We start from the raw sequence: 55,848 nt of genomic DNA on the forward strand, positions 1-55,848 counted from the left end.
AGATGGTGTAGTTCACACCTGCTCCAACATAGGGCTTAAACGCACCTAAGTCAGTAAAGTGGTACTGAGCTAACAAGGACGGTGGCAAAGCAGTAACTTTGCCAACGTTTGCACCGCCAGCAGTAATGTTAACTTGCTGTGGCCAAGTCAATACCAATTCAGCAGCAATATTTTTTGTGAAGAAATAAGAAACGTCAAACTCAGGAATCCACTGCTCTTTTGCTTTAATGTTCGATGTTTGAACAGTGCCAGTCTGACCGTTTTGCCAAAGCAAATCTACAGCGCGCACACGCACCATCCAAGGATTTTCTTGTGCTTGAGCCTGGGCGGCGATTGGAGCTAAAGATGCTACTGCAGCCATTGCTGCTACGAGTGACTTAATACGCATGATGGTTTCCCTTTTTGTTATCAATTTCGATGGAATCATTTTCGAATTGATACCCGCACGAGAATTTGATGCAGATCAAATGGAAAGCGCTTGGAAAATTTTTGTTTGCTAAAAAGCAACAGCTTTTCTGAGTGTATTTGATCTAGATCAAATGACTCATGGTTTACGCTTATAAAACCTTGGAGTAGGTGCCTTTTGCCTGAGACTCTCTGAGGTGTCGATCGAAGGTCATAGCCACCCTTCTCGCCAACAGGCGCCCTTTGGTGGGAACTAAAATACTATCCCCCTCCCAGTTAAGAAGCCCAGCTTCCTCGAGATGCTTTAACTCTTCAACTTCAGATTTAAAGTAGCTTGAGAAATCAATCTGATGTGAATTTGCAAAAGACTTCGTATCTAATTCAAATTGGCACATCAATTCACCGATAAGCTCACGGCGCAGCAAATCATCTTTATCTAACTGTAATCCTCTTAACACCGGCAAATGCCCGCTATCCAGTGATTCGTAATACTCATCTAGTGTGCGGACATTTTGAGAGTAGCAGTCATCCACCTTGCCAATAGAAGAGATACCAAAAGCCAATAGATCACACTCTGCCTGTGTAGAGTAGCCCTGGAAATTCCGATGGAGCTTACCTTCTTTTTGGGCAATCGCTAATTCATCATCAGGCTTAGCAAAATGATCCATGCCAATAAAAACATAACCAGCTTCACCAAGACGCTCAATCGTGTTGGAAAGAATATCTAACTTATCGGCAGCCGGCGGTAGATCCGCTTCAGCAATCCGACGTTGTGGCTTAAAGATATGAGGCAGATGTGCATAGTTATAGACTGATAAGCGATCAGGGTTCATCGCTAATACAGCATCTACAGTTTCTTTGAAGGTCGCAGGTGTTTGCTTTGGTAGACCATAGATTAAATCAACACTACGAGATTTAAAGCCATATTTTCTAGACCAATCCATCACCGCTTGGGTTTCTTCAATGGTTTGCACGCGATGTACAGCCTCTTGCACTGCCAGATTAAAATCTTGCACACCTAAACTAATACGGTTAAAGCCCAATTCAGCTAAGAGCGCAATATCCTTTTCTGCAACCCGTCTTGGGTCAATTTCAATGGAATACTCACCACCAGGTAATAACTCAAAATGCTCACGAGTATGATGCATGAGCTCAATCATCTCTTCATGAGATAAAAAGGTAGGCGTACCACCACCCCAATGTAATTGGGTTACCGGAATTTTTTTCTGAGCACCCATTGCCTTCGTCACCATCGCCATCTCTTTAGCCAGATACTTGATGTATTTAGCGCTGCGCCCATGATCTTTTGTGATGATCTTATTGCAGCCGCAGTAATAACAAATATTGGGACAAAATGGTAAATGGAAATACAGCGAAAGAGGCTCATTTGCTTTAGCAACTCGCTTGAGCGCACCTAAATAATCGGCCTCAGAAAAATCGCCATGAAATCGGTCTGCACTTGGATAGGATGTGTAGCGTGGCCCATTGATATCAAACTTCTTCAACAACTCTGGATGAAAAAGCACTTCCTTTTCATCAGTAATGGAGTTGCTTGAGGCTGTGTTCATGGGGATTGATTGGGGATTTACTTTAAATAGTCCAACGCTACTGCTTCCGCTACTTTAATCCCATCGACACCCGCAGACAAGATTCCCCCTGCATAGCCAGCCCCCTCACCCGCTGGGTATAGACCTTTGACATTCAGACTCTGGTAATCGGCGCCCCGTGTAATCCGCAATGGGGATGAGGTGCGTGTCTCAACACCAGTCAATACCGCATCTTTCATGGAAAAGCCTTTGATTTGCTTCTCAAATGCGGGGATCGCCTCTCGAATCGCTTCAATGGCATAAGCAGGCAAACTATCCGCAAGATCCGTGAGATGAACTCCAGGTTTATAGGATGGCAAGACAGTTCCAAATGCTGTTGAAGGCTTCCCCTCTAAGAAATCGCCTATTAATTGGCCTGGTGCTTCATAAGTTCTGCCACCTAGCTCAAAAGCTTTTGACTCAATTGCTCTCTGAAACTCGATACCAGCAAGCGGACCACCCGGATAATCCTCTGGCGTAATGCCAACTACGATGCCAGCATTAGCATTGCGTTCATTGCGAGAATATTGACTCATGCCATTCGTTACAACACGATTAGGCTCTGAAGTAGCCGCAACAACCGTTCCACCAGGACACATACAAAAGCTATAAACCGAGCGTCCATTTTTAGCGTGATGAACCAACTTATAGTCTGCTGCGCCAATCAACTCATTACCAGCATGCGGTCCAAGGCGCGCTTTATCAATCAACGATTGGGGATGCTCGATGCGAAAGCCAACAGAAAACGGCTTGGCTTCCATATAGACACCAGCATGATGCAAGGCTTCAAATGTATCGCGCGCACTGTGGCCAAGTGCCAAGATCACATGGCTAGCAGCTAAATCAGGCTGACCTTCTATTTTGACTCCAGCAATTTTCCCATCCTGGATATCGAAACCAACCACTTTTTGTGTGAACCGAATCTCTCCACCAAGATCAATAATTTCTTGGCGCATTTTTTCAACAACACCCACCAAGCGGAAAGTACCAATATGGGGTTTAGCAACATAAGTGATTTCTTCTGGTGCGCCTGCTTTTACAAACTCATGAATGACTTTACGCCCGTAGAACTTGGGGTCTTTAATTTGGCTATACAACTTGCCATCTGAAAACGTACCAGCTCCACCCTCGCCAAATTGCACATTGGATTCTGGATTGAGTTTATTTTTTCGCCATAAACCCCAAGTATCTTGAGTACGTTCACGCACCCTTTTGCCGCGCTCAAGAACAATTGGCTTAAAACCCATTTGCGCCAATACCAGGGCAGCAAAAATACCGCATGGCCCAAATCCAATGACCACTGGGCGCAAGGCATTACCGGCTGCAATTGACTCAGGGGCTTTTGCGACAAAGTGATAGCTTGTATCTGGTGACACCCTTACATGAATATCGCCTTCAAACCTCTGCAAAAGCTCTTCTTCGTTCTTAACGGATAAATCAATCGTATAGATAAATGCGAGCGCAACGTTTTTACGAGCGTCGTAGCTGCGCTTAAAGACCTCAAACTGGATTAAGTCTTTAGCGCTCAAATTGAGGCGCTTCAGAATTGCCTTCTCCAGAGCTTCTGGAGGATGGTCAATCGGTAGACGTAATTCGGTAATACGGATCATGGGTTTTACGGCACTCAGTCATCACAGTCATTTAATGCATTTACGGGGCCCTTTGGAGCCATAAGCCAAATAATACTGGTTATAGACTCCCTAAGGCCAGGAGTCGACTCATAAAGGCGATAATGCGTCATGGCTCTACGCGCAACCATCCACAAAGCCGACCTCCATGTCGCAGACTCTGACCGTCATTACTATGGCAGTCACTCCCTAACCATCGCCAAGCACCCCTCAGAGACAGACCAGAGGATGATGATTCGCATCATCGCCTTTGCATTGCAGGCTCACGAAGATTTGGTATTTACAAAAGGTTTAAGCGATACCGATGAGCCTGACCTTTGGATCAAAGACCTCACTGACGCAATCAAATTGTGGATCGAGGTTGGTCAACCAGATGAGCGCCGCATTCTCAAAGCCTGTGGTCGCGCCGATCAAGTAATTGTCTACTGTTATGGCGGACAAACCAGCAAAATATGGTGGGATGGTATCGCCAACAAACTGAACCGCGCACGTAACTTGCAAGTGATTTCGATTCCGGCCGAACAAGCAGAAGATCTTAATAAGCTGGTTGAACGCAGCATGGTTATTCATGTCAATATTCAAGATGGTGAAGCTTATGTCTCTTCAGATCTCGGTCAAGTCACCATTACCCCCGAGATTTGGCGCAACAATCAATAAATTCAGAAATGAATGCCGTTGTTTTCGATACCAATGTCTTATTGGACCTATTTGTCTTTAATGACTTTAGAGCGCTGCATTTAAAGCAAGCACTTAGCGAAGGCAAGATCAACGCCCTAGCAACCCCAAAAACATTTGAAGAATTTGCTGATGTGATTTCTAGGCCTTTATTCTCACTGGACGAAGCACAGCAGGAGCAAATTTATCTGCAATGGCAAACTTTAGCAACGGTGATGGATGACCAAAGTTTAACCAAGGCACCCTGGATATGTGGCGACCCAGACGATCAGGTCTTCTTGGATCTTGCTTACACAGCAAGACCCTGTACATTAATCAGCAAAGACAATGAAGTGCTTCGATTTGCACATAAGGCAGCAATTGAACATATTTTGATAACCGCTGATTACACTGCATTTGATCTATAGACTTTGCGCAGCTTGTACGGCAATATCCAAGAATCTGAACTGAGCTTGATGATCATGAATTTACCGAGGAATTTATCCTCAATAGGCCATACTGAGAAAGCGCATTGTTGACATGAGTAAACCCAAAATGGCCAATCCAGATGATGGCCTCTTTAAACCGGGTAGCAAACTTAGACATATAAAGACCGGTGGATTTTATAAAGTGGTTTTGCTTGCCAATATAGAAGCCACACTTGAACCCGCCTACGTTTATGAATCCATGCAATCCCATGATTTTTGGATTAGACCTCAATCGGAAATGGAAGATGGGCGTTTTGAACTCATCTCGGAATGAAAGCAAACACAAATGTCTGAAGAACGAATCACCAACCTTGAAATCAAGCTGAGCTTTGCTGAAGATCTCATCGAAAAACTCAACGAGACGGTATACAAACAACAGCAACAAATTGAGTTTCTATATCGCGAACTGAAGGCCATTAAAGAACAGGCTGGTAGCGGTGGAGGCGGAGGCAGCAGCCTCAAAGATGAAATTCCACCCCATTATTAATACACATAAACAGAGAATAGCCCTTGATTTTTTAAGTCTGTAGTAATATCATTTTTGATATATATCAATATTGATATAATTCATGGATGACGAAATGGATAGTTGAGACACTAAATAATGCTGTAGATAATGAATTAGAGGCATTACCAGAAGATATACGGAGTCGCTTTGTAAGAGTTTGCGACTTGCTTGAAAAATTTGGGCCCACACAGGTAGGAATGCCCCATATCAAGAGTCTAGGAGCAAAGTTGTGGGAAATTAGAGCTTCAGGAAGAGATGGAATAGCAAGAGGTATTTATGTATGCACAGAAGGAAGAAGGATTGTCGTCTTGCATGCCTTTATTAAGAAAACACAAAAAACCCCTTCGCAAGCAATTCTTACAGCAACATTAAGAGCAAAAAACGCCAAACTATTATGACTAAGATATCAACCCTCCACAAACGCTGGCTAAAAGAGCCGACTTATAAAAAGGCATACGAAGAAAGCCAGATTGAATTTGAGATCGCCAAGGAGATTATTGAGGCGAGAACGAAAAGTGGTCTCTCACAAGAGGAGCTAGCAGCACTCATGGATACATCTCAATCCGCTATCGCTCGACTAGAAAGTGGCGCCTGCTTACCCTCCATGCGCACTTTGGCTAAGTTTGCAAAAGCTACGAATTCTCAGATTCAAATTCACTTTAAACAAATTAAACCTATAAAACATAAGGCTGCAGCCTGAGTTGCTGATAATATGTGCCCATTGAACGACACAACAAACAAAGGATGTATCCATGAGTAACTTAACGCTATTTCTGATCCAGTGGGGCTTAACCTCTTTATCCCTTTGGGTTGCCAGCTACATCTTTAGCGGTTTACGCTTTGCTGATGGTGGCTCGCTGTTGATTGCCGCCCTACTCTTGGGCTTTGCCAATGCCATCGTTAAGCCACTACTTATTCTTTTTACGCTGCCATTGACAGTCGTGACTATGGGCCTATTCTTGCTCGTAATCAACGCATTGGTATTGATGTTGGTTTCTGCAGTAGTCAGTGGTTTTACGATCTCTAGCTTCTGGACCGCATTCTTTGCCAGCATTTTTATTTCTTTGTTCAGCCTCTTTGTCAGTGGCTTAGTTTTCTAAGTCACTACTTGGCATCCTCCTGCTTCTACTTACTTGCAGGATAGATATTAGACCAAGGATGCAACGCAGTTTTGCATGGCTGCGACTTGGTCGCCAATGATTTAGCATTCTCGGCGGCGATACTGATGCCGCCAGTCAAAAAGCCTAGCCCAATAGAGACGGCACTATTTACAACCCCAGCCTTATTAACTCCAGTTTGTGGATTTTGTAAAGTGCCCTCGATCTTAACTAGGCCCGCAAGATCCAAACCTGTTGTGAGCCCTGATTTCTCTCTTGGGTTAATGGTGATATTCAGAGCCTCATTCGCAAGATTGATAGTGCCTGCAAGGGTAATATCAAGACGATCAGTTTCCACCCCAACAGAATTCTGAATATTCACGATGCCATTATTCATCGGCAGATAAGCAACCGCACAATCCAAAATAGTTTGATTCGATTTTGTATACATGGGGTTAATTGCATCTATTACAGTAATTACAAAGTCTCCGCCCTTGTTAATAAACTTGGAATCCAGTTTACTTGGGCCTACTGAAATCTGAACAACTCCATTAGCGCGACTGGCAATCTGATGTGGACTTATGCCACTCCCTCGCAAGTTCCATGCAACTTGTGTGTTGCCACCAGAAACCCTCGCTCCGGAATCGGCATTGGTAACAATCTGATCCAAGGCAAATCCTTTAGCCAAACCCGTGAAAGCAATTTTTGGGGTGGCGCCATCAAACTCAGCAATAGAAATTTGCGCTTGTGCGCTTCCTTTGCCAATATTAAAACTGACATCATTGGCATCAATCACGTTTTTCTTGAAATGCAAACTTGTCTTAAAGTTAGTAAACGGAGCTTGATCTGGTACCCCTAGTTCTGCAATATTAATATTGATCAAACCGTCAGCCAATGGCAAAAGATCGAAAGGCAATGCATCGTCTGAGAAAAAATACCTTCCCTGAGCTTGCCGGGGTTTTGCCTGGATAGTTTTTCCGCTTGAGCCAGCAATAGCAGCTGATCCCAGTAAAGGAGCAATATCAAACGATTTAGAGTCGAGATTGATACTGAATTGCGGCAAAGTCTGAGGCTTCTTATCAATTTCACCGGCTATTGATAGAGACTTGCCATTTAATGTCAGCACTAAATCAAGATCCATTTTGACTGGGGATTGATTCCAAGCTGAATATGCATTTCGTAATGAACCTATTTTTCCTTTTAGATTCAGGGTGTTGCTGTCATAGCGAAGGTCCATCAAAACCATCGCCTTTCCACCACTGCCATCAAGCGTAAATTTGGGCACCCTGATTGACTTGACGGCCTGGTTACCATCTTGGTAATGAATCTGCGCATCGACAATATTCATCGCTTCAAACGAGACGAACGTAGTGTCAGATGAGCTGCTAGCCGCTGTTTGCATTGTCGTTGTTTGGCTTGATGTTGTATTGGCAGCCAAGACTGGTGCAGCAAAGTTCCAATTGCCATCGCCCGATTTATTGGTTTGTAAATTGGCCTCTAAACCCAATACACCAATTCTGCTGATCTCAACATTCCCCCTGAGTAAAGGCCATATCCGAATATCTAATTCCACCTTTTTAAAAGTCAGCATATTCGGATCGCTTGCCCACGATGCATTACTTAAAGATAGTTGTTCAGCTTTGACGCTGATATTTGGAAAAAGACTTAGGCTGACTGGTCCAGTAATTTTTAATTCACGCCCAGTAGCCTCTTTTACAGAGGAACTCAGGAGTTGCGTTAATTGAGCGGGATTAACAAAGGATGATGCATACCAGACAGCCAAAACTGCCAAGGTAAGAAAGCCCGCAATGGCAATCAGCGTAATCTTTAGGGTTTTATTCACCCAACCATTCTAAATCGGCTAATCGAGAGATTGCTAAGCTCAATGCCCCCTAGACTAAAATGGGTCAATGAGCACAGATAACCTACCAAAATGCCCTGCTTGCCAGGAAGATATGACCTACCCCGATGGGGATAATTACGTTTGCGCTCAATGCGGCCATGAATGGCCTATCGCAGGTGTCGCCGAGGAGGCTGAGACTGGATTAATCGTTAAAGACGCTAATGGCAATTTACTGGCTGATGGCGATACCGTCACCCTCATTAAAGATCTTAAGGTTAAGGGCTCTTCCACCACCCTAAAAGTTGGCACCAAGATCAAGGGAATTCGCTTGGTATCTGGCGATCATGAGGTTGATTGCAAAACAGAAGCAGGCAATATGTTGCTCAAAGCCTGCTTTCTGAAAAAAGCCTAGATCTATACCAGCCTAGGCTTTTCCAAACTGTCGAGACTTAGGCGCTCGCCTTTTTCAGGACCGCATAAAGCTGATCCTTAAGAAGAAGCTTTTCTTTCTTCAAAGTCTCAATTTCTTCTGGGGTACTTGGTTCAGAGTGCGCCTCCATTCTCTGAATCTTTTGGTCTAAGTTATTGTGTTTATCAAACAAATGCGAGAAATGACGATCAGACGTTTTCAACTTGGTAATGAGTTCGCGATATTCAGGAAACATAGATCCTCTTGATATTTAGGTTGTACAAAATATTACGCTTTTAGTGTAGCAACCCTGCATTACAAGAACAATAGCTTGCTACATCTATTTATTTCGTTTCTCCTCTTGCAATCTGCAGGACAAACCCCATATAGGAATAGCAAATTACTGCTGAAATTTGCAGTAATATCCGTAGGTGTATTCGGCACAACAACTACCAAAAGAAGGGTAATAAACCATGGCTACAAAGAAGTCTCCAGCAAAAAAGAAAGTAGCTACCAAGGTGGTAAAAAAAGCCCCTGCAAAAAAAGCTGTCAAAAAAGTTGCCACTAAGAAAGTAGCAAGTAAGAAGATAGTGAAAAAGGTAGTGAAAAAACCAGTCGCCAAAAAAGTGGCAACGAAGAAGCCTGCTACAAAAAAAGTATCGGCTAAAAAAATACCAGCAAAGAAAGTTGCCAAAAAGACCGTTAAATCAGCCTCATCTAAAGCGCCCAAAGTAGATCAATATGGTCTGGAGCAAGATGATGAGTTTTACGGCTTGTATTTTGCAAAATCCACAACCAAGGGCTTGGTTGAAGTAAAACCATGCACCTTCTCCCTCATGTATTGGTGGAAAGGCTTACTTGGCTATCCCGACATGATCGAGATCTCCAAGGGAAGCAATACTGCAATGCTGCAGTTTGAATCTACTTTTGGCGGTGGTGATTCCGGCGAAACAGAGTTGACTGAAAAAGATGTACTCGATATCGATCACATCATTGAAGTTGACGAACAAGAGATGATGATTTCCCTCTACTCTTACGTACCTATTCCAGTACCAGAAAAGTTAGTTGGGGCTCTGAGCCTTGCGGTTCTCAACATTAACCCAGAAACTCGCTATGGCAGCCTTGAAATCTGCCCAACAGAGAATGAAGAAGGTGAAACTGAGCATTTCTTGCGCTATCGTGCGGCAACCTATTTGCGTGGCATCAAATCTGGCAAGGTAGAAGCTATTGAGAGCATGGTTACCAATGGCTCTGAATTCTTTGGTCTTGCTTTAGATGCAATGTGCGTCAATAAATCGATTAAAAAATGGTTGCTTAGCTAATTTAGCCTAGTAAATGGCAGATTAACTATCCGCCACTATCTGCAAAGGTAGATGTAAGTTATGGGAAAACGGTCATTGACCGTTTTTCTGCTTTCGAGAATCGTCACCGTTCTTTTGCCCTGCTTCTTGCATTCTGCAAGAGCAGCATCCTGCGCCTCACTCTCTTTTGCTGACTTAGGTGCATGCACACCAATCGTGCCATCAGACTGTTGATAGACGCCAAAATCACTCTGAGGTGTGGAACAAGCTGCTAAAGAAAAAAACGCCAGAAGAAATAAATAGCGACTATACATGTTGAATGCTGCCTAACAGATAAGAGATAAATGAATTCTATCTTAACCCCACCGTTTAAAAGCAGGATTTCTAGCCAAATTAGGAGACTCGGAAAAACCGATCTTTCAGCATTAGCGCAACCGATACAAGGCCGACCATGATAGGCACTTCCACTAAGGGGCCAATCACTGCAGCAAACGCAGCCCCTGAATTAATCCCAAATACAGCAATTGCAACAGCGATAGCTAGCTCAAAGTTATTACTAGAGGCTGTAAACGATAATGTACAGCAGCGCTTGTAATCAATGCCCATCTTAGTAGTGATAATGAATGTCAACAGAAACATCAGTACGAAAAAAACAAGCAATGGAATGGCAATGGTTACCACATCCATGGGCAATTGAAGGATCAGCTTACCCTTCATGCTAAACATCACCACAATCGTAAACAGCAAAGCAAGCAATGTGAGTTTGCCAATGCGCGGAACAAATACGTTCTGATACCACTCTTTAGACACAAAATGAAGCATGACATAGCGGGTTAAGAATCCAGCAACACAGGGCACACCCAAATAGATTGCAACTGTACGGGCGATCTCTGCAATAGTGACATTAACAACTGATCCAGCAAAACCAAAGTATGGCGGCAATACTGTTAAGAAGAAATAGGCGTACAAGCTAAAGAATAGAACCTGAAACACGGCATTAAAGGCCACCAAGCCAGCCGCATATTCGGTAGAACCTTTAGCAATATCATTCCAAACAATTACCATGGCAATGCAAGGCGCAATACCAATTAAAATCAATCCAGCCATGTACTCAGGCTGGTTAGGCACAAATAGAATAGCTAGGAAGAACATTAAAGTAGGCGCAACAATCCAGTTCAGCAGGAATGCCAAACCAAAAATCCGTTTATCTCTAAAGACGTCCGGTAGGTCTTCGTATTTCACCTTGGCAAACGGTGGATACATCATCAATATCAATCCAATCGCAATCGGGATATTCGTAGTGCCTGATTGAAAGGAGTTAATTAAATCCTCCGCCCCTGGAAAAAAATATCCCAAACCAATGCCCGCTGCCATAGCAGCAAAAATCCAAACCGTGAGGTATCGATCCAAAAACGAGAGTTTGCTGGTAACTGTATTCATGATGTGCGATGGATATCCTGAAGACTCATCGAATCTAATTTTTCCAACGGCATTGCAGCAAGAATATCAATACGTTTCTTGAGTCCATTCATGACCTCAACAAATGCAGTTTTCTGCTCTATATCGGTACCCTTTACTTTAGATGGGTCAGGAAAGCCCCAATGCGCTGTTGTTGGACTACCAGGCCAATATGGACATTGCTCTCCAGCTGCATCATCACAAACCGTAATAATGAAATCCATCTTTGGAGCATCAGACTTACCAAACACATCCCAGCTCTTGGAGTACAGCTTTACAGGGTCTAGACCCATCTCCACCGCCATTTCTCTTGCAATTGGATTAACGCTGGTGCCCGGAGTAGACCCAGCCGAATAGCCGACAAACTTCCCACTAGGATGAGTAGACGCGAGCGCTTCACCCAAGATGGAGCGGGCAGAATTGTGAGTACACAAAAATAAAATGTTGTATTGCTTCATTTAGTCTTCACTTTCTTGATTAACGATACCGGAATGCATGCTTTGCCACCGCAGCAGTTTTCAAGCAAGAACTCGCTTAAATCCTTCACCAAGACAGCATTTGGCCGATATATCAAGTTGCGACTTTGACGCTCCACCGACAATAAATCCGCCCCTACCAACTCTTTTAAATGAAAGCTGAGAGTGGCATTGGCAATCCCAAGTTTTTCAATAATTTCACTGGGAGTTAAACCTGTGTCACCACACTGCACTACTAAGCGAAAAATATTTAAACGAGTCTCTTGACCCAGCGCTAGAAACGCTTTGATGGCATCTGTGTTTTTCATATTTCCAATTATATAGAAATATATATTTCAGCAATATGACACTCTGAGCTTGAAACCAAGAGCTCTCAACCGTCAGACAACTGTCATATAAGTGTCATATACGCTTGAAAATAGCAAGAATAGAACGTAGGATTCACAAAGAAACGTTTCATATTCAACAACATTCGAGCCACGCATCCATAAAGGGAAAATCATGAGTCAAAAGAAATTGGTAAAGCAACTCTTTAAAAAGCTCGATAAGCTAGAGTCAGACAGAGAAAAGTTAATCGATAAGCTAGCGAAAGCCTTAGAGAAGCTAGATAAAAAAGAAGCTGCTAAAAAGGCTCCGGCAAAGAAAGCGGCAGCGAAGAAGGTGCCGACCAAGAAAACGTCGGCCAAAAAGGTTGCAGCCAAAAAGGCGCCATCTAAAAAGACCGCTTCTAAGAAAGTACCTGCCAAAAAAGTCGCTAACCCAAGCGAAGCTAGCTAATGGGTCACAAAGACAAAAATAAGTCAGAGCAATCTGGCTATGATGAACAACTTCGCCTTCTACAAATTGAGTTAGTCAAATTACAAAATAGTTTGATTAGCAAGGGGGATCAAATATTGGTCATCCTTGAAGGCCGCGATACAGCTGGTAAGGATGGCACCATCAAAGTTATTACTCAGCACCTGAGCCCAAGAGAAACGCGAGTGGTTGCCCTCGGAAAACCATCCGATAGCGAATCTGCAGAGTGGTACTTTCAAAGATACGTTGCCGAACTCCCCAAAAAGGGAGAATTTGTTCTGTTTAACCGGAGTTGGTACAACCGTGCTGGCGTTGAAGTAGTGATGAACTTTTGCACAAAGTCTGAGCACGCTAATTTTATGGGTACAGTGAATGAGTTTGAGTCTATCCTGGCTAGCTCAGGTATCACTATCCTCAAATACTATTTAGATATCTCCAAAAAAGAACAAGCTCTTCGCCTTGAAGATAGGGCAAAGGATCCGCTCAAACAATGGAAGATTAGTCCTATTGATCAGCAAGCACAGAAAAACTGGAATGCCTATAGCAAGTGTAGAAATGAGATGCTAGAAAAAACTAGTACAGTCGAAGCGCCTTGGATTGTTGTCAAGGCGAATGATAAAAAAGTAGCCCACATCAATATGATTCAAGATCTTCTCTCGAGGGTTTCTTACCCAGGTAAAGATAAAAACCTATTGAAGGCAAATAAAGACATTGCCTTCAAATCGGATGGGCAATTTTCTAAGCTAGAAAAGTAACTTCTCTAGAAAACTTCAGGGACATACATCTCTGGAGGTACTGGTCCTCGCAGATAATCGGGATTATGTACGCGCTTAGGCAATGTAATAACCGGGTGATCAATCTCTTTATACGGGATTTGACTCAACAAGTGCGTTATGCAATTTAGACGCGCTTTCTTCTTGTCATTTGCGGCGACCACCCACCAAGGCGCCTCAGGAATATGCGTGCGCTCCAGCATAGTCTCTTTGGCTTTTGTATAAGCCTCCCAGAGCCTTCTTGCCTCTAGATCCATTGGACTAAGCTTCCATTGCTTCAATGGGTCATGAATACGCATCATGAAACGGTTGTACTGTTCATCATCAGAGATTGAGAACCAATACTTAATCAGAATGATTCCAGAGCTAATCATCATGCGCTCAAGATCCGGAACTGTTCTCAAGAACTCTTCGTACTCGTCATCGGCACAAAAACCCATCACCTTCTCAACGCCAGCACGGTTGTACCAACTACGGTCAAACAATACGATCTCGCCACCAGCAGGTAACTGAGAAATGTATCTCTGAAAGTACCATTGGGTTTTCTCACGCTCATTAGGTGCAGGCAAAGCAACCACCTTACAGACGCGAGGGTTGAGTCGCTGAGTAATCCGCTTAATAGCACCACCCTTACCTGCGGAATCCCTTCCCTCAAATAAGACTGCGACTTTAAGCTTGTTCTCCACGACCCAGTCTTGGAGCTTGACTAACTCCCCTTGAAGTCTAAAGAGTTCACGAAAGTAAACGTTGCGTGGAATTTGGGAGGCTTCCTCACCATCAGGAGACAAGCGATCATCATCAAGCTCCATTTCAAGCTCTTCATCCATGCTATCAAGAATTTCCTCTTGAGCACGGCGATACCACTCAGCCATTTCTTTATGCTTTGATGTCATTTTCCTCACCTCTTAATAATACTTATAGCGAGTAAAGATGACAATTTTGTTACATCAAGGGTTGATTGCCTTTTAATTGATTGGAAATGGCCTCTTGGCTATGTAAAGCGAGCCATTTGCGATCTCTAGAGGCGCCTGGGGTAGCACCCACTGGCGGTATAAAGCACAACTCGACAATGAGTTGGCGATGACTCAGAATCTTTGCCATAGACTCCAGCAGACCCATATCCCCCACAAAGGCTGGCGCCTCACTTCTAGCTCCAGTTACGGAAGAACAATATGTAATCGCAAGGGAATACACCGGAACTTGAGCAATGACGGCAGATTCAAATAAATTGGGCTTAAACGGCAAAACACCCTCACCCTCTGTGGAAGTTCCCTCCGGAAAGATGCAAACCGAGTGACTCCCAAGAACATCACTCACCTCGCTAGCCACCTGTCTTCCATGGCGAGCGTTATCACGCTTAATAAATACCGTACCCAATTGCTTGGCCATCCATCCAAATACAGGCCATTTCTCCACATCCGATTTGGCCACAAATCGAATAGGCTTAAAGGCATTGATAGCATGAATGTCCATCCAAGAAATATGGTTTGACGCCAAAAGGAATGGTGTTGCAGGAAGGATTTCTGGGTGAATGAGCCTCAGATCAATTCCAAAAATATCTAATAATCTAATCGACCATGTCTGGATCAGTTTATTTTTGAGGTTCTGGTTAGCCAATGGAAATCGGCAAGATAGCGTAACTAAACCAGCAATGACATGGGACCATACCCTCAGCCAGGACCAAGCGATCCATATTCTAGGAAGCTGTTTTGAGGATTGATTTTGATCCATATAGAGCTGAAATATAAATCAAATTTCGAAATTATTTTCATCGTCATAAAACTGACTTAGAACTGTCATCCCAGTTTCATACTCGGTAGGCTTAATACTGTTTCATGATGCATTACAAAGCCATCTGGATTTCGGACGTACACCTGGGAACATCAGGGTGTCAAGCAAACTACCTCCTCGATTTCTTGAAGCATAACGAAGCTGAGAAATTTTATCTTGTTGGCGACATTATTGATGGCTGGAGACTCAAAAAGTCCTTCTACTGGCCACAAACTCACAACGACGTGGTGCAAAAATTGTTACGCAAGGCGCGTAAGGGCAGCGAGGTTATCTATGTTCCAGGTAATCACGATGAAAGCGCTAGACAGTTCTTCGGTCTTTCCTTCGGAGATGTCAAAGTCGTAGAAGAAGTGATTCATACGACAGTAGATGGTAGAAAGCTGTGGGTAACTCACGGCGACCAGTTTGATGGCGTGATGCAGTACGCCAAGTGGCTCGCCTACGTAGGCGATAACTTGTATTCGTTCATCTTATACGTCAACCGCTACTTCAATATGATCCGCGCCAAGATGGGTCTTCAGTATTGGTCTCTATCTCAATACCTTAAACACCAAGTAAAGAACGCAGTCAGCTACATCGCAGACTTCGAACACATTATGGCGAGAGAGGCTCGTTTAAGAGGTTGTGATGGGGTTGTGTGCGGACACATTCACAAGGCAGAAATTCGTGAGATTGATGGTCTTTTGTATTGCAACGATGGCGATTGGGTTGAAAGCCTTTCCGCCCTGGTTGAAACACAAACCGGCGAACTCAAAATTATTTACTGGACTCATATCAAGGGTGAGCCAGTTGAAACCCCTCAAATTTCCCTTTCACCTGCTATCGAATCACTTATCAAAGAGGCTGCGCTATGAAAATTATGATCATCACTGATGCATGGGATCCACAGGTAAATGGTGTAGTTCGAACACTGAAACAGACTCGTGCAGAGCTCACCGCTATGGGTCATGAAGTAGAAATGATTACTCCGATCGGTTTCAAATCAATTCCGTGCCCAACCTATCCCGATATCGCACTCTCCCTCTTTCCAGGCAAGGAAGTAGCACGTCGCATTAAAGAATTTGCCCCTGATGCCATGCACATTGCTACAGAAGGCCCCCTAGGATTATCTGCTCGTGCCTATGCAGTGAAAAATCAACTCCCCTTCTCCACTGCTTACCACACCCGCTTCCCTGAATACGTCAAAGCGCGCACTGGCATTCCATTGGCGATAACGTATGCATTTATTCGTTGGTTCCACAGCCCATCAATGGCTGTAATGGCTCCAACCATTGTCGTCAAAGATGATCTAGAAAAATATGGCCTAAAAAATGTAGTTCTATGGTCAAGAGGTGTCGATCTCGATATCTTCAAAATGCAAGAATCGAAAGCGCTAAACACAGCCCACCCAATCTTTTTGTATGTAGGCCGCGTTGCTGTTGAGAAAAACATTAATGCATTCTTAGAAATTGATTTACCGGGTTCAAAGTGGGTGGTAGGAGACGGACCAGCGATGGCTGGCATCAAAGAAAAATATCCAGAAGTGAACTATTTAGGTGTATTACAACAGCATGAGCTAGCAAAAGTGTATGCGGCGGCCGATGTATTTGTCTTCCCAAGCAAGACCGACACATTTGGTCTAGTTTTACTTGAGGCAATGGCTTGTGGCACACCGGTTGCAGCCTACCCAGTAACTGGCCCGATTGATGTCTTGGGCAACTCTAATTCAGGCGCTATGCATGAAGACTTGCGCGAGGCCTGCATGCAGGCACTTAAGATTCCACGTGAAGTGGCGCGGGCACATGCAGAAAAATTCTCTTGGCGCGCTGCCTCTGAGCAATTTGTCAATCACCTTAAGCCAGTGCCCACTCCTGAAGTTCATGTCACTGCGTTGGCCTAAAGAAAGTAAATGTTGAACGCTCCATATCATATCGACCAGAACCCTCACAAGGGCAATCGTGGTCTTGTAAGAGCATGGCATGCCGCTAAAAACTCGTGGTGCGGATTGGTCTATGCATTCATGGAGGAAAGCGCTTTTAGGCAAGAGCTGACCTTATTTGCCTTGTTAACACCTATCGCTAGCTTGCTACCGATTTCACTTCTCGAAAAAGCATTGCTGATTTCTGCATTAGTAATGGTTCTCGTGATTGAACTACTCAACTCCAGCGTTGAAGCGGCAATCGATCGCATCTCCTTTGAACATCACGACCTTTCTAAGCGAGCAAAAGATTTTGGCAGCGCTGCCGTCATGCTCGCTCTATTTGTTGCTGCGCTTCTATGGGCAGCGGTATGTATCCCCCTCATCATTAATGCTCACTAAGGCTAACTATGTCTGAAATTCCAAACCCAATCGGCTCATTTGAAATTTTTGCACCCAAGAAGGTCAAGGCCTTAAGAAGAAATAAGCCAAATGCCTTCCAAAAACTCTCGAAAAAGCTGGCCAAGAAACTATTTGGCAAGAAGTTTGCCTTAAAAACCAGAGCCGAGCTCAGGTCAGCCGACGTCATCCCGGTTACTCAGGTAGAGAAACCTAAAAAACCTGCCTTTCAGATTATTTGGGCAAGCACTCCAGGCGAAATCAAAGAAGCGCAACGTCTGCGTTACAAAGTTTTTGCTGAAGAAATGGGTGCAAACCTACCCAGTAATGCAGAGGGTTTAGATATTGATGAATTCGATGCTTATTGCGATCATCTATTAATTCGAGATCAAGATAGTCTTAAGGTAGTTGGTACTTATCGTGTATTGCCACCACACAAAGCATTAGAAATTGGCCGTCTTTATTCGGATTCTGAGTTTGATCTATCGCGCATTAACCACCTTCGCCCTAAATTGGTTGAACTGGGTAGATCCTGCGTTCATCAAGACTATCGCTCAGGAGCAGTCATCATGGCCCTCTGGAGTGGATTGGCTCAATATATGCAGAAGAATGGCTATGAAATCATGTTGGGTTGCGCCAGCATCCCCATGGCTGATGGCGGCCACTTCGCAGCAAGTCTTTACAACTCTTTAGGCAATGATCAAATGGCGCCAACAGAGTTTCACGCCTTCCCTCGCCTACCATTGCCCTTAGATAAACTTAATGGTGGATTAGATGTACAGCCCCCACCATTGATTAAGGGATACCTAAAGCTAGGGGCTAAAATTTGCAGCGCTCCAGCGTGGGATCCGGATTTTAATACCGCTGACTTATTAACCATGCTGCGTCTATCTGAAATTAACCCGCGTTACGCAAAGCATTTTTTAGGTATGTAATTAATAGGTTTGTTGCTTTACAAGAAAAGACCTACTTCAAATCAAGTGGGTCTTTTTATTTGTAGGTTAGCTTTATTTAAAACTAACTTGATAGGAGCGTCCGATTCTTTCCCATTCGGCAGCTTCCTTTAGGAGACTGAATTCTGTTAGGGGATGCTCAGCAGCCCAGCCTTTAGCAAGACTAACCAAGTAAGAACCATCGTGTTCAGAAACTTTTACTTTAGGAAGGCTAGAGTCATTACGGCCGCGGCACAGCACCTGGGCTAGCCGCAAACAAAAAAGCATGCGCCAATCTTCAAAACCATGATTATTTGCTAACTTACCCAATTTTCCAGTATGCCCAATCAATAATGCCGCAAGTCGAGCTTGGTCATTCTTAGAAAATCCTGGCATATCTGCGTTGCCGGCGATATAAGCGGAGTGCTTATGGTACCCATTATGGGAAATGGATAAACCAATTTCGTGTAAGTTAGCCGCCCATTGCAGCAGGGCCACGTTATCCGCTCTACTCTCAGATTCAGGTTTTGGTAGTTGCTGCAAAAAATCTGCTGCCAATTTTCCAACTCTATCTGCTTGCTCGCGATCAACCGAATAACGCTGCATAAATTGCTCAACGGTGACATAACGCATGTCATGATGCTGTGACCGACCCAGCAGATCATATAAAACCCCACTGCGTAAGGCGGCATCAGTGACTTCCATTTCTTCAATGCCCAACTCATCAAAGGCTGCCAACATAATAGCCAAGCCGCCAGGCCATACCGCTCTTCTATCATCCTTAAGACCTTCGAGCTCCACCTGATTGACATGCTCGTACTTCAAAAGATGTTTTTTGAGATTCTTCAAACCATCACGGGTAATGAGGCCACTGGCACCATTAACGCGACCCATTGTTAAGCTATCACCAAGCCCATTGAAATTATTATTGGCAATCAGATCAGCCAATGCTCTAGCAGTTCCAGAGGAACCAATCACCTGCTTCCAACCACTCTTTAAATAAGCCCCTGAAATAACCTGGATTTCTCGGCGTGCAGCGAGTTCTGCTTCTTTGAAGGCATGCGCATCAATATTACCTTTTGGAAAAAAACGCAGACTATGCGAGACGCAGCCAATATAAAGACTTTCCATGAGCTTTGGCTCATAACCCTTACCAATAATAAATTCAGTAGAGCCGCCACCAATATCCACCACCAATCTATTGCCTTGTACTGCTGGCACTTCATGGGCTGCGCCTATGTATATCAAACGCGCTTCTTCGACGCCGGCAATCACTTCAATAGGGAAGCCTAAGGCCTCTTGTGCATCTTCAACAAACTGCTGGGCATTCTTAGCAACTCGTAAGGTGTTGGTGGCAACAGCACGGACATTGGCTGGATCAAACCCACGAATTCGCTCACCAAAGCGTTTAATCGCGATCAATCCCCGTTGATAGGCATCGTTACCAAGTAATTTATTTTCAGTAAGGCCTGCAGCCAAGCGCACTGTCTCGCGCAGTGTGTCGATAGGACGTAGTTGCGTTCCCGAGGGTGTATTTACAGCCTGAGCCACTAACATCCGAAAACTGTTAGACCCCAAATCAACCGCAGCAACAAGGTCTGCTGAGACTGCTAATGGTTCTACGGGATTACTGGCCAATATCTTCCCCAAAATGGAATGCTGTTTTAATTATGTCTATTTTATGTAAAAACCATGACATATTAATGAAAACTACAGCAGGCCGACCTAGCTAGGGGCAAAGGGGTTCCTAGGCTGCTAAGTTTTGTTCTGAGCTTGAGCAATCTCGATTGCCAAAACTACATAAAATGCAGCAATCTCCGGACTTGGGCTTCAAAATTGCACTGCATGAACGGCAGCGGTATAAATGCTGGGCACCCTCTTCAGAGCTCATGATTTCAGAAGCTTGGCAGTAGGGGCAGGTAACAATAGATTGCGGATGATTGATGACTTGGTTCACAACGTAATAGTGAACGACGATTGTTTCAGCAATGTGTCAATCGCGATCTAATGCCTAATCAGTGGTACTAGGACTCCAGAATGCCTGCGTAACAAATTCTTGATCTGCAATCTTGGCAATCAATTGATCCATCTCTTCACCATCAACGGCAGATGCCGTGAGCACCACCTGAATCTCGACATCCTCACTACCAAATTGATGCACTTCAATATCTTGAGTTTGATAGCCCGCCTCTTCTAAGGTTCTAATAAACTGCTTTAGAGCATGCTTTTGGGCATGTTTTGGGGTGATGATATAAACAGAATTAGTTACTTCAACCGCTTCAGTATCCAGAGGTTGTTTATTAATCAAGCTAACTACCGGACGCAATAAGGTATTTGCCGCAAGTACAAATATCGTGGCTAGACTAGCCTCCAGAATTAAATCAGCACCAGCGCAGGCACCAACCGCTCCAGATGCCCACAAGGTAGCTGCAGTATTAATCCCTCTGACATTACCCTCCTCGCGCATGATGACGCCAGCACCGAGGAATCCAATCCCAGAAACCACGTATGCCATGACATGGACTGCGCCCTCATGTCCCGTCAGGCGATTAGCAGCGTCAACAAATATGGCTGCACCCAGTGCCACTAAGATATTCGTTCTTAACCCTGCAGTACGCTGACGATACTGACGCTCTAAACCAATTAAGCCGCCAAGAGAAAAAGCTGCGCAAAGACTAATTGCAGTGTCAGTTAATGACGCAAAATTAATATTATTAATGAACTCCATAGAGGATTTATTCAACTCCAGTTTTTGTGCAGGAGTCTGAAGAAGTATTTTTCAGGCGACATTTATCCCGATTCTGGATAATAGATTGCTCCAATACGGGATCAACCGATGAACTCTCCTTTGCGCCCATCCTGAGTGCAAGAGGAATGTATTGTGCTAGATTCTCAGTCATAAACTTAAAAGTTGGGTTACAGAAAGACTTAAAACATCTTAATCCAAATTTATGGCAGTTTTCTTACCAGAAATTGGAGCAAATGCCCAAATGCAAAACCTCAACCCTCTTGAGTTTGGGCCTGTACCATTGAAGTTAGTAAAAATGTGGATTTGTCATATTTGTTTGCTAGGATTGGGCATAACTTAATCCATCGGTTGAATGAACATGAGCAAATATCAATATGAAGATGCGGTCAAGCAGCTACAAGAGTCCGGCAGCATCGGGCTTGTAGACCTCAAAAATCTTCCTCACGAGGATCTCGTAGAGCTATTCGAAGAAATTAAGGTGTGGTGCCTCTATGCCAACGGCAAGACAGAGAAGCTGCCCAAAGAGTCTAAGAAGAAGAAAAAGAAAAAGAAAGACTAAGTATTTAGCACCAAAGCAGCACTTAGGCCACTACCCGCTCTTTAGGGAAGCGCAGCATGAACTTACTGCCTCTTCCGGGGGTACTTTCAATTAGCAATTGAGCTTGATGTCGATTAGCAATATGCTTAACAATAGCTAAACCTAAACCAGTGCCTCCGGTATCTCTTGAGCGGCTTCTATCCACCCGATAAAAGCGCTCTGTTAATCGAGATAAGTGCTCGGATGCAATTCCTGGGCCAGTATCTGTAACCGAAAATTCGCCCTGCCCCTGATCATTCACACTCCATTGAACATCGATTGACCCGACATCTGGTGTATAACGAATAGCATTAGAAACTAAATTACTAAATGCGGAGAGAATCTCTCTTTCATCACCCAGCAAATCTCTCCTTGAGTTGACATCAAATCTCAATGAATGCTTTCCTTGCGAGAGCGCTTCCGCATCGTTCTTTAGCAAGGCCATTAATGTTTCAACCTTTACTACAGTATTAGTAGCTGGCAATGCATTGGACTCTAAATTAGCCAGCGTCAATAAATCCTCAACCAAACTCTTCATTCTCTGTGCTTGCGACATCATCATGTCGAAGTACTGATCCTGTTGTTCTTTCTTTAAATCTAGTGACTGAACGGTTTCCAGAAAGCCCATTAATACAGTAATTGGTGTACGCATCTCATGTGAAACGTTAGCCACGAAATCACGACGCATTGCATCTGCTTTTTGTAAATCCGTAACATCCTGAACTAAAAGAAGATGACGCTTTTGACCGAAGGGAAAGGCCTGCAACATCAAACTTAAGCTGCCATCAGACCCCATGCGCTCCATTAATAGAGGCTCTTCGAAATTACGCTTATTGAGATACTGTATAAATTCAGGGCGACGAATTAAAAAATTGATGCGTTGCATTACATCACGCTTAAAGATCAGTCCAAAAAATCTCTCCGCAATACTATTGCACCATTCAATTTGATCACCCTCATCTAGCATGACTATTCCATTTGGCGACGCCTGGAACGCCTCAATAAAATGATCATGTTGTTGTTCAATGCTGCGAATGCGTTGCTTTAGATTTCTAACCAAACGTTGCAACCTAAAAAACACCTCTTCCCAAAAACCGCTGGGTAATGGCATATTTTCAACGGCATCCGCAAGAACATACTTCCTAAGCCGCGCTAAATTAATGTATGCATAGACGAGGGGTATTGAAAGCACTGAAATTCCAGAAGCAATAGCCCACTCTGCACCCCAAAATGACAGGGCAATAAAAGCCGCAATAAATGCGACACAAATGATGACAAAAAAGCGGGTGAGCACTGAGAGCATGCTGCAATATTAGAGCATCTCCAAAATCAACTGGAGATTTCTAGAAAATACCTAAATAGAGGCTTATGCCTCGGTTGGCGTCTTGGTTATTCGGTAACCACTACCCCGAACAGTCTCTACATAGCGCTCACAATCATAAGGCGCCAATGCGGCCCTTAAGCGCTTAATATGAACGTCAACCGTTCTTTCTTCTATATAAACCTCGCTACCCCAAACCTTATCCAACAGACTAGCGCGGGAGTGAACACGTTCTGGATTGGCCATAAAAAATTGCAGCAAGCGAAACTCTGTTGGACCCAAAGCAACTGACTTTGCCTCCTGATTAGGCCAAACTGCTAGCACGCGATGAGAGCTTGGGTCTAGCTTTAATGGACCAATCGTCAATGGGCCCGTATCTTCAATGGGTGATTGTCTCCGCAGTATTGCCCTAACCCTAGCGATAAGCTCTTTGGGGGAGAATGGCTTAGTGACGTAATCATCCGCACCAGAATCAAGCCCAAGAACCTTGTCGGCCTCTTCGCTTTTTGCGGTAAGCATGAGAATCGGCAAACCCTTGGTCCGCTCGTTGGCTCGTAGCTCTTTGGCAAATTGCACGCCAGACTTACCAGGCATCATCCAATCTAAGATAATAAGGCTGGGCAACTGGTCTTTCATCATTGCCAATGCAAGATCTGTCTGCATTGCCTTCTCCACTTCATAACCAGCATGAGACAGATTTATCGCAATCAATTCTGCAATTGATGGCTCATCCTCAACTATGAGTATGCGGTGAGTCATTATGAGAGATCCTGGTTATTGTCTATTTGCTTCGCGGACCAAATCTTCATGCGGAATATGGCGAACATCAGAACCCTTAGCAATATAGATTACAAACTCTGCAATGTTTTTTGCATGGTCACCAATTCGTTCAATCGCTTTAGCAATGGTCAGCATATCCAAGCCCGTACTAATCATATGTGGATCCTCGGACATATAGGTAATAAGCTTGCGAACAAAACCTCTGAACTCTTCATCAATCTGACGATCTTCCTGGACCACTTCAGCTGCCGCAATGGTGTCTAAACGCGCAAACGCATCGAGACTGCGACGTAATAATGAAATGGCCATTTGCCCTGATAATCGAATCTCAGCAACGTTAATGTTGTGCGGTAAACCAGATTCAATTAAGCGCTTTGTACGCTTAGCAACACGCTCAGCTTCATCACCTGCGCGTTCAAGATTTGTAATCGCTTTTGATACTGCCATGACGAGACGTAAATCTCGTGCTGTAGGCTGTCTGCGGGCGATCAATTCAGTACAAGCCAAATCAATCTGAATCTCTAAGTCATTTACTAATTTTTCATTTTCGATCACTACATTGCATGTATCGATATCCATTTGTGTAAATGCGCGCATTGCTGTGGCAATTTGCGACTCTACAAGACCACCCATCTCAAGCAATCGACTTGAGAGTGAGTTAAGGTCGGCATCAAACTGTGATGATAGGTGTTTATCTGGCATGTGTGTCTCCAATTAACCGAAGCGACCAGTAATATAGTCTTCGGTTTCTTTGCGCTTAGGCTTAATAAATATCTCGTCTGTTTTGCCGTACTCAATCAGACTGCCTAAATACATATAAGCGGTGTAATCTGAAACACGGGCAGCTTGCTGCATATTATGAGTCACAATCGCAATGGTGTAATCATTTTTGAGCTCATGAATCAACTCTTCAACCTTGCCCGTTGAAATTGGGTCCAACGCTGAGGTTGGTTCATCCAACAAGATTACGGATGGTTTTACGGCTACACCACGAGCAATACACAAACGTTGCTGCTGACCGCCGGAGAGAGATAAACCACTCTGATTTAATTTATCTTTAACCTCATTCCATAGTGCCGCCTTATTTAATGCCCACTCAACGCGTTCATCCATTTCAGAACGCGAGAGCTTTTCGTAAAGACGCACACCAAAAGCGATATTTTCATAAATTGACATTGGGAATGGTGTCGGCTTTTGAAAAACCATACCAATTCGCGAGCGCAGCAAATTCAAATCTTGGCCCGACTCAAGAATATTTTGACCGTAGAAATTAATCTCACCCTCAGCGCGCTGACCTGGATAGAGGTCATACATGCGATTTAAAGTTCTTAGGAGTGTTGATTTTCCACAGCCTGATGGGCCGATGAATGCGGTAACCTTACCTTGTTCAATATCTAAATTGATCTTTTTAAGCCCCTGAAATGCGCCGTAATAAAAATTTAGATTGCGCACTTCAATTGCATTAATTGCCGCTTTTTGCGGTTCTTGATTTACCGTATCCACTCTACCCCCTTGACTATCCACCTGATTTAAGTCAAACATTGTTCTCATATTACTCATCATCCCCGAACCTTTTCTCGAAATACCACACGAGCAAGGATATTTAGCCCTAGCACTGCAAATGTAATCAGCAAAGCGCCACCCCAAGCAAGATCAACCCAGTTGTCGTAAGGGCTCATTGCAAATTGGAAGATCACCACTGGCAAATTTGCCATGGGCGCATTCATATTAGTAGAAAAGAATTGATTATTTAGAGCGGTAAACAATAAAGGCGCCGTTTCACCACTGACTCGTGCAAGAGCAAGCAAAATACCAGTCATCACACCACTCTGAGCTGCGCGAAGTGTAATCATAAATGCAACTTTCCATTTTGGAGTTCCCAAGGCATAGGCTGCCTCTCGTAAACTTCCAGGAACCAAGCGAAGCATATTCTCTGTAGTGCGCACAACAACTGGTATTGCAATTAGCGCCAAGGCGATAGTGCCTGCCCAACCAGAAAAATGACGAACCTGAGCAACTACAAATGCATACACAAATAAACCGATAACGATTGATGGGGCCGATAACATGATGTCTGTTACAAATCGCGTAATCGCCGCCACCCTACTCCGATCACCATACTCAGATAGATACAAGCCAGCCAATACACCTACTGGAGTGCTAATTAGCGTACAGCAACCTATCAACATTAGACTGCCCACAATTGCATTAGCAAGACCGCCACCATCAGAACCTGGCGCTGGAGTACTGTGCGTAAAGAGATCTAAGTTGATAGAAGAAAAACCTTTAACCACTAAAACACTTAGAATCCAAAACAAGAAAATCATTCCCAGACCCATGGCAAACATCGACAGGGTAAGACCTATCTTATTAGCACGTTTGCGCCGAGCAAACACTTCTGGATTGATGTTAGTTGCTTTATTCATGACTTCAGGCCCTGCTTCTTCTCCATATTGTTTAGCATCCACTTGGCGCATGCCAAAACAATAAAGGTGATAATAAAAAGTGCGAGGCCAAGTGCAAATAAAGAAGAAAGGTGATTTCCTGCCTCAGCCTCACCAAACTCATTTGCCAGGGTCGATGCAATAGATGTGCCCGGGGCAAATAGAGATGCAGATAATCTCTGTGCATTTCCAATCACAAACGTTACGGCCATAGTTTCGCCAAGTGCTCTACCCAATCCCAGCATCACACCGCCAATTACCCCAGCCTTGGTATATGGAAGCACCACATTCTTAACCACTTCCCAGGTTGTACAGCCAATACCATAGGCCGACTCCTTGAGAACTGGCGGAACAATTTCAAATACATCGCGCATCACAGAGGCTATAAATGGCAGAATCATCATTGCCAAGATCAGACCAGCGCAGAGCACACCAATGCCGTTGAAAGCACCAGAAAATAAGATACCCAAGCCTGGAATCTTGCCGAGAGTAGCCGCAAGCGCTGGCTCAACATACTCAGCAAATAACGGTGCAAAAATAAACAAGCCGAACATGCCATAAATGATGGATGGAACAGCAGCCAACAACTCCACCGCAGTACCCAAAGGACGACGCAATGGACCCGGACAAAGCTCAGTCAAGAAGACGGCAATACCGAAACTCAAGGGAACGGCTATTAATAGCGCAATGATAGAGGTAACCAGGGTTCCATAAATTGCAATCAAGCCACCGAACTCACCATTCACAATATCCCACTCTTGAGTAAAGAAAAAACCCAAACCAAAAGTGTGGAGCGCTGGCCAAGCATTCATCACCAGAGAAACAATGATGCCCAATAAAGCAATCAAGACACTACAAGCAAAAAACTGGGTAATTCCATGGAATAAAAAATCCTGCACACGCTGAATCTTGGCGATTCGCAGCGCTTGAGGCGTTGGAGCTGAGTGAGATTGAGCGTTATCTATCATCATTTGCATGCATTTAAACAGCTAAACAGCCCCACCCTAGTGGAGCTGTTTGATATTTCAGTAAACAGGTTGATTGGCAAATTTTACTTGGTGACAATCTTGGTGAAAACATTCTTGCGAATGAAGTCAGTTGTTTTGTCAGGCATTGGAACGTAATCTAATTCTTCCGCCATCTTCTTGCCATCCTTGAAGGCAAAGTCAAAGAACTTAATCACTTCAGCAACGTTGGCTTTGTTTTCTGGGTTCTTATAAATTAAGATGAATGATGCACCAGTAATTGGCCAAGATTTAGCACCAGGTGCATTCGTAATGAATGTGCCCATACCTGGAATGGCAGCCCAATCAGTGCTAGCAGCCGCTGCAGCAAAAGTAAGGTCATCTGGAGCAACAAACTGACCATCTTTATTTTTCAAAGATATAAATGTCATCTTGTTTTTCTTGGCATAGGCATATTCAACATAGCCGACAGAATTCTTCACGCGAGTTACGTTTGCCGCAACACCTTCATTGCCCTTACCGCCCACAGTTGAGGCTGCAGGCCACTTCACAGAAGCGCCAGAACCAACAGAGTCTTTAAACAAAGAACTGGTTTTAGCTAGGTAATCAGTAAAAATCGCTGTAGTACCAGAACCATCAGCACGCACAACTACAGTAATTGGGCCGCTAGGAATCTTTACACCTGGATTCATGATGGCGATACGCTTATCACCCCAATCTGAAATCACACCCTGGAAAATATCAGCCAAAGTAGGACCATCCAATTTGATCTCGCCTGGCTTTACGCCGTCAACGTTGATGACTGGAACCACACCACCAATAATCGCCGGGAACTGAACCAAACCATCTTTTTCTAAATCGTCAAACTTTACTGGATTATCAGTCGCCCCAAAATCCACTGTTTTTGCCTTGATCTGCTTAATACCGCCAGATGAGCCGATAGACTGGTAATTTAAGTTTGAGCCCGTTTTGGCTTTGAAAGCTTCTGCCCATTTAGCATAGATTGGGTATGGGAACGTAGCTCCCGCACCAGTCATATCAACTGCAAATGCCGCTGGAGCCAGTGAAATAGCACCAATAACCAAGGCTTTTTTCAAGAAAGATTTCATTTATTCAGTCCTTAAATTGAATATGCGCAACAACGCGATATGAGAACGATACGATTGGAATATGACAGCTATATGACAAGTCTGTGACGCCCCCTAAACCTCATTAAATAGCTCTCTAAATGGGGTTTCTGTGATTTCACTCGGGATCTAGACGACCCATACGTCACACAAATAACCAAAGAAAAACCACCCCGCAGGGTGGCTTTTTATCTCAGTCAGAGCACTCTAGTTTTGAGGGCAGGCGTTTGCAAGTGGTTTACCAGCAATCCGATCTTTCACCCACGCTATATAGAAGGGCTTAGAAGAGCCCGGTGTCGTAAAGTGCGACTGCTCCCCTGGCAATTGCATTCTTCCAACATTGCCACCCAGTTTGCAGGCTTGCTCTTGATAGAGCTTATGCATCATTGGCGGCACGGCGGTGTCCTTTGTACCGAAGTAAATCTGTACTGGGGCAATTGGTTTTACAACAGGCACACCACCCTTTTGCATCGCCTGAGCCCAAGCAAGCGTATTGGTGGGGGCTGTCTTCAATAAACTTGCGTAAGTTGATGCGTAGTTAAAGTTAAATGTATCGCTAGCTGGATGCATACACTTATTGCTGTAGATCTCATTGGCTACCTTGACACCCTCATCCGTAAAAATATCGCTTAGCTTGAGATTCGGAAAGGCTGCTTGAGTTCCCCAGTAATACATCGTTGCGTGAGTGAAATTAAAGATGTTATCCAAGAACATCTTTTGTGAAGTCTGTAGGTATTTATCTGCAGCAGCTTGATCAAGCTTTCCAGCAGGGGCCAATATAGAAATATCTTGCGGCGCTAAGGCAACAAAACCAACGATCTCAAGATTATCGGCAACCGTACCAGTTTGCTTGATGTAATCAGGCATGCCAGCCAAGGCTATCGTTGCTCCACCACCTTGTGACCATCCATACACTAAGGTCTTTTTATTGGCGCCTGTTTCTTTCATAGAAATTACAGCACGAGCGGCATTAAGCGTATCCATACCATTCGTAGCGGCAACGCTATATTGATGTCTTCCGCCACTACCTAAACCTTGATAGTCTGTTGCCACTAGAACATAACCTTCTTTAATGAACTCTTCAGCCGCAGGAACACCGTAATCAGTCCAAGAGTTACCGCCCACCAAGAAATACTCATTCAAGGGAACTGCAGGGTCAAGCACTTGTGATGGACCACAGTTCTGCGCTGATCCTGTTGTGCCATGCGCCCAAGTCATAACAGGTCGGCCACCTGCTGGAGCCTGCCCCACTGGAGCAACTACTAATCCAGTTGAAATTGTTTTACGACCAGAGATATCAGACGAGATATAGGCAATTCTCCATGCCTGAGCACCTTTGATGGATGTCTCAATTTTCTCCTGCTTGATGACCTGCCCCAACTTACCCTCGGGAGCCAGCTTCATTACAGCAGCGTAGAAAGGAGAAACGGGTGGATCAGCATGTGCTGCTGAAAAACCAATTCCAAGTAAAGAGCCAACAGCCAAAGTGGAGAGTATTTTTTTCATTATCTAGACGGTTAAATGAGAGCCAAAACCATATTAAACACCATCTTTTAAAGGCCATGGGGCAAGGCATTTTTGACCTACATTGCAGTGCTAATATCAGTACTTACCCAAACCCCATCAGGATCTTGCAATGCCCTTTGAGAACAGCCCCAGCCATTCAAATAATAGATTGATGCAAGGCATCTTCCCCATCATCACCACCCTTTTTATTTATTTGAATCTGAGCTTCTCGGTGCAAGCTCAAGAAAAACCTGTCATTCAATATGCGCCGGTCAATGGCGTGAAATTAGCCTATTACTTAAAAGGTAAAGGCGACCCCATGATTATGATCATGGGTTATGCAGGTACTTTGAGTGCATGGGACCCAGCCCTACTTGAAGAGTTAGCAAAAAATAACCAACTGATCATTTTTGACAATCGCGGTGCTGGACTATCTACCGACACCAAAGAAAACAACACCACCATTCCGCAAATGGCAGATGATGCTGCAGCGCTTGTGAAATCACTAGGCTTTCAGAAGGTCAATGTGTTCTCCTGGTCTATGGGGGCTAGGATTGGTCAACAGCTCGTTATCAGACACCCAGACCTCGTGAGCAAAGCGATTCTGTGCGCCCCTAACCCAGGCGGTAAATATCAAATTGGTATTACTAAAAAGGTAAGCGAGGAATTAAACAACCCAAGTCTTTCTCTCATGGAGAATTTCGAGTTATTGTTCCCCACAACACCTGAAGGTAAAGCCGCCGCCAAGATGGTGTTCGAGCGATGGTCAGCAGCAAAAGCTGCGGGAACCATCCCCGATGACTTTGTAGTTTCTAAAGAAACTAAGGCTCGTCAGGTTCGTGCTCGCACCACACTTTGGGATGCCGATAACCAAAACTACAAAGACTTAAAGAATATTAAGATTCCCGTTCTCGTTGCGGATGGCCGCGAAGACATTATCGACAATCCGAAAAACTCCGTGATTATTGCTAATCAAATTCCATTTGCTTGGTTAGCGTTTTACGAGGGTGGGCATGCTTTCCTATTTCAGAGCTATAAGAAACTATCTGAAACTGTGAATGTCTTTCTACAAAAAGACTAGATTTTGCAAGATAAAAGCCACCCGAGGGTGGCTTTTTGTTATGGCGGAGAGGGAGGGATTCGAACCCTCGGTAGGTTTGACCCTACGCCTGATTTCGAGTCAGGTACATTCGACCACTCTGCCACCTCTCCGAGTTGAGAAATCATTATAGCCAGCGATATATAAAGCCATGTGGGCAGTATTGACTAAATCCTTAGTTAACCAGGCTTATTTAGCCCCATTAATATATGTATACGTTTATGTATCCATACAAGGACTTATTTGTGAATATCCGCATTTCAAAATGGGGCAATAGCCTGGCACTTCGCATTCCCGCTGCAATCATCAAAGAAATCAAACTTAAGGAGGGGGATAAAGTTGAAGCAACCCTATCAAGCGATGGATCAATAGTCATCAAACCTCAAAAACTAGATCGCAAAACACTATCCAAAATGACTAGGGAGTTAAGAGACTCTATGAAAATGGGGAAATCTGTGATGGATGAGATTCGCTCCGGAGCTCGCTACTAATCTTCTATATAGATACAAACGTTTTGGTTAGTATCTGCACTCGGGATTACTAATCGCACACGCCCGTCATCAGGAGTGCGCCAGAGAAGAACCCAAAAGGATACTTACCGTCTTTTGCAAACCCCTCAATACTGAGATAGTCCACAAAGGCACCATTCTTACCTGCAGACTTTTGAGTCAAAATAACTTTGTAAGCATTACCATTGCTTCCAGATGCGATGACTTTAGGCTTTCCTAAAGAATCCATTACATCGCCTACAACCTCACCAGTTTTTTTGATCACTGCAAATTCTTGACCAACTCTAGGGCTATCTTTAACTATATCGAGTTCACCATTGCTTTTGATATAGGCATCACTCAATACCTCACAACGATAGGTTTTTTCTGCAGCAAAAACATCTGAATGAAAAAATGCTGTGCCTATCAGGAGCGTGAGCAATGAGCGCTTATACATTTGAGTGAGCACTTTAAGGCTACTGAGATTAGATTGGCTTGAGCACTTCCAAGCCACCCAAGTAAGGCTGCAGTGCTTTAGGAATGGCAATACTTCCATCGACTTGCTGCTTGTTCTCCAGCAAGGCGACTAATGCCCTACCTACAGCAAGGCCTGAACCATTTAAGGTGTGAACCAACTCTGGTTTACCTTGGCCAGCTTTAAATCTAGCCTGCATTCTTCTTGCCTGGAAATCACCCATACTGGAGCAGGAGCTAATTTCTCTATAGGCATGTTGTGATGGCACCCACACCTCTAAGTCATAAGTCTTGGTGCTACCGAAACCCATATCACCCGTACAGAGCATTACTTTTCGGTAAGGGAGCTCTAGCAACTCTAATATTCTTTCAGCGTGGCCCGTGAGATCTTCCAAGGCTTGCATGGAGTCCTCTGGCTTAGTAATTTGCACTAACTCTACTTTGTCAAACTGATGCTGACGAATCATGCCGCGCACATCACGACCATAGCTACCCGCTTCTGATCGGAAGCATGGTGTGTGGGCAACAAACTTCATGGGCAAGTTGTCAGCATTAACAATTTCGTCACGCACTAAATTCGTTACGGGCACTTCTGCAGTAGGTATTAGGTAGAAGTTTTCAGTTTTTGCTTCGCCCTCATGTGATCCTTTTGCATCCTCACCACCCATTTGACGCGGGACTTTAAATAACTCCTCTTCAAACTTGGGTAACTGGCCAGTGCCACGCATGGAAGCGGCATTTACCATATATGGTGCGTAGACCTCTTGGTAGTTGTGTGTGGTTGCATGGGTATCAATCATGAACTGCGCTAATGCTCGATGCAATCTGGCGATCGGCCCTTTGAGAACCACAAAGCGTGAACCGCTAATCTTGGCTGCGACTTCAAAGTCGAGACCCAATGGACCACCGAGGTCAACGTGGTCTTTAATCTCAAAATCAAAAATGGGTTGCTCGCCCCAACGCTTGACTTCCTTGTTCTCGGTTTCATCTTTACCAGTAGGCACAGATTCATCGGGAAGATTTGGAATGCCCATTAAGAAATCAGCAATCTCTGCTTGAAGTGTGCTTAATCTTGCTGCCCCAGATTCCATATCGGTATTTACTTGAGCAACCTCAGCCATCTCAGCGGCAGCATCTTCGCCCTTACCTTTTTTCATGCCAATTGCTTTAGACAATTGATTGCGTTTGGCCTGCAGTTCTTCGGTACGGGTTTGCAAGGATTTACGCTCAGACTCTAGAGTGTTGAATTTCTCAACATCCAATTGGAATTTACGAGTAGCTAAACGTGCAGCAACTGCAGCGATATCTTTACGGAGTAATTGCGGATCAATCATATGTTGCTCTGGTTGGGTTTGTTCTGTTTTAGTACTTAGTGAATATGTGACTCTAGTTTAAGCGCAAGACTTCTGCTCCGGCGGGCGGCGTAAAGGTAAAGCGATTGGCTGGCAGGTTCACATTGAGCTGGATCTTACCCAGGGTTACCAAGACTACGCTGCCTAGACCATCAGTCAACTCCAGCGCCTTGGGTAGTCCATTGGCCATGCCAATCGAAATCTTTGTGTAAGGAAGATCGTTTTTGTTCTTTGCGTTGGGATCTTTCTTGGGAGTCAAGGCCACCCACTTCATTCCCAAACGATCTTCGCCCTCCACTAGATCAAAGTGTTGTTCTAGTGAGGTTTCACCAAACAGAATGGCTGCTGGCGTAGATGCTAGAGCCTGCCCTGCTGGACGAAAAGTTGCTTGGTTTAAATCTTTATCCCACAAAATTAATTGCTTGCCATCGGCGATCAACTTCTGCTCGTAAGGCTTTTGTGTGTCCCAAATAAATCGGCCTGGGCGCTGAAAGACAAAATGCCCTTGCGTTTGACGCAGAACTTTTAAACCTTTGTCTTGTGGCTCATTCGCTTTGGGTGCACGCAACTGTTGCTGCACAAAATCACCTTCCGCAGTTTTGGAGTTGCGCACAAATTGACGTAATTGCTCTGAGCCGCTTTCAGATTGGGAGAGTGCTGCACCTGAAAATAAGATGCTTGCAATTATCAGAATTGCTACAGTGAGAAATCTTGGCATAGATTCTTATTCGGAGGGACGATGCAAAATCTCGCGATTGCCACCATTACCCATCTTGGATACGAGGCCTGCTTTTTCCATATCCTCAAGGAGGCGTGCGGCACGGTTGTAACCAATGCGCAGATGACGCTGCACTAATGAAATCGATGGGCGTTTGTTTTCGAGAACAATAGCAACGGCTTGATCGTAGAGTGGATCGGCTTCGCCACCGCTCTCACCCGTCAATGCATCGACATTGGATTCATCCGCACCTTCGAGAACGCCATCAATGTAATTGGCTTCACCCTTCTCTTTGAGCCATTCCACCACACGATGCACTTCATCGTCCGATACAAAGGCGCCATGCACACGAACTGGCAAGCCAGTTCCTGGTGCCATGTAGAGCATGTCACCCATCCCAAGCAAGGCTTCCGCGCCCTGCTGGTCTAAGATCGTGCGGCTGTCAATTTTGGAGCTTACTTGGAATGAGATCCGGGTTGGAACGTTCGCTTTAATTAAACCAGTGATGACATCCACGCTAGGGCGTTGTGTAGCCAAAACCAAGTGGATACCAGCAGCACGCGCCTTTTGTGCGATACGTGCAATGAGCTCCTCAATCTTCTTGCCAGAGACCATCATCAAATCAGCCAACTCATCGATCACAATAACGATCACTGGTGCTTTATAGATTGGCTCTGGATCATCTGGCGTTAAGCTAAATGGATTGGTGAGCTTCTCACCTTTTTCTTCTGCTTCAGCAATCTTTTTATTAAAGCCCGCCAAGTTACGCACACCAAACTTACTCATGAGTTTGTAGCGGCGCTCCATCTCATTGACTGCCCAATTGAGCGCGTTATAAGCCTGCTTCATGTCTGTCACTACCGGGCACAACAAATGCGGGATCTTGTCGTAGATTGCCATCTCCAACATCTTCGGATCAATCATGATCAAACGCACTTCATCTGGCTTCGCTTTAAAGAGCAGCGAGAGAATCATGGCATTGATACCAACAGACTTACCGGCACCCGTAGTACCTGCAACCAAGCAGTGCGGCATCTTCGCTAAGTCAGCCACCATTGGGCTGCCTGAGATATCTTTACCTAAAGCTAGGGTTAGTAATGAATGGTTGTCGTTATATACCTGTGAAGTCAAAATCTCTGACAGGTACACAGATTGACGTGTTGGATTTGGTAATTCCAAAGCCATACAAGTCTTGCCTGGAATCGTTTCTACTACACGCATACTGACTACGCCAAGTGAACGCGCCAAGTCACGTGAGAGATTGACAATCTGACTACCCTTCACACCAACTGCTGGATCAATCTCATAACGAGTCACCACTGGACCAGGGTAGGCGGCGATCACAGTTACTTGAACATTGAACTCCGCTAATTTGCGCTCGATCAAACGGGAAGTAAATTCCAATACTTCTGCAGAGATCGTTTCTTTTGCTTCTGGAACTGGATCGAGCAATGCCAGCGGTGGCAACTCAGAATCTGGAATATCCACAAACAATGGTTGTTGTTTCTCGCGCTCCACACGCGCACTCTTCGGAATCTCTGCCGGTGCGCGCACAATTTGCACTGGCGCAGCGACTTCAACGCGACCACGGAATTCTTCTACAAACTCTTCACGCTCTTCAGCTGCCGCTTCACCTAACTTACGATCTTCTTCGCTATCGCGACGTTCCCGAATACGGTGGAAAGATACCTCTAAGAAGCGACCCACTTTTTCCGCAACATCCAACCAGGAGAAATGTAGAAACAGAGAGAGACCAGCACACAGGCCAAAGAGCAAGACCAAGGTGGCGCCAGTAAAACCGAGGGACATTTGTAATGGGTCGCCAATCAGCTCACCCAAAATACCGCCAGGGGGCCTAGGAAGCTGCCAGGACAAGGAATGCATCCGAATAGATTCAAGACCCATGCTGCACGCCAAAGTCAGACCAAAGCCCAACCAACGCATTAATAAGGAGTCTGGCTTAGCCTCTGGATCTGGCGGCAATGGAATGCTCCAAAGCTCTCGCCAGCCATTGAGAACACGGCGCCCAAATAGGGCTACCCACCAAAAGGCAGAAATGCCGAAGATATACAGCATTAAATCGGCTAAATAGGCTCCAAAACGACCCCCTAAGTTCTTGGGAGTCTCAAAACTAGCATGGGACCAGGCTGGATCCGCCTTGGAATACGTTAGCAAAATGGCAAATAAGCCCAGGCAAAGGCCTAGAGAGATGAACCAGCGGGCCTCCAATAGGAGGCGGGGCATCCTGCCCTGTCCGCCATTCTCTGGGGGCTCGGGACTCACTGGGGTCTTGGACTTCGGGTATGTGGTTCTTGCCATGTTCTACCGATTGTAATCAAGCAAATCTATAATTTACATATGATTACAAATACCCCAAAACACTCCAAAGTTCTCATCCTCGGATCTGGCCCTGCAGGCTATACAGCAGCCGTATACGCAGCCCGAGCCAATTTGAACCCTACTCTGATTACTGGACTGGCTCAAGGCGGTCAATTAATGACTACAACCGACGTTGAGAACTGGCCTGCTGATGCGGATGGCGTTCAAGGTCCTGAGCTCATGGACCGCTTTTTGAAGCATGCTGAGCGCTTTAATACTGAAATCATTTTTGACCATATCCATACAGCAGCCCTCAAAGAGAAGCCAATTCGTTTGGTTGGCGATTCTGGAACATATACCTGTGATGCCTTGATTATTTGTACTGGTGCTTCTGCCCAATACATCGGCTTACCAAGTGAAGAGGCATTCATGGGCCGCGGTGTTTCTGGGTGTGCCACATGTGATGGTTTCTTCTACCGCAATCAAGATGTTTGCGTAGTGGGTGGTGGTAACACTGCAGTTGAAGAAGCACTCTACCTCACAGGCATTGCTAAAAAAGTAACTGTTATTCATCGTCGCGACAAATTCCGTGCTGAGCCAATATTGAACGATCGCTTAATGGCGAAAGTGGCTGAAGGCAAAGTAGAACTCAAATTGAACGCCACTCTTGATGAAGTGCTTGGCGATGAAAAAGGGGTTACTGGTGTGCGCATTAAGAAACAAGATGGCAGCACTGAAGATATCACTGTGACTGGTGCCTTTATTGCCATTGGCCACAAGCCAAACACTGAACTCTTTGTTGGTCAACTCGATATGAACAATGGCTACCTCAAGACCCACTCTGGACTTGAAGGTAATGCCACTGCTACCAATATCCCTGGTGTATTTGCAGCTGGCGACGTACAAGACCACATCTACCGTCAAGCGATTACTTCCGCTGGCACAGGCTGTATGGCTGCCCTAGATGCGCAGCGTTACTTAGAAACACTGGAATAAGTTTTCAGAGTTGCAACAAACAAAAACGCCTAGCGATGCTAGGCGTTTTTGTTTGAGATTTTTTATGCGCTCAAGGCCAATAAAGCAACCTCAGGCGCACGATCCAATATTTTTAGTAGCGCCTTTGCTGCACCTGTTGGACTTCTTTTCCCTTGTTCCCAATTTCGGATAGTTTCTAAGGAAACTTCTATACGATTTGAGAACTCTTGTTGAGACAGGCCAATCCGTTCACGAACTCGCTTTGCATACTTTGCAGCATCTTGCATGGCCTCGTCATCGTCTTGCTGTTGGTGTAACTTTATGAGGCGTTCAGAAGTTGCATCTAATAGCTTCTTATTTACAACTCCCTTGGGGAAACTTTTTGGGTTATTTAGATCAACGCTAACTCGCACTATTTTCTTCATATCGCTTGACCTCCCTGTTGTTAGCTTTCCTTGCTGAAATAATTCTGATGGCCTTAACTCTTCTAGTGAACACAACTACGAAGACCCGTTTATCAATTGCTCCTATTGCGCGATACCGCTCTTCCCCGCAGTCCCACCTTTGGTCATGCTCAATAAGTATCGTAGGATCCTTAAAAATTGATATCACATATGCGAAATCAAAATTTCGAGAGATCTGGCATGAGTTACTTTTAGCCAAATCCCATTCAAAATCCATTAACACTATGGTAGGCCATTGGCCTACCATAGTCAAGTGCTTTCAAAATAAAAAACGCCTAGCATCGCTAGGCGTTTTTGTTTGTTGTAGTTTGATAACTTAACGTGAAATCACTGGTAAGAGTGGCACGATGAGCAATGCCACGATGTTGATGATCTTGATCAGCGGATTAACAGCAGGACCCGCAGTATCTTTGTAAGGGTCGCCTACGGTGTCACCAGTTACTGCAGCTTTATGGGCTTCAGAACCTTTGCCACCGAAGTTACCTTCTTCGATGTATTTCTTAGCGTTATCCCAAGCACCACCACCGGTGCACATCGAGATCGCCACAAACAAGCCGGTCACGATCGTTCCCATCAGTAAGCCACCCAATGCAGCAGGTCCTAGTAAGAGGCCAACCACGATAGGAGCCACTACAGGTAAGAGTGAAGGAACGATCATTTCCTTGATTGCCGCAGAGGTAAGCATGTCTACTGCTTTGCCGTACTCAGGCTTAGCAGTCCCCTCCATAATTCCAGGGATGTCGCGGAACTGACGACGCACTTCCTCAACTACTGCACCAGCACAACGACCCACCGCTTCCATTGCCATCGCACCAAACAAGTAAGGAATCATGCCGCCGATAAAGAGGCCAATGATCACCATGTGGTTAGACAAGTCAAAAGACACTTGTTGGCCAATGCTCTCCAAGGCATGAGTGTAGTCAGCAAAAAGTACGAGTGATGCCAAGCCAGCAGATCCAATTGCATAACCTTTGGTCACTGCTTTTGTGGTGTTACCAACAGCATCCAATGGATCGGTAATATCACGCACAGCTTGTGGCAAACCTGCCATCTCTGCAATGCCACCAGCGTTATCCGTGATTGGACCGTAGGCATCAAGTGCAACCACAATACCGGCCATCGACAACATGGCTGTAGCTGCAATTGCAATGCCGTATAAACCTGCCAACCAATACGCTGCAAAAATCGCTGCACATACAAACAATACTGGATAAGCAGTCGACTTCATTGAGATACCTAGACCAGCGATGATGTTGGTGCCATGACCTTTAGTAGATGCTTCAGCAATATGCTGTACTGGCTTGAACTGAGTACCGGTGTAGTACTCAGTAATCCAAACTAAACCTGCTGTTAGTAACAAGCCCACTACGGTAGAACCAAACAAGCGCCATTGGCTGCCCGGGATACCCAAAGCATCGTCCGGCATGATGAAGTTGGTTACGAAGTAAAAAGCAATCAATGACAAACCACCCGCAATGATCAAGCCTTTATACAAAGCTGGCATGACATTCTTCATGCCAGGTGTTGCTTTAACGAAAGAGCAACCCACTATCGAGGCGATGATTGAGACGCCACCAAGCACTAGTGGATAAATGATTGCTGCAACTGGCGCACCCGAAACCATCAATGAGCCGAGCACCATCGTTGCTATTAATGTCACTGCATATGTTTCAAATAAGTCAGCCGCCATGCCTGCGCAATCACCTACGTTATCGCCAACGTTGTCTGCAATCACAGCTGGATTACGTGGATCATCCTCTGGAATACCTGCCTCAACTTTACCAACTAAGTCAGCGCCAACGTCTGCACCTTTAGTAAAGATACCGCCACCTAAACGTGCAAAGATCGAAATCAGTGATGAGCCAAATGCCAAACCAATTAATGGGTGCAATACAGAGGAGAGGTCTTGTCCTGCACCAATGGATACGAGGAACATAAAGAACAATCCAACGCCCAAGAGGCCAAGCCCAACTACCAGCATGCCAGTAATCGCACCACCTTTAAATGCCACATTGAGCGCTTCGTTCATGCCTTTGGTGGCTGCCTCTGCTGTACGAACGTTTGCTCGAACAGAAACATTCATACCAATGAAGCCGCACGCACCAGAAAGAACGGCACCGATAACAAAGCCAATTGCCGTCGCAAAATCCAAAAAGAGCGCCATCAGAATGGTTAAAACCACCCCGACAACCGCAATCGTTTTATATTGGCGCGACAAATAGGCTGCCGCACCCTGCTGTATCGCCTCGGCAATTTCTTGCATCTTGGTATTGCCTGTACTTTGCTTCAAAATCCAGCCGCGCATCACAAAACCGTAAATCACGGCTAGGACACCGCACGCCAAGGCAAAATACAAGCCTAAAGTGACATTACTCATGCTTGAACTCCCTAAATTAATCGTTTATTCGTATTTATTGTTTTGTTTAACCTGCGCTTAGGTAGACCTGGTTTCCGAAAGCTTTAAACTATGGTCTTTAAGCTGTACCAGTATGTAACAGAATCACCCCTGCGCCCCCTCTATAGGATCAGGGTATTTACTAATCACTATTCGGAGTATTTATGAGTCTCGACAACGTCAAGCCAGGTAAAAAGATCCCTGAAAGCTTTAACGTCATTATTGAAATCCCAATGAATGCGGATCCAATTAAGTATGAAGTGGACAAAGAGAGTGGCGCAATTTTCGTTGACCGTTTTATGGGCACTGCAATGCACTACCCATGTAACTATGGTTACATCAATAAAACCATCGCTGGTGATGGCGACCCTGTTGACGTTCTCGTGATCACTCCATTCCCACTCATTCCAGGTGTGGTGGTTAGCTGCCGCGCAATTGGTATCTTGCAAATGGAAGATGAAGCTGGTCAGGACGCTAAGTTATTGGCTGTGCCTGAAGACAAAATTTTGCCTATCTATACTCACTGGCAAAAACCAGAAGATATCAACCCATTGCGCTTAAACCAAATCCAACACTTCTTTGAGCACTACAAAGATCTCGAAAAAGGTAAGTGGGTAAAAGTGAAGGGTTGGGGTGGTGTTGCTGATGCTCATAAAGAAATTTTGGAAGGCATCGAGCGCTACAACAAAGAGAATGCTTAATTCGATATTGATTTAGTTATCAGCAAAGGCTTTGTGATTCGGAGTGAGTGCCCAAAAAATTGCTTTAGCCCAGATCAACCCATTATTGGGTGATTTGGCTGGCAATGCGCAACTGATTCACAAAGCCGCTCTAGATGCCCACTCCCAGGGCGCCAAACTCGTAATAACCCCCGAGCTCTCGCTCACCGGCTATCCCCCAGAAGACTTATTGCTCCGCCCTGCTTTTATTGAAGCAGCGCAAGAGCAGCTTGAACTCTTGATGAAAGAGCTTGCTCAGTATTCTGGTTTGACCGTTATCGTCGGTCATCCCAAAAAGACATCAGTTGGCTTGCAAAACTATGCCTCCGTTTTACAAAACGGCAAAGTGATTGCAGGCTATGCGAAAGAAGAGTTGCCTAACCATGAAGTATTTGACGAAGTACGTTACTTCGTACCCGGTAATCAAGCTTGTGTATTTGAATGCGATGGCATTCGTTACGGATTAATTCTGTGTGAGGACGCTTGGCATGCAGGACCTGCTAAGCAAGCACACGCTGCTGGCGCACAAGTACTGCTTGTGCCCAATGCATCCCCGTATCACTTGAAAAAAGAAGCGCTACGCATTGATGTATTGCGTGGCCATATTGCCCAAACCAGAATGCCGCTGGTCTATGTCAATGCTGTTGGCGGTCAAGATGAATTGGTTTTTGATGGAGGCTCATTTGCTTTAGATAGCAAAGGTGAAGTTGTGATGGCCATGCCCCAGTTTGAAACTGGCTTAGGAATTGTTGCCACCTCTTCATCCGGTGAGCTGGAAATGGGATTAATCACCCCACCCCAGTCGGTTGAGGCACAGGCTTATCAAGCCCTAGTCTTAGGCGTGCGCGATTACGTCACTAAAAATCGCTTTCCTGGCGTCATTATTGGATTATCTGGTGGCGTGGATTCTGCATTGGTACTGGCAATTGCAGTTGATGCCTTAGGCGCTGATAAAGTGCGCGCCGTCATGATGGCCTCACGCTATACCGCTGATATCTCGTGGATCGATGCGCGCGAGATGGCACAAAACCTAGGCGTTCAGTACGATGAAATTCCGATTAGCGGACCAGTTGATGCCCTAGAAGCTTCTCTAGCCGAGCAATTTAAAGGTTTAAAGGTAGACGCTACTGAAGAAAATATTCAGGCGCGTGTGCGTGGCACCCTGCTGATGGCCTTGTCAAATAAAACAGGTCGACTCGTATTAACCACTGGTAACAAGAGTGAAATGGCAGTTGGCTACTGCACGCTCTATGGAGATATGGCCGGTGGCTTTGCAGTCATTAAAGATATTGCCAAGACCTTGGTGTATCGCTTGTGCGCCTATCGAAATAGTATCGAGCCTGTAATTCCGGAACGTATTCTGACTCGCGCCCCTTCAGCAGAATTGCGACCCGACCAAAAAGATCAAGATAGCCTGCCTTCTTATGAAGTATTGGATGGCATCGTTGAACGTTACATGGAACAAAACCAATCCATCGCCCAGATTATTGCCGCAGGCTTTGATGCCGAAAGCGTTGAAAAGGTCACCCGCCTGATCAAGCTCAATGAATACAAACGTCGTCAGGCGCCCCCTGGGGTCCGAGTCACCACCCGCGCTTTTGGGCGGGATTGGCGCTATCCGATCACATCCCAATTTAGAGCCTAGAACCCCAACATCTGCCTCATTTTTGGCAAGCGAATGAAGTTCTAGGTATGATTACTGCATTAGGGGGAATAAATGAAATTAATTACATCCATCATTAAGCCGTTCAAGCTCGACGAAGTCCGTGAATCCTTAGCTGAAGTAGGCGTTACTGGTCTTACCGTAACTGAAGTTAAAGGTTTTGGCCGTCAAAAAGGTCATACCGAGCTCTATCGTGGCGCTGAATATGTTGTCGACTTTTTGCCTAAGGTAAAAGTAGAAGCTGTGGTAGCCGATGACCGCGTGGAAGCCGCTATCGAAGCCATTACTAAGGCTGCACGTACCGGCAAGATTGGTGACGGCAAGATTTTCGTTACTGCCGTTGAGCAAGTGATTCGTATTCGTACCGGCGAAACCGATAACGCAGCAGTTTAACGATCGATTAAATGCATTAATTAAAACAGCGGCTTAAAAGCCGCTGTTTTTATTTCAACTATTTTTATCGAATCAACGCAGCTGAGAGTCTGTGGGATTTAAAGGTGCAACAGGCTGAACGATCTCAGCGGGCTCCAAAATAATAGTCTTGCTTGTTGTATTGCCAGTGCGTACTTTTGCGCCCTGGAAAAATAAATCCACTTGATTTAATCCACCAGTTAAAACCTTGAATGGTGGCTTGCCATAAACACTCACCCCCACTCCAGGTTCAAGCATCTTATTTTGTGTTTTACCGGTGGCATCTACAACACAAACAGTTTGTGCAGTTTTAGATTGTAGATAGACGTTATCGCCTGCCTTTTTGGGTGCATCTGGTTTGTAGTTCAGCACGGAGCCATCTGCGGGCGGGCACTCAGCTGAAACAGCCGCAGCTACAGGCTGGGTAGCAGGCGCAGGTGCAACAGCGGGAGGTGTGTTCGTAGGCTCAGCAGGTGCGCTTGCTGGCGGAGTTTCTGGCACAACCTCTTGAATAGTGACCACTTCTTCTTTGACTGGCTCAGGGAAAAATAGCGGACGTAAGTTCACCATGGAAAAGATTACTGCTGCAGCAATCGCTAACAGCAAGATGATTTTCTTTTTTGGACTCACAGGTGCTTTTGACTTCACGCTGTAATCAAGAATACTTTCAGATAATTTTTTGGCACTGCTTAGATTTGGCTTGGACTCTGCAACTTTCACTTCTGAGGCCGTTTCTTTTTCTTCTACTTTTTCTTCTGGCACTTCTTTTGAATCTTTTGCTTTACCAGGCTTTGCTTTTTTCTCTAATGCAGAGCCTTTTGTCTCCCCCTGCAATTTGTCTTCCACTTCAACTGGTTTAACAGCTTGCGCTACTCCAGAAAAGTCAAATGCTTCTTCGGGAGTGAGCTTCAGGAGATCAGCAATTTTTTTGGCAGCTGTAAATTTAACTTGAGCACCATAAAAGCTACTACTTTCGCCACTCTCAATTTGCTCTATTTGGCGCACTGAGAAACAAGACATCCCAGACAAATCTTTCGTGCTTAAACCAAGACTTTCTCTAGCCTTAGTAAATGCCTCTTTACGAATCTCTGGAAGTTTGTCTGGTTTATTCACTACTTAGCATCTGTCTCGTAATTAATTAATAAGAATGATAGTAATACCAAAATGGTTCAAGGGTAATTAGCCGCCAAGCTAATTATTCAAAGGGTGGTTTTCAAGGTCAGATTCAAGGTACTTTTTTACTAGAACCTGTAATGAATCCGCATGCATCTTGTCCATTACTCTGGCCTTATGAACCTTAATCGTGGCATCGGTTGTCCCTAGCTTTACCGCAATATCCTTGTTTAAAAGGCCTTTAACAAGCCATCCACATACTTCACGCTCTCTTGGGGTCAGACTTTCGTAATCCTTTTTGGCCTCAACATCCAAAGAAACACGTTTGAGTTGGCGACTATCAAAATCAATGGCATCAGCAACTGCCTTTAAGAGCTCTTCAAGATTAAATGGCTTAAATAAGAAGTCTAGAGCTCCTTTCTTCAGGCCCTGCACGATTTGGTGAGGATGGCTTTGACCGCTAACAAAGATGATGGGAGTCTTACGACCGCACTTAAGAAGTCTTTCCTGAAGGTCTAAGCCAGTCATGTCTGGCATTTGCATATCCAGCAAAATGACTGCTGGGGATACGGGGACAGACTTTTCTAAAAAAGCAGCTGCAGAGGCATAGTCTTCAACCAGATAACCGAGCTCCCGCAGCATTCTCGAAAGAGAAATGCGCATGGATTCATCATCATCTATTAGGTAAATATGGCCGACTTTAGTCATTGAATTCAAAGGAAAAAGTAATGGATGAGCTAATGTACTGCAGGGCTTTTGACTAAGCTATTAGCCATCAAGCTAATATTGAAGCCTAAAATCCTGATTTCCTTAGAATTTTGTATTGCGTTGCAGCATTTTTATGTCTAACCAATGCCCGATGGAGCCAAGGACCCCTCAAACCTATCTCACGGCACAATAGAGCCTTTCGACACAAACCTTTTCTGGAGTAAATAAGCATGAAACGCCTTAATGAACGCTCGCGCATGGTCACCGAAGGGGTCGCACGCGCACCTAATCGTTCAATGTATTACGCAATGGGTTACGAAGAAAAGGATTTCGTAAAACCAATGGTTGGCGTTGCGAATGGTCACTCTACTATCACTCCATGCAATAGTGGTTTGCAAAAATTAGCGGATGCTGCAGTTTCTGCACTTGAAGGCGCTGGTGCAAAAGCACAACTCTTTGGCACGCCAACTGTATCCGATGGTATTGGCATGGGTACTGAGGGTATGAAATACTCCCTCGTGTCACGCGAAGTTATTGCCGACAGTATTGAAACTTGTGTGAATGGCTTGTGGCAAGACGGTGTAGTAGTGATTGGTGGTTGCGATAAAAATATGCCAGGCGGCATGATGGCTTTAGCGCGCACTAATGTGCCAGGCATCTATGTATACGGCGGCACTATTAAACCAGGGCACTTCAAAGGTAAAGACCTCAATATTGTTTCTGCATTTGAGGCGGTCGGAGAATTTACCTCCGGCAGACTTAGCGAAGAAGATTTAAAAGGTGTAGAACAACACGCCTGTCCAGGTAGCGGCTCTTGCGGTGGTATGTACACCGCCAACACCATGAGCTCCGCCTTCGAGGCCCTAGGTATGAGCCTCCCCTACTCCTCAACCATGGCAAACGAAGATGCAGAAAAAGTAGCGAGCGCGCATGATTCTGCTGTTGTATTGGTTGAGGCAATTAAAAAGAACTTGCGTCCACGCGACATCATTACCAAGAAGTCTATTGAAAACGCTGTGAGCGTCATCATGGCTGTTGGTGGCTCTACCAATGCAGTGCTGCATTTCTTGGCCATTACAAGTGCAGCAGAAATTGATTGGACCATTGATGACTTTGAACGTATTCGCAAACGCGTTCCAGTGATCGTTGATATGAAACCATCTGGCACTTACCTCGCAACTGATTTACATCAGGCTGGCGGTATTCCACAAGTAATGAAGATTTTGCTAGATGGTGGATTGCTCCACGGCGATTGCATGACCATCACTGGCAAGACGATTGCTGAAACATTAAAGGATGTGCCATCGGTGCCACGCGCTGATCAAAAAGTGATTCGCACTTTAGACAATCCTTTGTACAAGCAAGGTCACTTGGCCATTCTGAAAGGCAATATCTCACCAGAGGGTTGCGTTGCGAAGATTACCGGCTTAAAAAACCCATCCATTACCGGTCCAGCACGCGTCTTTGATTCTGAAGATGACGCTATGGCAGCCATCATGGCGCAGAAAATCAAGGATGGCGACGTAGTAGTCATTCGCTATGAAGGCCCTAAAGGTGGTCCTGGCATGCGCGAGATGCTCGCCCCAACCTCAGCTCTCGTAGGCCAAGGTTTAGGCGAATCCGTAGGCCTTATTACCGATGGTCGCTTCTCTGGCGGCACATGGGGCATGGTAGTGGGTCACGTAGCTCCAGAAGCTTATGTCGGCGGCACGATTGCCCTCATCCATGAAGGTGACTCAGTAACGATCGATGCCCATAAATTACTCATTCAACTCAACGTGGATGAAGCAGAAATCGCTAAGCGTCGTGCGGCTTGGAAACAACCTAAACCACGCTATACCCGTGGACTACTTGCGAAGTACGCCAAATTGGCAAGCACCGCGAGTAAAGGTGCAGTTACAGACTTAAACCTGAATGATTAAGATGTTCTAGAAAAACAAAAGCCCCTAGATTTACCTAGGGGCTTTTTTATTACAACAGCATTATTGCTGCAGTAACATCTTAGTGCTTCATTGCTCCTGGGTTACCCATCGCATTTACAGGCATTTTCACTTCCACTTCACCTGCCTTAGCAAACTTAAGCTTTACTGGAACAGTTTCACCGGCAGTTAATGGCGCCTTAATGTTCATAAACATAAGGTGCAAGCCACCTGGCTTGAGCTCCACAGCGCCACCAGCAGGCACGGCAATATCTTTTACCTGACGCATCTTCATGACGTTGCCTTCCATTGCCATTTCATGTAACTGCACTTCACCAGCAACCGGCGAGCTTGCTGATACCAGTTGATCAGCAGCACCTTTATTTTCAATCTTCATAAATCCGCCGGCAGCTTGCTGCCCAGGAACGGTAGCACGGGTATAGGCATTTTCAATTTGGACGCTACCAACTTTAGCGTTTTGTGCATTTGCCAAACCACTCAATCCCAAGCCAATTGCCGAGATTAACAATGCCTTCAATAAAGTATTACTTTTCATTCTCACTCCTCCTAGTTAAATTCATTCTCATGTCGTTAAATTGTTCATCAAGCAAGCACCTATTGCATTACTGTAATCCCATCCTAGAAATGCCATTACTTCGCTGGTTTATCTGAATCTATGAGGGGATATGCATCTGCTACATAGGCGGGACCCTTAGAGAGCATCACGATAAAAGCAGCTATGGCCAAGGTGAGCACCATACAAACAAAAAATATCTCCGTGCTAATGACCAAAATATCAATCATTCTTTGCGCTTTAGTAGAAAGCAATAACCTTGACAACAAACTGGGTAGAGCTAATCCCAAACTACCAAATACGATAATTTGGGGAAGCTCACGTAAGACCTTGCGCTCAAAACCCGGCTCATAGGTTTGATATCCAGGCAATTTTCTTAACCAACTTTTCATGCTGCCAACCTATCGTAATAATTATTGGAGCTGCCACGCTGGAAAATGCCCTTCTTGCTAGCCAGCTCACTCTTTAAAGCCTCCAGACGCTCCTCTATCATCGCATAAACAGGTCTAAGAGATTTAGCCTGCTCTGACAATAGGCTACCAAGCTCTCTTTTAGAGAAGGCACTCATTCCTGCTGTACCCATCAAGGCAAAAATGCCGGTTCCCAATTGACGTTTGTACTTTTCAATATCATTGATTTTCTTATGCAGAACGGCCAAATCCTTCAAATGCGCTCTACCCAGTTTTTGAGGAACATATCCTAAATAGTGTTCATCAAAGCTCTGAATAAAAGCATTATCCGAAGGCAAATCTTTAGGGAGCTTAACCACGAATGCCCTTCTCGATGATTGATTGATCCAGATATACCGAATTAACTCAACACAAGAGTAGCGATCAATTGGCTTGCGAGACGGAAACCGATTGTCACAATAATGACCCTCTATCTGCTCCGCTGGCAACGATACTTCCTGAGAAACTATAGAAATAATCTGCTTCGCTGTTGCCCCGTTATCGGGACGCTCAATAATGGCGTACATTAATACCTCCTCATAAATCAACGGCAATTATTTTTGCCAAACGACACAGCAATGCCGTGTCAACACAGTGATTTAGGATTTGGTAGGTGGTGCCCTAGAAGGAAGCTTGACCCAGGCAGATGGTATCTGCGGGGTTTGATATGCTAATTGCGCTTGCGCCGTATAGCTAAGCGGATCCGCAAAAACAAAAGCGCTAATGCTTGGTAATAAATAGATTGGCTGCACAACACAGTATGGGCAATGACTACCCATGGCAGCAGATGAAGAAGGCTCATCGTCTCCGATGACCTGAGTCATCTTTGTGCCATTAGTGGTACAAATCTCAACTACAAAACCTTGGCCATTACTAGCCAAAGATAAAGCCTGTGAAACAGCAGGCGCAAGCGCACTCAACAAGATAGCTAAAGCAGCTATCCAGTGTATGAGTTTGCGTACTGCTAAATGTCGCATAGTAAAGCTTATGTATTCCCTAAAGATTTTTGAAGTTGACGAAAGTCAATCAAGCCTGTTTTACGAGTAGTCTTGCCTGTTTTATCAATCATAATGGTTGTAGGTGTTTCACCATGCCACTGTGGATCAATCTCATAACGTAAGCGCTCATCAAATGGCGCAACTACATAGTAATTATTTGCCCTATCTAAACCTGCTTTATTCAGCATTTTTTTTATGGCATCCTGTGAAACATCGTCGACCTGAATAAAGACTACTTTTGCAGTTGGATTATTTTTAAGAAACTGGCCCCACTGGGGCATCTCTTTGACGCACGCTGGGCAGGTAACCCCCCAAAAATGGACTGCCAGTGGCGCACCATTAGCAGCCTTAGTAATAGCCTTCCATTCCCCGAATTGATATGGCTTGAGGGAGATCGTATCTGCTAACGCCAATCCAGAAATAGATAGGACTAAGCTTATAAATAGTGTCGACCAAAATTGTTTCATTGCTTGCGCCCTAGATTTATTAATTGATATCCATCATCGCGCGTTAGCCAAGATAAAAATACTTCATTACCTGCATTCACCAAAAGAGGGTGATCACTATATCCTGCTGTACTTGACAACATTTTAGGTGAACCCCAAGAATGGCCATCATCCGAAGACTCCTTTAGATATATTGATGACTTCATCCCGTCAAATTCTTTCCATACAAGCCAAACTTGTTGTCCCAAGGCAAATAAATAAGGCCTAGCAACATTTGCTCCCTCCGATCCAATGCGACTTGGCTTTGTATAAGTTACCCCTTGGTTGCTCGAGTTGGCATAGAACACACCGGAGCGTTTGTTACCTTGGGTATACCAAGCAACATGAAACTTTCCAGACCCAGATACTGCAATAGATGGTCCATGGTGCGGACAAGCGTCAGTCTTCCATTCATCATCCGCAACCTTACGAATAGGCTCAGCACCTTTGTTGGAGATCACTTGGGAGGCTTGGTCTCTTATACCCCCTGGAAAGATGGCGCGATAGATAATAACTGGCTGATTTTTTGGGTCTAAGGCAACGCCAATGCGGCAGCACTCGCAACTACTCTCATTCGCAAAACGTTCTACCTGAAATGTCTTACCACCATCTTCAGACAAAGAGTAGGCAATAGCACCGCCCAAGCGTTTCTCACCACCCTGCTTTGCTGCAGCAACTAGACGTTTATCAATCCATGAGATAAATAAATTGCCGTTCGGCTTTATGAGCACCGATGGAAAGCGTTGGCTAGAGCCATCATTAACCAAGGATGTCGGCGCTGTAAAAGTAATGCCGCCATCCGTGGATCGGGCGGTATTAATTTGCGCATTCCAATTAGAGTCCTTGAAAAAGCTATACGCCAAAAAGACGTTATTTTCCTTATCGGCAACAATTTGTGGTCTGGCATCACTGCCTGCATCAAGCGATTTACCGTGTTCGGCAATCTTGACAGCAGGAGAGAATGTTTTTGCCAAATCCTCAGATTGCGCAACAGAGACAACTCCATTCGCCGTCCATGCTAGGAGCAATGATCCATTTTGAAGAAAAAATGGGGTTGCAGCGTTTGCGCACTCCAACCCCCCACCCTGACAAACACCGCTCACTTTAGTTGAAGTGGCTCCAGCCATGTGTGAGGAGTGGTCAATTTGCGCCTGAGCCGAACCAACGCTACCAAGCACACTCATTAGAAGTGCGCCAAGCCAAAGTTGTTGACTCCAGAAGAAAATAGTTTGTTTCATTATTAGAAGATGATACGTGCACCCACAGAAATTGCCTGCGGCATACCGATGACATAGCTAGTATTACTGGAGCCAGTTCCAAAGGTAATATATTGGCGATTAAACAAATTCACTGCAGAAGCATATATCGTAGTGTTCTTAGTCATCTCATAGTTTGCACGAAGTCCCACTACCGCATAGGAAGCCACAGGCAAGGTATTGGAAGTGTTTAACCATGAACTGCCTACATAGCGTACTGTAGCGGTCAAACTGGCTTGTGGTACTGGATAGTAAGTTAAGCCACCACCAAGAATATTTTGCGGAACACCGCCCACTTGCTTATTAATTGGGTCACTTGTTGCGCTCATCGTTAGCTTAGTGCTAGTAAAAGCATAGTTAGCATCGGTAGCCCACTTGGAGTTAATGTCATGGTGAAACTGAAACTCGATACCTTGACTCAAAAGATTCTGGTTATTAGTGTAGTAGCTAATGTTGGTGGAATTACAAATACCAACATTTCCAGTGCCAGCTAAAGGGTTGCCGGTAGCACCGCAGAGACTTTTTGCCAAAGCTACATCGCTAGAACTTCTACTAGAGAGGCTATAAGTCGCGACTGCATTTTGAATATAGTTATTAAACGCCGTTAACTGTGCAAATCCGCCCTTCCAGCGATAGTCTGTACCAACCTCATAACCCGTCATCGTTTCAGGAGTGAGGTTTGGGTTAGCAAAACTGTAGCCACTCGATGACCCGTAAGAGCGCAGCGTGTTGTTCATACCTGGGGCATGAAAAGCCTGATAGGCAGCAGAACGAATATCCCAATCCTTATTCATCTTATACAGCAAGCCTAAAGTCGGGCTAAATTGCGTCTTGCTTTGATTTGGAATATTTTGATACGCAGGATTAGCGCCGTTTGGGCCTGCATTGTAATTGGTTGGCGTCTGACTATTCCATTGATCCACACGCGCCGCCAAAGTAGTTTCTAAAGGAAAAGATTCCGCTTTGGATTTGAGCTGCCCCATCAAACCATAAAACGTTTGCTGACCCTGAGCATAGTTCACTGCTGCTGAGGTGCCATTGTTATTTAAGTTATTGGTTAAATTAGATCCAGCAATATTGCGCGCGTCAACTCCGACTACATACTGATCAATCAACCCCGTCGTTTCTTGAGTATATTGAGCAGAGGCGCCGACAGTACTGTAGGGATCTTTGTAATTGGCATTGATGTAAGGCGTATTTGCTGGGATATTATTTGATCTAGTTGTCGTCGTAGAGCCATTCTGCTTATTAAAGCCTGTGTTCTCGTAGAAGAAATTCACATCAACTTTTGACTTGTCATCTAAGCGCGTAGTAGTGCCACCAGCCAAATCCGTTTCTTGCATGATGTTGGTCGCAAAAGCGTAACCAGATGAGAGATCTGACATGGTGTGATAGCCAACACGGAAGAAACCGCTCGTATCTTGGGTCGCCTTGAAATAGCCCTGCATTCTCACGTTGGAGTTATGTGAGGCAGCATCTCCCTGGCCATTTTTAATGCTCGTTGGTGATGCCGGGGATATCGTCGCTATATTTTGATAGCCATCGGTATTGAAATAATCTGCCGAGAAACGTAACTGAAGATTCTCAGAAGCAATCAAATCTTTGGATGCTGCAACATTACCAGTACCAAATGCACCATAGCTAGCAGATGCCTCTTGCTGACTATTGACTGGAGTTTTGGTCTTGATGTTAATCACACCACCCATGCCATAGTTGCCCCACAAGCTAGAAACACCACCGCGAATAAATTCTACCGAATCAATCGAGGACATCGGAACTAAGTTCCACTGTACCGTGCCATAAAACGCATCATTGGCAGGTACGCCATCAATCAAAACCAAAGTTCTAGCATTTCCCAAACCGCGAACGTTAATACTCTGCCCTGTTGGATCCTTTTGGTAGTAAGGCTGATCATTAAGGATGACGCCAGGCACATTCTTTAAAATTTGGTCAACAGTTTGATCCGGCGCTACCTCTAATGCCTCTTTTGTGAGAACCGTGGTGTTTAACGGAATTTCATCTAGCGGCGTCCCAGAACGGGTTGCGGTTACCGTAACACTTTTGAGCTTCTGATCATAATCAGGCGGTGGCGCAATTTGCGCCTGCGCATTAATTAATACCGATCCAAATAGCATACCCACGCATGCGCTAATTTTTTTCTGCTTGAACAACATTTTCCACTCCACTGTTTATTACGGCAACGCTTTGAAAGATTCGTTGCTAACTACATAGCTAAACGCTATGCCCTAATTTTTAATTAGGCTTGTGTAGGAGGAGCTGCTGAGGGAGGGGTTACCCAAACAGCAAGAGGTTTGGGTGATTGATAGAAGAGCTTCGGAAGCAACGCAAAGGTATTTGGCGCTTCGAAAGTGAGATTGGTATTGAATGCTGGTGTGATAGTGTTTTGCGCTACACAATACGGGCAAGGTTTTGCTTGATCAGCAACTTCTTGATCATCTGTTTGCACGTCTAAGGTAATTTTTGCTCCGCTCGTAGAGCAAATCTCCATCGCAAAACCTTGGCCATGCTTCGCAAGCGAGACCGCTTGCGAAACTGCTGGCGCAAGCGCACTCATCGCAATGGCTGCAGTTGCAATCCAGTGAATGAGGCGGTTTTTATGGAAATTCATGATGGAGGGATTTTATCGGAATTTCTGAGACTCAAATGCAAAAAGGAGGCTTTCGCCCCCTTTTCACTTAGAAATCGCTATTTCTAGCATATCTCTTTATGCCGCTGCCTTTTTCTTGCCTACGAACTTGCCAATCAATGGCCAGAAGAGGAGGAGCAAAGCTACTGAAGTGATGCCTGCTACTAAGTAGTTTGAGAAGAATACGTCCAAACTGCCTTGTGAAATCAGCATGGACTGACGGAATGAATCCTCTGCGCGATCACCCAACACCAAAGCCAAGACCATTGGCGCCATTGGGTAATCCAGCTTCTTGAATACATAACCCAATACACCAAAGCCCAACATCAACCAAACGTCAAATGTGGCGTTGTGAACTGTGTATGCACCCACCGCACAAATCACAATGATGACTGGAGCAATAATGGAGAACGGAATTCTCAAAATGGAGGCAAAGAGTGGTACGCAAGTTAATACCACAAACAAGCCTGCCAAGTTACCCAAGTACATACTAGCGATCAAGCCCCACACAAAGTCTGGTTTCTCAACGAAGAGCAATGGGCCTGGTTGTAAACCCCAGATCAACAAACCGCCAAGCAATACTGCTGCAGTTGGTGAACCAGGAATACCTAAAGACAACATTGGCAGAAGTGCTGATGTACCAGCTGCGTGAGCTGCGGTTTCTGGAGCAACAATACCTTCCATCTTGCCGGTGCCAAACTTATCGCCATCCTTGGATACGCGTTTAGCAACGCCGTAAGCCATGAAAGAGGCTGGTGTAGCGCCGCCAGGAGTAATACCCATCCAGCAACCAATCAAGCAGCTGCGTAATGAAGTAGCCCAGTACTTAGGCAATTCTTTCCAGGTTTCCAAAACGACTTTGCCGCGAATCTTTGCAGCAGCACCTTGGAAGGCTAGCCCCTCTTCCATTGAGAGGAGGATCTCGCCGATACCAAACAAACCAATCACCGCAATCAAGAAGTCAAAACCTCGCATCAGTTCAGGATGACCGAATGTCAAGCGCAATTGACCTGTCACAGTGTCCATACCAACAGTTGCTAGAGCAAAGCCCAACATCATGGCAGAAATGGTTTTGAATGGTGAACCCTTATTCATACCGACAAAGCTACAGAAGGTCAGCAAATAGACGGAGAAAAATTCTGGGGGTCCAAACTGCAAAGCAAACTTAGCAACCAATGGAGCCAAGAAGGTAATCATTACGATCGCAAAGAAAGCGCCTACAAATGAAGATGTAAATGCGGCTGTCAATGCTTCGCCAGCTTTACCATTACGAGCCATTGGATAACCATCAAAGGTTGTTGCCACAGACCACGGTTCGCCAGGGATGTTAAACAGGACCGATGTAATCGCCCCACCAAATAATGCGCCCCAGTAAATACAGGACAGCATAATGATCGCGGATGTCGGCGGCATGGTGAACGTCAATGGCAACAGGATCGCAATGCCGTTTGCACCGCCCAAACCTGGCAACACGCCAATAATCACACCGAGCGTTACACCAACCAACATTAACAGCAAGTTAAAGGGTGTCATTGCAACGGCAAAGCCGTTGAATAGAGCGCTAATTTCTTCCAACTTGAACTCCTTATTTAATCTTTTTTAATAGTTATTGTTTTTTATTGCACACCCAAGAACTCGAGCGGGTTAAACCATGAGCCGTGTGGCAATGGAACTTGAAACCAGAACTCGAACATGAGGTACAGGGCTACGCTCACCCCAACTGCAACTGTGATTGCTTTCCACAAAGGATATTTCCCGAGCCACACCATGAAGATGGCAATGTAGAAGACTGAGGAAACATAAATACCAATTAACTGTACGCCCAACACAAATACCACTGCAGGCAACAAGACGGCCATAACTTGATTAAATGGCTCTTTCTCCACAAAAGATTCGGTCTTTTTATTCTTATTAACAATCGCTGCCTGATAAAGCGTTACAGCACTCGAGAGCATCATGATCAAGCTAATGTAGAAAGGGAAATAGCCAGCCTCCGGACCATCGCTACCCCAACTAGCGCCTAATTTAATACTTCCCACCATCACTGTTAAACCAATCGCAAGAAATACGATCGCTGTAACAATATCCATTGCTCTAGTACTAATAACCGAGTCTTGTTTTGCGTTGTTTGTATGTTCAGACATTTTTTGTTTTTAATAAATTTGTTGATGCACTTACTTAAAAAATAGGACCCCCAATTGGAGGCCCTATTTAATTTCTCTTTGATTACTTAGCCAAGAAGCCAGCCTCACCCATCAACTGCTTGTGCAAAGCTTCGTTCAAAGTGAGCCAGTTTCTAAACTCTTTACCAGTCATGAATGTCTGATTAAATGCACCGTCAGCCATAAATTTCTTCCACTCAGGAGTAGCGCGTACCTTCTTAAATAAATCAACATAGAAGTCAACTTGCTCTTGAGTTACACCTGGCGCCATAAAGATCCCGCGCAACATAACGTAGTCAGTAGGAACGCCTGCTTCCTTACAGGTTGGTACGTCATACCAAGATTGAGTGTCGGTTATTTTTTCTTTGTATGGCATACGTGTGTCATCAAATACACACAAAGCACGCAACTTACCAGCACGCCATTGAGCAACTGCTTCAATTGGATTGTTCACAGAAGAGTCAACGTGATTACCAACCAATTGAACCGCTACGTCGCCGCCCCCTTTGAATGGGATGTAAGTGAACTTAGCGCCTGTTGCTTTTTCGATC

65 protein-coding genes and 1 tRNA gene (2 of these 66 running past the window's edge) are annotated in these 55,848 nt (G+C 44.9%); 23 read left to right on the forward strand and 43 right to left on the reverse strand.

Features of this window, described 5'->3' with window-relative positions; genetic code table 11:
• From ICV36_RS05920 to ICV36_RS05930, 3 genes are all read right to left on the reverse strand, one after another.
• A protein-coding gene (locus tag ICV36_RS05920; protein ID WP_215399725.1) for an OmpW family protein crosses the window boundary here: on the reverse strand, positions 1-388 show its 5' portion. Its footprint begins 236 nt before the window's first position; 388 of the gene's 624 nt are visible here — the first part of the coding sequence; it begins with the start codon at positions 386-388; its stop codon lies off the left edge, out of view.
• A gap of 169 nt (positions 389-557) precedes the next feature.
• The gene (hemN, locus tag ICV36_RS05925; RefSeq protein WP_215399726.1) at positions 558-1,973 is read right to left on the reverse strand and encodes an oxygen-independent coproporphyrinogen III oxidase; all 1,416 of its coding nucleotides are present in this window, start codon (positions 1,971-1,973) and stop codon (positions 558-560) included.
• A gap of 17 nt (positions 1,974-1,990) precedes the next feature.
• Positions 1,991-3,601 (reverse strand): NAD(P)/FAD-dependent oxidoreductase, encoded by a 1,611-nt coding sequence (locus tag ICV36_RS05930; RefSeq protein WP_215399728.1) that lies wholly within the window; start codon positions 3,599-3,601, stop codon positions 1,991-1,993.
• Positions 3,602-3,730: 129 nt separating this feature from the next.
• Here ICV36_RS05930 and ICV36_RS05935 point away from each other — a divergent pair, with 129 nt between their 5' ends.
• The 7 genes from ICV36_RS05935 to ICV36_RS05965 all read left to right on the forward strand — a co-directional run bounded on the left by ICV36_RS05935 (position 3,731) and on the right by ICV36_RS05965 (position 6,369).
• Positions 3,731-4,276, forward strand: coding sequence for a YaeQ family protein (locus ICV36_RS05935; RefSeq protein WP_215399730.1), 546 nt, complete (start codon positions 3,731-3,733; stop codon positions 4,274-4,276).
• Between the two features lie 8 nt (positions 4,277-4,284).
• Complete coding sequence (locus ICV36_RS05940) at positions 4,285-4,701, forward strand: putative toxin-antitoxin system toxin component, PIN family (RefSeq protein WP_215399732.1); 417 nt, start codon at positions 4,285-4,287, stop codon at positions 4,699-4,701.
• 112 nt (positions 4,702-4,813) lie between these two features.
• The gene (locus tag ICV36_RS05945; RefSeq protein ID WP_215399734.1) at positions 4,814-5,035 is read left to right on the forward strand and encodes a hypothetical protein; all 222 of its coding nucleotides are present in this window, start codon (positions 4,814-4,816) and stop codon (positions 5,033-5,035) included.
• Positions 5,036-5,047: 12 nt separating this feature from the next.
• Positions 5,048-5,248, forward strand: coding sequence for a SlyX family protein (locus tag ICV36_RS05950; RefSeq protein ID WP_215399736.1), 201 nt, complete (start codon positions 5,048-5,050; stop codon positions 5,246-5,248).
• A gap of 86 nt (positions 5,249-5,334) precedes the next feature.
• Positions 5,335-5,667 carry a type II toxin-antitoxin system RelE/ParE family toxin gene (locus tag ICV36_RS05955; RefSeq protein ID WP_215399738.1) on the forward strand — a complete coding sequence of 111 codons (333 nt, stop codon included), beginning with the start codon at positions 5,335-5,337 and terminating at the stop codon, positions 5,665-5,667.
• Positions 5,664-5,969, forward strand: coding sequence for a helix-turn-helix transcriptional regulator (locus ICV36_RS05960; protein ID WP_215399739.1), 306 nt, complete (start codon positions 5,664-5,666; stop codon positions 5,967-5,969). The genes ICV36_RS05955 and ICV36_RS05960 overlap by 4 nt, the downstream gene beginning before the upstream one ends.
• 52 nt (positions 5,970-6,021) lie before the next feature.
• Positions 6,022-6,369: a phage holin family protein gene (locus ICV36_RS05965; protein ID WP_215399741.1), complete on the forward strand. Its 348-nt coding sequence runs from the start codon at positions 6,022-6,024 to the stop codon at positions 6,367-6,369.
• Positions 6,370-6,394: 25 nt separating this feature from the next.
• On the opposite strand, the gene ICV36_RS05970 is transcribed toward ICV36_RS05965, so the two are convergent.
• Complete coding sequence (locus ICV36_RS05970) at positions 6,395-8,209, reverse strand: AsmA family protein (protein ID WP_215399743.1); 1,815 nt, start codon at positions 8,207-8,209, stop codon at positions 6,395-6,397.
• A 67-nt stretch (positions 8,210-8,276) separates the two neighbouring features.
• On the opposite strand from ICV36_RS05970, the gene ICV36_RS05975 reads away from it, so the two are divergent.
• A complete protein-coding gene (locus ICV36_RS05975) occupies positions 8,277-8,621 on the forward strand; it encodes a zinc ribbon domain-containing protein YjdM (protein ID WP_215399745.1) in 345 nt (114 codons plus the stop codon).
• A 37-nt stretch (positions 8,622-8,658) separates the two neighbouring features.
• Here ICV36_RS05975 and ICV36_RS05980 read toward each other — a convergent pair whose 3' ends face one another.
• A complete protein-coding gene (locus ICV36_RS05980; protein ID WP_215399747.1) occupies positions 8,659-8,874 on the reverse strand; it encodes a YdcH family protein in 216 nt (71 codons plus the stop codon).
• A gap of 217 nt (positions 8,875-9,091) precedes the next feature.
• On the opposite strand from ICV36_RS05980, the gene ICV36_RS05985 reads away from it, so the two are divergent.
• The gene (locus ICV36_RS05985) at positions 9,092-9,940 is read left to right on the forward strand and encodes a hypothetical protein (protein ID WP_215399749.1); all 849 of its coding nucleotides are present in this window, start codon (positions 9,092-9,094) and stop codon (positions 9,938-9,940) included.
• 35 nt (positions 9,941-9,975) lie between these two features.
• Here ICV36_RS05985 and ICV36_RS05990 read toward each other — a convergent pair whose 3' ends face one another.
• From ICV36_RS05990 to ICV36_RS06005, 4 genes are all read right to left on the reverse strand, one after another.
• Positions 9,976-10,233 (reverse strand): hypothetical protein, encoded by a 258-nt coding sequence (locus ICV36_RS05990; protein WP_215399751.1) that lies wholly within the window; start codon positions 10,231-10,233, stop codon positions 9,976-9,978.
• Between the two features lie 79 nt (positions 10,234-10,312).
• Entirely contained in the window at positions 10,313-11,359 is a 1,047-nt protein-coding gene (gene arsB, locus ICV36_RS05995; protein ID WP_215399752.1) for an ACR3 family arsenite efflux transporter, read from the reverse strand.
• Positions 11,356-11,835: an arsenate reductase ArsC gene (locus tag ICV36_RS06000; RefSeq protein WP_215399754.1), complete on the reverse strand. Its 480-nt coding sequence runs from the start codon at positions 11,833-11,835 to the stop codon at positions 11,356-11,358. Before ICV36_RS06000 ends, arsB begins: the two co-directional genes overlap by 4 nt.
• Complete coding sequence (locus ICV36_RS06005) at positions 11,832-12,161, reverse strand: helix-turn-helix transcriptional regulator (RefSeq protein ID WP_215399756.1); 330 nt, start codon at positions 12,159-12,161, stop codon at positions 11,832-11,834. Before ICV36_RS06005 ends, ICV36_RS06000 begins: the two co-directional genes overlap by 4 nt.
• Positions 12,162-12,354: 193 nt before the next feature.
• Between ICV36_RS06005 and ICV36_RS06010 the strand changes: the two genes are divergently transcribed.
• Together ICV36_RS06010 and ppk2 (ICV36_RS06015) are read left to right on the forward strand one after the other, a co-directional pair.
• Entirely contained in the window at positions 12,355-12,630 is a 276-nt protein-coding gene (locus tag ICV36_RS06010) for a serine/threonine protein kinase (RefSeq protein WP_215399758.1), read from the forward strand.
• On the forward strand, positions 12,630-13,403 hold the full coding sequence (gene ppk2 / locus ICV36_RS06015) for a polyphosphate kinase 2 (protein ID WP_215399759.1): 774 nt from the start codon (positions 12,630-12,632) through the stop codon (positions 13,401-13,403). Before ICV36_RS06010 ends, ppk2 (ICV36_RS06015) begins: the two co-directional genes overlap by 1 nt.
• Positions 13,404-13,408: 5 nt before the next feature.
• Here ppk2 (ICV36_RS06015) and ppk2 (ICV36_RS06020) read toward each other — a convergent pair whose 3' ends face one another.
• A complete protein-coding gene (gene ppk2, locus ICV36_RS06020) occupies positions 13,409-14,314 on the reverse strand; it encodes a polyphosphate kinase 2 (RefSeq protein WP_215399761.1) in 906 nt (301 codons plus the stop codon).
• A gap of 49 nt (positions 14,315-14,363) precedes the next feature.
• Complete coding sequence (locus ICV36_RS06025; RefSeq protein ID WP_215399763.1) at positions 14,364-15,152, reverse strand: 1-acyl-sn-glycerol-3-phosphate acyltransferase; 789 nt, start codon at positions 15,150-15,152, stop codon at positions 14,364-14,366.
• A gap of 104 nt (positions 15,153-15,256) precedes the next feature.
• On the opposite strand from ICV36_RS06025, the gene ICV36_RS06030 reads away from it, so the two are divergent.
• Genes ICV36_RS06030 through ICV36_RS06045 form a run of 4 tightly spaced genes read left to right on the forward strand, consistent with a single transcriptional unit; the run spans position 15,257 to position 18,443 of the window.
• A complete protein-coding gene (locus ICV36_RS06030; RefSeq protein ID WP_371743192.1) occupies positions 15,257-16,066 on the forward strand; it encodes a UDP-2,3-diacylglucosamine diphosphatase in 810 nt (269 codons plus the stop codon).
• The gene (locus tag ICV36_RS06035) at positions 16,063-17,091 is read left to right on the forward strand and encodes a glycosyltransferase family 1 protein (RefSeq protein ID WP_215399765.1); all 1,029 of its coding nucleotides are present in this window, start codon (positions 16,063-16,065) and stop codon (positions 17,089-17,091) included. Before ICV36_RS06030 ends, ICV36_RS06035 begins: the two co-directional genes overlap by 4 nt.
• A gap of 9 nt (positions 17,092-17,100) precedes the next feature.
• Positions 17,101-17,511: a diacylglycerol kinase gene (locus tag ICV36_RS06040; protein ID WP_215399767.1), complete on the forward strand. Its 411-nt coding sequence runs from the start codon at positions 17,101-17,103 to the stop codon at positions 17,509-17,511.
• Positions 17,512-17,519: 8 nt separating this feature from the next.
• A complete protein-coding gene (locus ICV36_RS06045; protein ID WP_371743193.1) occupies positions 17,520-18,443 on the forward strand; it encodes a GNAT family N-acetyltransferase in 924 nt (307 codons plus the stop codon).
• 72 nt (positions 18,444-18,515) lie between these two features.
• Here the strand turns inward: ICV36_RS06045 and ppx are convergent, their stop codons facing one another.
• The 3 genes from ppx to ICV36_RS06055 all read right to left on the reverse strand — a co-directional run bounded on the left by ppx (position 18,516) and on the right by ICV36_RS06055 (position 21,168).
• On the reverse strand, positions 18,516-20,078 hold the full coding sequence (gene ppx, locus ICV36_RS06050; RefSeq protein WP_215399768.1) for an exopolyphosphatase: 1,563 nt from the start codon (positions 20,076-20,078) through the stop codon (positions 18,516-18,518).
• Between the two features lie 109 nt (positions 20,079-20,187).
• On the reverse strand, positions 20,188-20,397 hold the full coding sequence (locus ICV36_RS10305) for a GDCCVxC domain-containing (seleno)protein (RefSeq protein ID WP_371743194.1): 210 nt from the start codon (positions 20,395-20,397) through the stop codon (positions 20,188-20,190).
• Positions 20,398-20,451: 54 nt separating this feature from the next.
• Complete coding sequence (locus ICV36_RS06055) at positions 20,452-21,168, reverse strand: MgtC/SapB family protein (RefSeq protein ID WP_215399769.1); 717 nt, start codon at positions 21,166-21,168, stop codon at positions 20,452-20,454.
• A gap of 379 nt (positions 21,169-21,547) precedes the next feature.
• Here ICV36_RS06055 and ICV36_RS06060 point away from each other — a divergent pair, with 379 nt between their 5' ends.
• Positions 21,548-21,748: a hypothetical protein gene (locus ICV36_RS06060; RefSeq protein ID WP_215399770.1), complete on the forward strand. Its 201-nt coding sequence runs from the start codon at positions 21,548-21,550 to the stop codon at positions 21,746-21,748.
• Between the two features lie 22 nt (positions 21,749-21,770).
• Here the strand turns inward: ICV36_RS06060 and phoR are convergent, their stop codons facing one another.
• From phoR to ICV36_RS06100, 8 genes are all read right to left on the reverse strand, one after another.
• Positions 21,771-23,069, reverse strand: a complete 1,299-nt coding sequence (gene phoR, locus ICV36_RS06065) for a phosphate regulon sensor histidine kinase PhoR (RefSeq protein ID WP_215399771.1) — start codon at positions 23,067-23,069, stop codon at positions 21,771-21,773.
• Positions 23,070-23,132: 63 nt separating this feature from the next.
• Positions 23,133-23,846 carry a phosphate regulon transcriptional regulator PhoB gene (gene phoB, locus ICV36_RS06070; RefSeq protein WP_215399772.1) on the reverse strand — a complete coding sequence of 238 codons (714 nt, stop codon included), beginning with the start codon at positions 23,844-23,846 and terminating at the stop codon, positions 23,133-23,135.
• Positions 23,847-23,861: 15 nt separating this feature from the next.
• A complete protein-coding gene (phoU, locus tag ICV36_RS06075; RefSeq protein ID WP_215399773.1) occupies positions 23,862-24,569 on the reverse strand; it encodes a phosphate signaling complex protein PhoU in 708 nt (235 codons plus the stop codon).
• 12 nt (positions 24,570-24,581) lie between these two features.
• Positions 24,582-25,430, reverse strand: a complete 849-nt coding sequence (gene pstB, locus ICV36_RS06080) for a phosphate ABC transporter ATP-binding protein PstB (protein ID WP_251374937.1) — start codon at positions 25,428-25,430, stop codon at positions 24,582-24,584.
• Positions 25,427-26,293 (reverse strand): phosphate ABC transporter permease PstA, encoded by an 867-nt coding sequence (gene pstA / locus ICV36_RS06085; protein WP_215399774.1) that lies wholly within the window; start codon positions 26,291-26,293, stop codon positions 25,427-25,429. Before pstA ends, pstB begins: the two co-directional genes overlap by 4 nt.
• Positions 26,290-27,279, reverse strand: a complete 990-nt coding sequence (gene pstC, locus ICV36_RS06090; protein WP_251375131.1) for a phosphate ABC transporter permease subunit PstC — start codon at positions 27,277-27,279, stop codon at positions 26,290-26,292. The genes pstA and pstC overlap by 4 nt, the downstream gene beginning before the upstream one ends.
• A gap of 83 nt (positions 27,280-27,362) precedes the next feature.
• Positions 27,363-28,385 carry a phosphate ABC transporter substrate-binding protein PstS gene (pstS, locus tag ICV36_RS06095; protein ID WP_215399777.1) on the reverse strand — a complete coding sequence of 341 codons (1,023 nt, stop codon included), beginning with the start codon at positions 28,383-28,385 and terminating at the stop codon, positions 27,363-27,365.
• A gap of 225 nt (positions 28,386-28,610) precedes the next feature.
• Positions 28,611-29,909, reverse strand: coding sequence for a lipase family protein (locus ICV36_RS06100; protein WP_215399779.1), 1,299 nt, complete (start codon positions 29,907-29,909; stop codon positions 28,611-28,613).
• A gap of 172 nt (positions 29,910-30,081) precedes the next feature.
• On the opposite strand from ICV36_RS06100, the gene ICV36_RS06105 reads away from it, so the two are divergent.
• On the forward strand, positions 30,082-30,990 hold the full coding sequence (locus ICV36_RS06105) for an alpha/beta fold hydrolase (protein WP_215399781.1): 909 nt from the start codon (positions 30,082-30,084) through the stop codon (positions 30,988-30,990).
• A 41-nt stretch (positions 30,991-31,031) separates the two neighbouring features.
• Here ICV36_RS06105 and ICV36_RS06110 read toward each other — a convergent pair.
• Positions 31,032-31,121: transfer RNA gene (locus ICV36_RS06110), tRNA-Ser, on the reverse strand.
• Between the two features lie 132 nt (positions 31,122-31,253).
• Between ICV36_RS06110 and ICV36_RS06115 the strand changes: the two genes are divergently transcribed.
• Positions 31,254-31,499 carry an AbrB/MazE/SpoVT family DNA-binding domain-containing protein gene (locus tag ICV36_RS06115; RefSeq protein WP_215399783.1) on the forward strand — a complete coding sequence of 82 codons (246 nt, stop codon included), beginning with the start codon at positions 31,254-31,256 and terminating at the stop codon, positions 31,497-31,499.
• 49 nt (positions 31,500-31,548) lie between these two features.
• Here ICV36_RS06115 and ICV36_RS06120 read toward each other — a convergent pair whose 3' ends face one another.
• The 4 genes from ICV36_RS06120 to ICV36_RS06135 are packed head-to-tail and all read right to left on the reverse strand — an operon-like array spanning position 31,549 to position 36,359.
• Positions 31,549-31,953 (reverse strand): hypothetical protein, encoded by a 405-nt coding sequence (locus tag ICV36_RS06120; protein WP_215399785.1) that lies wholly within the window; start codon positions 31,951-31,953, stop codon positions 31,549-31,551.
• A 28-nt stretch (positions 31,954-31,981) separates the two neighbouring features.
• On the reverse strand, positions 31,982-33,304 hold the full coding sequence (serS, locus tag ICV36_RS06125) for a serine--tRNA ligase (RefSeq protein WP_215399787.1): 1,323 nt from the start codon (positions 33,302-33,304) through the stop codon (positions 31,982-31,984).
• 52 nt (positions 33,305-33,356) lie between these two features.
• Complete coding sequence (locus ICV36_RS06130; protein ID WP_215399789.1) at positions 33,357-34,040, reverse strand: outer membrane lipoprotein carrier protein LolA; 684 nt, start codon at positions 34,038-34,040, stop codon at positions 33,357-33,359.
• A gap of 6 nt (positions 34,041-34,046) precedes the next feature.
• Positions 34,047-36,359 (reverse strand): DNA translocase FtsK, encoded by a 2,313-nt coding sequence (locus ICV36_RS06135; protein ID WP_215399791.1) that lies wholly within the window; start codon positions 36,357-36,359, stop codon positions 34,047-34,049.
• 39 nt (positions 36,360-36,398) lie between these two features.
• Here ICV36_RS06135 and trxB point away from each other — a divergent pair, with 39 nt between their 5' ends.
• Positions 36,399-37,355 carry a thioredoxin-disulfide reductase gene (trxB, locus tag ICV36_RS06140; protein WP_215399793.1) on the forward strand — a complete coding sequence of 319 codons (957 nt, stop codon included), beginning with the start codon at positions 36,399-36,401 and terminating at the stop codon, positions 37,353-37,355.
• A gap of 62 nt (positions 37,356-37,417) precedes the next feature.
• Here the strand turns inward: trxB and ICV36_RS06145 are convergent, their stop codons facing one another.
• The 3 genes from ICV36_RS06145 to ICV36_RS06155 form a co-directional block, all read right to left on the reverse strand.
• A complete protein-coding gene (locus ICV36_RS06145; protein WP_215399794.1) occupies positions 37,418-37,759 on the reverse strand; it encodes a DNA-binding transcriptional regulator in 342 nt (113 codons plus the stop codon).
• The gene (locus tag ICV36_RS06150) at positions 37,737-38,045 is read right to left on the reverse strand and encodes a BrnT family toxin (RefSeq protein WP_371743195.1); all 309 of its coding nucleotides are present in this window, start codon (positions 38,043-38,045) and stop codon (positions 37,737-37,739) included. The genes ICV36_RS06145 and ICV36_RS06150 overlap by 23 nt, the downstream gene beginning before the upstream one ends.
• Positions 38,046-38,114: 69 nt before the next feature.
• Entirely contained in the window at positions 38,115-40,175 is a 2,061-nt protein-coding gene (locus ICV36_RS06155) for a sodium-translocating pyrophosphatase (RefSeq protein WP_215399797.1), read from the reverse strand.
• 182 nt (positions 40,176-40,357) lie between these two features.
• Between ICV36_RS06155 and ppa the strand changes: the two genes are divergently transcribed.
• The 3 genes from ppa to glnK all read left to right on the forward strand — a co-directional run bounded on the left by ppa (position 40,358) and on the right by glnK (position 42,968).
• Positions 40,358-40,894 (forward strand): inorganic diphosphatase, encoded by a 537-nt coding sequence (ppa, locus tag ICV36_RS06160; protein WP_215399799.1) that lies wholly within the window; start codon positions 40,358-40,360, stop codon positions 40,892-40,894.
• A gap of 43 nt (positions 40,895-40,937) precedes the next feature.
• A complete protein-coding gene (locus ICV36_RS06165) occupies positions 40,938-42,557 on the forward strand; it encodes an NAD+ synthase (RefSeq protein WP_215399800.1) in 1,620 nt (539 codons plus the stop codon).
• A 72-nt stretch (positions 42,558-42,629) separates the two neighbouring features.
• On the forward strand, positions 42,630-42,968 hold the full coding sequence (glnK, locus tag ICV36_RS06170; protein WP_068323619.1) for a P-II family nitrogen regulator: 339 nt from the start codon (positions 42,630-42,632) through the stop codon (positions 42,966-42,968).
• Positions 42,969-43,040: 72 nt separating this feature from the next.
• On the opposite strand, the gene ICV36_RS06175 is transcribed toward glnK, so the two are convergent.
• Together ICV36_RS06175 and ICV36_RS06180 are read right to left on the reverse strand one after the other, a co-directional pair.
• Positions 43,041-44,099: a helix-turn-helix domain-containing protein gene (locus ICV36_RS06175; RefSeq protein WP_215399801.1), complete on the reverse strand. Its 1,059-nt coding sequence runs from the start codon at positions 44,097-44,099 to the stop codon at positions 43,041-43,043.
• 78 nt (positions 44,100-44,177) lie between these two features.
• Positions 44,178-44,807 carry a response regulator transcription factor gene (locus tag ICV36_RS06180; RefSeq protein ID WP_215399803.1) on the reverse strand — a complete coding sequence of 210 codons (630 nt, stop codon included), beginning with the start codon at positions 44,805-44,807 and terminating at the stop codon, positions 44,178-44,180.
• Positions 44,808-45,037: 230 nt separating this feature from the next.
• Between ICV36_RS06180 and ilvD the strand changes: the two genes are divergently transcribed.
• Entirely contained in the window at positions 45,038-46,729 is a 1,692-nt protein-coding gene (ilvD, locus tag ICV36_RS06185) for a dihydroxy-acid dehydratase (protein ID WP_215399805.1), read from the forward strand.
• Positions 46,730-46,808: 79 nt separating this feature from the next.
• On the opposite strand, the gene ICV36_RS06190 is transcribed toward ilvD, so the two are convergent.
• The 11 genes from ICV36_RS06190 to ICV36_RS06240 all read right to left on the reverse strand — a co-directional run.
• Positions 46,809-47,282 (reverse strand): copper chaperone PCu(A)C, encoded by a 474-nt coding sequence (locus tag ICV36_RS06190; protein ID WP_215399807.1) that lies wholly within the window; start codon positions 47,280-47,282, stop codon positions 46,809-46,811.
• 95 nt (positions 47,283-47,377) lie between these two features.
• Positions 47,378-47,692 (reverse strand): hypothetical protein, encoded by a 315-nt coding sequence (locus tag ICV36_RS06195; RefSeq protein WP_215399809.1) that lies wholly within the window; start codon positions 47,690-47,692, stop codon positions 47,378-47,380.
• The gene (locus tag ICV36_RS06200) at positions 47,689-48,276 is read right to left on the reverse strand and encodes a hypothetical protein (RefSeq protein WP_215399810.1); all 588 of its coding nucleotides are present in this window, start codon (positions 48,274-48,276) and stop codon (positions 47,689-47,691) included. The genes ICV36_RS06195 and ICV36_RS06200 overlap by 4 nt, the downstream gene beginning before the upstream one ends.
• A gap of 72 nt (positions 48,277-48,348) precedes the next feature.
• Positions 48,349-48,726, reverse strand: a complete 378-nt coding sequence (locus ICV36_RS06205) for a DUF2946 family protein (RefSeq protein WP_215399811.1) — start codon at positions 48,724-48,726, stop codon at positions 48,349-48,351.
• An 8-nt stretch (positions 48,727-48,734) separates the two neighbouring features.
• Entirely contained in the window at positions 48,735-49,214 is a 480-nt protein-coding gene (locus ICV36_RS06210; protein WP_215399813.1) for a TlpA disulfide reductase family protein, read from the reverse strand.
• Complete coding sequence (locus ICV36_RS06215) at positions 49,211-50,470, reverse strand: sialidase family protein (RefSeq protein WP_215399815.1); 1,260 nt, start codon at positions 50,468-50,470, stop codon at positions 49,211-49,213. The genes ICV36_RS06210 and ICV36_RS06215 overlap by 4 nt, the downstream gene beginning before the upstream one ends.
• A gap of 2 nt (positions 50,471-50,472) precedes the next feature.
• Positions 50,473-52,662: a TonB-dependent receptor gene (locus tag ICV36_RS06220; RefSeq protein WP_215399816.1), complete on the reverse strand. Its 2,190-nt coding sequence runs from the start codon at positions 52,660-52,662 to the stop codon at positions 50,473-50,475.
• Between the two features lie 83 nt (positions 52,663-52,745).
• Positions 52,746-53,117 (reverse strand): DUF2946 family protein, encoded by a 372-nt coding sequence (locus tag ICV36_RS06225; protein WP_215399818.1) that lies wholly within the window; start codon positions 53,115-53,117, stop codon positions 52,746-52,748.
• A gap of 96 nt (positions 53,118-53,213) precedes the next feature.
• Positions 53,214-54,710 (reverse strand): tripartite tricarboxylate transporter permease, encoded by a 1,497-nt coding sequence (locus tag ICV36_RS06230; RefSeq protein WP_215399819.1) that lies wholly within the window; start codon positions 54,708-54,710, stop codon positions 53,214-53,216.
• A gap of 41 nt (positions 54,711-54,751) precedes the next feature.
• On the reverse strand, positions 54,752-55,279 hold the full coding sequence (locus ICV36_RS06235) for a tripartite tricarboxylate transporter TctB family protein (RefSeq protein ID WP_215399821.1): 528 nt from the start codon (positions 55,277-55,279) through the stop codon (positions 54,752-54,754).
• Between the two features lie 82 nt (positions 55,280-55,361).
• Positions 55,362-55,848, reverse strand: partial view of a tripartite tricarboxylate transporter substrate binding protein gene (locus ICV36_RS06240; RefSeq protein WP_251375132.1) — the final stretch only. The gene runs 512 nt beyond the window's last position; 487 of the gene's 999 nt are visible here — the last part of the coding sequence; the start codon falls outside the window, past its right edge — the gene reads right to left on this strand; it ends in the stop codon at positions 55,362-55,364.

This window comes from Polynucleobacter sp. MWH-UH35A (genome assembly GCF_018687075.1).
GTDB lineage: Bacteria > Pseudomonadota > Gammaproteobacteria > Burkholderiales > Burkholderiaceae > Polynucleobacter.

Coding starts and splice junctions, on each gene's coding strand:
- ICV36_RS06135 (WP_215399791.1), bottom strand. CDS start 36,359: ATGGCAAGAACCACATACCCGAAGTCCAAGACCCCAGTGAGTCCCGAG.
- pstB (WP_251374937.1), bottom strand. CDS start 25,430: ATGATGAGTAATATGAGAACAATGTTTGACTTAAATCAGGTGGATAGT.
- ICV36_RS06035 (WP_215399765.1), top strand. CDS start 16,063: ATGAAAATTATGATCATCACTGATGCATGGGATCCACAGGTAAATGGT.
- ICV36_RS05965 (WP_215399741.1), top strand. CDS start 6,022: ATGAGTAACTTAACGCTATTTCTGATCCAGTGGGGCTTAACCTCTTTA.
- ICV36_RS06040 (WP_215399767.1), top strand. CDS start 17,101: ATGTTGAACGCTCCATATCATATCGACCAGAACCCTCACAAGGGCAAT.
- ppk2 (WP_215399759.1), top strand. CDS start 12,630: ATGGGTCACAAAGACAAAAATAAGTCAGAGCAATCTGGCTATGATGAA.
- trxB (WP_215399793.1), top strand. CDS start 36,399: ATGATTACAAATACCCCAAAACACTCCAAAGTTCTCATCCTCGGATCT.
- ICV36_RS06180 (WP_215399803.1), bottom strand. CDS start 44,807: ATGACTAAAGTCGGCCATATTTACCTAATAGATGATGATGAATCCATG.
- ICV36_RS05985 (WP_215399749.1), top strand. CDS start 9,092: ATGGCTACAAAGAAGTCTCCAGCAAAAAAGAAAGTAGCTACCAAGGTG.
- ICV36_RS06060 (WP_215399770.1), top strand. CDS start 21,548: ATGAGCAAATATCAATATGAAGATGCGGTCAAGCAGCTACAAGAGTCC.
- ICV36_RS06025 (WP_215399763.1), bottom strand. CDS start 15,152: ATGGATCAAAATCAATCCTCAAAACAGCTTCCTAGAATATGGATCGCT.
- ICV36_RS06150 (WP_371743195.1), bottom strand. CDS start 38,045: ATGGTAGGCCAATGGCCTACCATAGTGTTAATGGATTTTGAATGGGAT.
- ICV36_RS06195 (WP_215399809.1), bottom strand. CDS start 47,692: ATGAAAAGTTGGTTAAGAAAATTGCCTGGATATCAAACCTATGAGCCG.
- ICV36_RS05960 (WP_215399739.1), top strand. CDS start 5,664: ATGACTAAGATATCAACCCTCCACAAACGCTGGCTAAAAGAGCCGACT.
- ICV36_RS06010 (WP_215399758.1), top strand. CDS start 12,355: ATGAGTCAAAAGAAATTGGTAAAGCAACTCTTTAAAAAGCTCGATAAG.
- ICV36_RS06030 (WP_371743192.1), top strand. CDS start 15,257: ATGATGCATTACAAAGCCATCTGGATTTCGGACGTACACCTGGGAACA.
- phoU (WP_215399773.1), bottom strand. CDS start 24,569: ATGCCAGATAAACACCTATCATCACAGTTTGATGCCGACCTTAACTCA.
- hemN (WP_215399726.1), bottom strand. CDS start 1,973: ATGAACACAGCCTCAAGCAACTCCATTACTGATGAAAAGGAAGTGCTT.
- ICV36_RS06130 (WP_215399789.1), bottom strand. CDS start 34,040: ATGCCAAGATTTCTCACTGTAGCAATTCTGATAATTGCAAGCATCTTA.
- phoB (WP_215399772.1), bottom strand. CDS start 23,846: ATGACTCACCGCATACTCATAGTTGAGGATGAGCCATCAATTGCAGAA.
- ICV36_RS06000 (WP_215399754.1), bottom strand. CDS start 11,835: ATGAAGCAATACAACATTTTATTTTTGTGTACTCACAATTCTGCCCGC.
- ppk2 (WP_215399761.1), bottom strand. CDS start 14,314: ATGACATCAAAGCATAAAGAAATGGCTGAGTGGTATCGCCGTGCTCAA.
- pstS (WP_215399777.1), bottom strand. CDS start 28,385: ATGAAATCTTTCTTGAAAAAAGCCTTGGTTATTGGTGCTATTTCACTG.
- ICV36_RS05950 (WP_215399736.1), top strand. CDS start 5,048: ATGTCTGAAGAACGAATCACCAACCTTGAAATCAAGCTGAGCTTTGCT.
- ICV36_RS05930 (WP_215399728.1), bottom strand. CDS start 3,601: ATGATCCGTATTACCGAATTACGTCTACCGATTGACCATCCTCCAGAA.
- ppa (WP_215399799.1), top strand. CDS start 40,358: ATGAGTCTCGACAACGTCAAGCCAGGTAAAAAGATCCCTGAAAGCTTT.
- ICV36_RS05955 (WP_215399738.1), top strand. CDS start 5,335: ATGACGAAATGGATAGTTGAGACACTAAATAATGCTGTAGATAATGAA.
- arsB (WP_215399752.1), bottom strand. CDS start 11,359: ATGAATACAGTTACCAGCAAACTCTCGTTTTTGGATCGATACCTCACG.
- ICV36_RS06005 (WP_215399756.1), bottom strand. CDS start 12,161: ATGAAAAACACAGATGCCATCAAAGCGTTTCTAGCGCTGGGTCAAGAG.
- ICV36_RS06210 (WP_215399813.1), bottom strand. CDS start 49,214: ATGAAACAATTTTGGTCGACACTATTTATAAGCTTAGTCCTATCTATT.
- ICV36_RS06155 (WP_215399797.1), bottom strand. CDS start 40,175: ATGAGTAATGTCACTTTAGGCTTGTATTTTGCCTTGGCGTGCGGTGTC.
- ICV36_RS06215 (WP_215399815.1), bottom strand. CDS start 50,470: ATGAAACAAACTATTTTCTTCTGGAGTCAACAACTTTGGCTTGGCGCA.
- ICV36_RS05990 (WP_215399751.1), bottom strand. CDS start 10,233: ATGTATAGTCGCTATTTATTTCTTCTGGCGTTTTTTTCTTTAGCAGCT.
- ICV36_RS05935 (WP_215399730.1), top strand. CDS start 3,731: ATGGCTCTACGCGCAACCATCCACAAAGCCGACCTCCATGTCGCAGAC.
- ICV36_RS05975 (WP_215399745.1), top strand. CDS start 8,277: ATGAGCACAGATAACCTACCAAAATGCCCTGCTTGCCAGGAAGATATG.
- ICV36_RS06100 (WP_215399779.1), bottom strand. CDS start 29,909: ATGAAAAAAATACTCTCCACTTTGGCTGTTGGCTCTTTACTTGGAATT.
- ICV36_RS05980 (WP_215399747.1), bottom strand. CDS start 8,874: ATGTTTCCTGAATATCGCGAACTCATTACCAAGTTGAAAACGTCTGAT.
- ICV36_RS06190 (WP_215399807.1), bottom strand. CDS start 47,282: ATGAAAAGTAATACTTTATTGAAGGCATTGTTAATCTCGGCAATTGGC.
- ICV36_RS06205 (WP_215399811.1), bottom strand. CDS start 48,726: ATGCGACATTTAGCAGTACGCAAACTCATACACTGGATAGCTGCTTTA.
- ICV36_RS06055 (WP_215399769.1), bottom strand. CDS start 21,168: ATGGAGTTCATTAATAATATTAATTTTGCGTCATTAACTGACACTGCA.
- ICV36_RS06105 (WP_215399781.1), top strand. CDS start 30,082: ATGCAAGGCATCTTCCCCATCATCACCACCCTTTTTATTTATTTGAAT.
- glnK (WP_068323619.1), top strand. CDS start 42,630: ATGAAATTAATTACATCCATCATTAAGCCGTTCAAGCTCGACGAAGTC.
- ICV36_RS06235 (WP_215399821.1), bottom strand. CDS start 55,279: ATGTCTGAACATACAAACAACGCAAAACAAGACTCGGTTATTAGTACT.
- ICV36_RS05945 (WP_215399734.1), top strand. CDS start 4,814: ATGAGTAAACCCAAAATGGCCAATCCAGATGATGGCCTCTTTAAACCG.
- ICV36_RS06220 (WP_215399816.1), bottom strand. CDS start 52,662: ATGTTGTTCAAGCAGAAAAAAATTAGCGCATGCGTGGGTATGCTATTT.
- ICV36_RS05940 (WP_215399732.1), top strand. CDS start 4,285: ATGAATGCCGTTGTTTTCGATACCAATGTCTTATTGGACCTATTTGTC.
- ICV36_RS06045 (WP_371743193.1), top strand. CDS start 17,520: ATGTCTGAAATTCCAAACCCAATCGGCTCATTTGAAATTTTTGCACCC.
- pstA (WP_215399774.1), bottom strand. CDS start 26,293: ATGAATAAAGCAACTAACATCAATCCAGAAGTGTTTGCTCGGCGCAAA.
- pstC (WP_251375131.1), bottom strand. CDS start 27,279: ATGATAGATAACGCTCAATCTCACTCAGCTCCAACGCCTCAAGCGCTG.
- ICV36_RS06200 (WP_215399810.1), bottom strand. CDS start 48,276: ATGTACGCCATTATTGAGCGTCCCGATAACGGGGCAACAGCGAAGCAG.
- serS (WP_215399787.1), bottom strand. CDS start 33,304: ATGATTGATCCGCAATTACTCCGTAAAGATATCGCTGCAGTTGCTGCA.
- ICV36_RS06120 (WP_215399785.1), bottom strand. CDS start 31,953: ATGTATAAGCGCTCATTGCTCACGCTCCTGATAGGCACAGCATTTTTT.
- ilvD (WP_215399805.1), top strand. CDS start 45,038: ATGAAACGCCTTAATGAACGCTCGCGCATGGTCACCGAAGGGGTCGCA.
- phoR (WP_215399771.1), bottom strand. CDS start 23,069: ATGCTCTCAGTGCTCACCCGCTTTTTTGTCATCATTTGTGTCGCATTT.
- ICV36_RS06225 (WP_215399818.1), bottom strand. CDS start 53,117: ATGAATTTCCATAAAAACCGCCTCATTCACTGGATTGCAACTGCAGCC.
- ICV36_RS06145 (WP_215399794.1), bottom strand. CDS start 37,759: ATGAAGAAAATAGTGCGAGTTAGCGTTGATCTAAATAACCCAAAAAGT.